This window comes from Mastigocoleus testarum BC008, assembly GCF_001456025.1.
In the GTDB taxonomy this organism is placed as follows: Bacteria; Cyanobacteriota; Cyanobacteriia; order Cyanobacteriales; family Nostocaceae; genus Mastigocoleus; species Mastigocoleus testarum.
The window spans coordinates 115344-173014 of sequence record NZ_LMTZ01000129.1 but is presented as its reverse complement, the minus strand read 5'-3'; the positions used below and the strand labels follow the sequence as shown (position 1 = coordinate 173014).

General features: G+C 37.3%; 44 protein-coding genes, 1 tRNA gene and 1 pseudogene (2 of these 46 cut by a window edge). 23 read left to right on the top strand and 23 right to left on the bottom strand.

The genetic code is table 11. From position 1 onward, the window contains the following. Positions 1-579, top strand: the 3' portion of a protein-coding gene (locus BC008_RS34075; protein ID WP_027844194.1) for a macro domain-containing protein. Its footprint begins 12 nt before the window's first position; 579 of the gene's 591 nt are visible here — the last part of the coding sequence; its start codon lies off the left edge, out of view; it ends in the stop codon at positions 577-579. A 184-nt stretch (positions 580-763) separates the two neighbouring features. Here BC008_RS34075 and BC008_RS34070 read toward each other — a convergent pair whose 3' ends face one another. Then, the gene (locus tag BC008_RS34070; protein ID WP_058184153.1) at positions 764-967 is read right to left on the bottom strand and encodes a hypothetical protein; all 204 of its coding nucleotides are present in this window, start codon (positions 965-967) and stop codon (positions 764-766) included. A 660-nt stretch (positions 968-1627) separates the two neighbouring features. Next, positions 1628-2647, bottom strand: a complete 1020-nt coding sequence (locus BC008_RS34065) for an endonuclease/exonuclease/phosphatase family protein (RefSeq protein WP_027844195.1) — start codon at positions 2645-2647, stop codon at positions 1628-1630. A 277-nt stretch (positions 2648-2924) separates the two neighbouring features. Between BC008_RS34065 and BC008_RS34060 the strand changes: the two genes are divergently transcribed. Further along, complete coding sequence (locus tag BC008_RS34060; protein WP_027844196.1) at positions 2925-3506, top strand: hypothetical protein; 582 nt, start codon at positions 2925-2927, stop codon at positions 3504-3506. 108 nt (positions 3507-3614) lie between these two features. Here BC008_RS34060 and BC008_RS34055 read toward each other — a convergent pair whose 3' ends face one another. The 3 genes from BC008_RS34055 to BC008_RS34045 form a co-directional block, all read right to left on the bottom strand. Then, positions 3615-4244, bottom strand: coding sequence for a MotA/TolQ/ExbB proton channel family protein (locus BC008_RS34055; RefSeq protein WP_407657087.1), 630 nt, complete (start codon positions 4242-4244; stop codon positions 3615-3617). A 120-nt stretch (positions 4245-4364) separates the two neighbouring features. Beyond that, on the bottom strand, positions 4365-5102 hold the full coding sequence (locus tag BC008_RS34050) for an FkbM family methyltransferase (protein WP_027844198.1): 738 nt from the start codon (positions 5100-5102) through the stop codon (positions 4365-4367). Between the two features lie 378 nt (positions 5103-5480). Further along, positions 5481-6563, bottom strand: a complete 1083-nt coding sequence (locus tag BC008_RS34045) for a class I fructose-bisphosphate aldolase (RefSeq protein WP_027844199.1) — start codon at positions 6561-6563, stop codon at positions 5481-5483. A gap of 532 nt (positions 6564-7095) precedes the next feature. Here BC008_RS34045 and BC008_RS34040 point away from each other — a divergent pair. The 6 genes from BC008_RS34040 to BC008_RS34015 all read left to right on the top strand — a co-directional run bounded on the left by BC008_RS34040 (position 7096) and on the right by BC008_RS34015 (position 15644). Next, on the top strand, positions 7096-7551 hold the full coding sequence (locus tag BC008_RS34040) for a VOC family protein (protein ID WP_063800835.1): 456 nt from the start codon (positions 7096-7098) through the stop codon (positions 7549-7551). 230 nt (positions 7552-7781) lie between these two features. Then, the gene (gene ylqF, locus BC008_RS34035; protein ID WP_027844200.1) at positions 7782-8705 is read left to right on the top strand and encodes a ribosome biogenesis GTPase YlqF; all 924 of its coding nucleotides are present in this window, start codon (positions 7782-7784) and stop codon (positions 8703-8705) included. Between the two features lie 693 nt (positions 8706-9398). Continuing rightward, a complete protein-coding gene (kdpA, locus tag BC008_RS34030) occupies positions 9399-11090 on the top strand; it encodes a potassium-transporting ATPase subunit KdpA (RefSeq protein ID WP_027846022.1) in 1692 nt (563 codons plus the stop codon). 375 nt (positions 11091-11465) lie between these two features. After that, complete coding sequence (gene kdpB, locus BC008_RS34025) at positions 11466-13568, top strand: potassium-transporting ATPase subunit KdpB (RefSeq protein WP_027846021.1); 2103 nt, start codon at positions 11466-11468, stop codon at positions 13566-13568. A 202-nt stretch (positions 13569-13770) separates the two neighbouring features. Then, positions 13771-14373, top strand: a complete 603-nt coding sequence (gene kdpC, locus BC008_RS34020) for a K(+)-transporting ATPase subunit C (protein WP_027846020.1) — start codon at positions 13771-13773, stop codon at positions 14371-14373. Between the two features lie 80 nt (positions 14374-14453). Continuing rightward, the gene (locus BC008_RS34015) at positions 14454-15644 is read left to right on the top strand and encodes an anhydro-N-acetylmuramic acid kinase (RefSeq protein WP_027846019.1); all 1191 of its coding nucleotides are present in this window, start codon (positions 14454-14456) and stop codon (positions 15642-15644) included. A gap of 11 nt (positions 15645-15655) precedes the next feature. Here the strand turns inward: BC008_RS34015 and BC008_RS47010 are convergent. After that, positions 15656-16069, bottom strand: a pseudogene (locus BC008_RS47010) (RNA-guided endonuclease InsQ/TnpB family protein); the annotation flags it as partial. A 137-nt stretch (positions 16070-16206) separates the two neighbouring features. Between BC008_RS47010 and BC008_RS34010 the strand changes: the two are divergent. Then, a complete protein-coding gene (locus tag BC008_RS34010) occupies positions 16207-16659 on the top strand; it encodes a hypothetical protein (protein ID WP_058184152.1) in 453 nt (150 codons plus the stop codon). A 106-nt stretch (positions 16660-16765) separates the two neighbouring features. Here BC008_RS34010 and BC008_RS34005 read toward each other — a convergent pair whose 3' ends face one another. Continuing rightward, complete coding sequence (locus tag BC008_RS34005; RefSeq protein ID WP_058184151.1) at positions 16766-17029, bottom strand: hypothetical protein; 264 nt, start codon at positions 17027-17029, stop codon at positions 16766-16768. A gap of 281 nt (positions 17030-17310) precedes the next feature. On the opposite strand from BC008_RS34005, the gene BC008_RS34000 reads away from it, so the two are divergent. Beyond that, positions 17311-18900 carry a serine/threonine-protein kinase gene (locus BC008_RS34000; RefSeq protein ID WP_027844798.1) on the top strand — a complete coding sequence of 530 codons (1590 nt, stop codon included), beginning with the start codon at positions 17311-17313 and terminating at the stop codon, positions 18898-18900. Positions 18901-19819: 919 nt separating this feature from the next. Here BC008_RS34000 and BC008_RS33995 read toward each other — a convergent pair. The 7 genes from BC008_RS33995 to BC008_RS33965 form a co-directional block, all read right to left on the bottom strand. Then, positions 19820-20017: an NblA/ycf18 family protein gene (locus tag BC008_RS33995; RefSeq protein ID WP_027844799.1), complete on the bottom strand. Its 198-nt coding sequence runs from the start codon at positions 20015-20017 to the stop codon at positions 19820-19822. Between the two features lie 1007 nt (positions 20018-21024). Continuing rightward, the gene (locus tag BC008_RS33990; RefSeq protein WP_027844800.1) at positions 21025-21789 is read right to left on the bottom strand and encodes a Stp1/IreP family PP2C-type Ser/Thr phosphatase; all 765 of its coding nucleotides are present in this window, start codon (positions 21787-21789) and stop codon (positions 21025-21027) included. A gap of 20 nt (positions 21790-21809) precedes the next feature. Beyond that, the gene (locus BC008_RS33985; RefSeq protein ID WP_027844801.1) at positions 21810-23495 is read right to left on the bottom strand and encodes an ABC1 kinase family protein; all 1686 of its coding nucleotides are present in this window, start codon (positions 23493-23495) and stop codon (positions 21810-21812) included. A 185-nt stretch (positions 23496-23680) separates the two neighbouring features. After that, the gene (locus BC008_RS33980) at positions 23681-24010 is read right to left on the bottom strand and encodes a DUF6825 family protein (RefSeq protein ID WP_027844802.1); all 330 of its coding nucleotides are present in this window, start codon (positions 24008-24010) and stop codon (positions 23681-23683) included. 615 nt (positions 24011-24625) lie between these two features. Then, positions 24626-25333, bottom strand: a complete 708-nt coding sequence (locus BC008_RS33975; RefSeq protein ID WP_058184150.1) for a hypothetical protein — start codon at positions 25331-25333, stop codon at positions 24626-24628. Positions 25334-25380: 47 nt separating this feature from the next. After that, positions 25381-25878, bottom strand: a complete 498-nt coding sequence (locus tag BC008_RS33970; protein ID WP_058184149.1) for a hypothetical protein — start codon at positions 25876-25878, stop codon at positions 25381-25383. A 35-nt stretch (positions 25879-25913) separates the two neighbouring features. Further along, complete coding sequence (locus BC008_RS33965; protein WP_058184148.1) at positions 25914-27143, bottom strand: hypothetical protein; 1230 nt, start codon at positions 27141-27143, stop codon at positions 25914-25916. A gap of 926 nt (positions 27144-28069) precedes the next feature. Here BC008_RS33965 and BC008_RS33960 point away from each other — a divergent pair. Further along, entirely contained in the window at positions 28070-30619 is a 2550-nt protein-coding gene (locus BC008_RS33960) for a family 16 glycoside hydrolase (protein ID WP_027844803.1), read from the top strand. A 284-nt stretch (positions 30620-30903) separates the two neighbouring features. Here the strand turns inward: BC008_RS33960 and BC008_RS33955 are convergent, their stop codons facing one another. Beyond that, positions 30904-33618, bottom strand: coding sequence for a CBS domain-containing protein (locus tag BC008_RS33955; protein ID WP_027843832.1), 2715 nt, complete (start codon positions 33616-33618; stop codon positions 30904-30906). 341 nt (positions 33619-33959) lie between these two features. On the opposite strand from BC008_RS33955, the gene psbZ reads away from it, so the two are divergent. From psbZ to BC008_RS33940, 3 genes are all read left to right on the top strand, one after another. Then, positions 33960-34148, top strand: a complete 189-nt coding sequence (gene psbZ / locus BC008_RS33950; protein ID WP_027843831.1) for a photosystem II reaction center protein PsbZ — start codon at positions 33960-33962, stop codon at positions 34146-34148. 222 nt (positions 34149-34370) lie between these two features. After that, complete coding sequence (gene ribH, locus BC008_RS33945) at positions 34371-34952, top strand: 6,7-dimethyl-8-ribityllumazine synthase (RefSeq protein WP_027843830.1); 582 nt, start codon at positions 34371-34373, stop codon at positions 34950-34952. 212 nt (positions 34953-35164) lie between these two features. Next, positions 35165-35236, top strand: a tRNA-Gly gene (locus BC008_RS33940). 406 nt (positions 35237-35642) lie between these two features. On the opposite strand, the gene BC008_RS33935 is transcribed toward BC008_RS33940, so the two are convergent. Then, complete coding sequence (locus BC008_RS33935) at positions 35643-38129, bottom strand: ATP-binding protein (protein ID WP_027843829.1); 2487 nt, start codon at positions 38127-38129, stop codon at positions 35643-35645. A gap of 413 nt (positions 38130-38542) precedes the next feature. On the opposite strand from BC008_RS33935, the gene BC008_RS33930 reads away from it, so the two are divergent. Further along, a complete protein-coding gene (locus BC008_RS33930; RefSeq protein ID WP_058184147.1) occupies positions 38543-39853 on the top strand; it encodes a serpin family protein in 1311 nt (436 codons plus the stop codon). Positions 39854-40071: 218 nt separating this feature from the next. On the opposite strand, the gene BC008_RS33925 is transcribed toward BC008_RS33930, so the two are convergent. Further along, positions 40072-41199, bottom strand: a complete 1128-nt coding sequence (locus BC008_RS33925) for an AI-2E family transporter (RefSeq protein WP_027843827.1) — start codon at positions 41197-41199, stop codon at positions 40072-40074. 147 nt (positions 41200-41346) lie between these two features. On the opposite strand from BC008_RS33925, the gene BC008_RS33920 reads away from it, so the two are divergent. Beyond that, the gene (locus BC008_RS33920; RefSeq protein WP_058184146.1) at positions 41347-41745 is read left to right on the top strand and encodes a hypothetical protein; all 399 of its coding nucleotides are present in this window, start codon (positions 41347-41349) and stop codon (positions 41743-41745) included. A gap of 322 nt (positions 41746-42067) precedes the next feature. Continuing rightward, positions 42068-43477 carry an LCP family protein gene (locus tag BC008_RS33915; RefSeq protein WP_027843826.1) on the top strand — a complete coding sequence of 470 codons (1410 nt, stop codon included), beginning with the start codon at positions 42068-42070 and terminating at the stop codon, positions 43475-43477. 381 nt (positions 43478-43858) lie between these two features. On the opposite strand, the gene BC008_RS33905 is transcribed toward BC008_RS33915, so the two are convergent. Next, entirely contained in the window at positions 43859-44746 is an 888-nt protein-coding gene (locus BC008_RS33905) for an alpha/beta fold hydrolase (RefSeq protein ID WP_027843825.1), read from the bottom strand. Between the two features lie 1178 nt (positions 44747-45924). On the opposite strand from BC008_RS33905, the gene BC008_RS33900 reads away from it, so the two are divergent. From BC008_RS33900 to BC008_RS33880, 5 genes are all read left to right on the top strand, one after another. Then, positions 45925-46479, top strand: a complete 555-nt coding sequence (locus tag BC008_RS33900) for a thioredoxin family protein (RefSeq protein ID WP_027843824.1) — start codon at positions 45925-45927, stop codon at positions 46477-46479. A 75-nt stretch (positions 46480-46554) separates the two neighbouring features. Then, complete coding sequence (gene pyrH, locus BC008_RS33895) at positions 46555-47283, top strand: UMP kinase (protein WP_027843823.1); 729 nt, start codon at positions 46555-46557, stop codon at positions 47281-47283. After that, positions 47270-47818: a ribosome recycling factor gene (gene frr / locus BC008_RS33890; protein ID WP_027843822.1), complete on the top strand. Its 549-nt coding sequence runs from the start codon at positions 47270-47272 to the stop codon at positions 47816-47818. The genes pyrH and frr overlap by 14 nt, the downstream gene beginning before the upstream one ends. 609 nt (positions 47819-48427) lie before the next feature. After that, a complete protein-coding gene (locus BC008_RS33885) occupies positions 48428-49546 on the top strand; it encodes a geranylgeranyl reductase family protein (protein WP_027843821.1) in 1119 nt (372 codons plus the stop codon). Positions 49547-49724: 178 nt separating this feature from the next. Further along, positions 49725-51017, top strand: a complete 1293-nt coding sequence (locus BC008_RS33880; protein ID WP_027843820.1) for a bifunctional cobalt-precorrin-7 (C(5))-methyltransferase/cobalt-precorrin-6B (C(15))-methyltransferase — start codon at positions 49725-49727, stop codon at positions 51015-51017. 177 nt (positions 51018-51194) lie between these two features. Here BC008_RS33880 and BC008_RS33875 read toward each other — a convergent pair whose 3' ends face one another. Together BC008_RS33875 and BC008_RS33870 are read right to left on the bottom strand one after the other, a co-directional pair. Further along, on the bottom strand, positions 51195-52076 hold the full coding sequence (locus BC008_RS33875; RefSeq protein WP_027846660.1) for a CPBP family intramembrane glutamic endopeptidase: 882 nt from the start codon (positions 52074-52076) through the stop codon (positions 51195-51197). A 318-nt stretch (positions 52077-52394) separates the two neighbouring features. Continuing rightward, entirely contained in the window at positions 52395-52853 is a 459-nt protein-coding gene (locus BC008_RS33870; protein WP_027846661.1) for an AbrB family transcriptional regulator, read from the bottom strand. 1450 nt (positions 52854-54303) lie between these two features. Here BC008_RS33870 and BC008_RS33865 point away from each other — a divergent pair. After that, on the top strand, positions 54304-55308 hold the full coding sequence (locus BC008_RS33865) for a succinate dehydrogenase/fumarate reductase iron-sulfur subunit (protein ID WP_027846662.1): 1005 nt from the start codon (positions 54304-54306) through the stop codon (positions 55306-55308). Positions 55309-55482: 174 nt separating this feature from the next. Here BC008_RS33865 and BC008_RS33860 read toward each other — a convergent pair whose 3' ends face one another. The 3 genes from BC008_RS33860 to BC008_RS33850 form a co-directional block, all read right to left on the bottom strand. Further along, a complete protein-coding gene (locus BC008_RS33860) occupies positions 55483-56025 on the bottom strand; it encodes a TolB family protein (protein ID WP_036269614.1) in 543 nt (180 codons plus the stop codon). Positions 56026-56397: 372 nt separating this feature from the next. Next, the gene (locus BC008_RS33855; protein ID WP_058184145.1) at positions 56398-56961 is read right to left on the bottom strand and encodes a TolB family protein; all 564 of its coding nucleotides are present in this window, start codon (positions 56959-56961) and stop codon (positions 56398-56400) included. A 67-nt stretch (positions 56962-57028) separates the two neighbouring features. Then, positions 57029-57671, bottom strand: partial view of a Ycf66 family protein gene (locus BC008_RS33850; RefSeq protein ID WP_058184144.1) — the 3' portion only. 317 nt of this gene lie beyond the right edge of the window; 643 of the gene's 960 nt are visible here — the last part of the coding sequence; its start codon lies off the right edge, out of view; its stop codon occupies positions 57029-57031.

Sequence of the window (57671 nt, the reverse complement as noted above, 5' to 3'; positions counted from 1 at the left end):
TTAGTCGCACCTAATGTATTACTAGCAAAAGCCTTTCAAAAACATTTTAATTACTTTGCTGATGTAGAAATCGTTAATAACTACTTTGAGTGGTTACCTATTTTCGATTGTTTGGTTAGTCCTGCTAATTCTTTCGGAATGATGGATGGTGGTATGGATGCAGCCATTACCAAGTTTTTTGGCATTCAGTTGATGGAAAAAGTACAAGAGCGTATTCTTCAAGAATATTTAGGAGAACAACCTGTAGGAACATCAATGATTGTTGAAACAGGTAATCCTAAGCATCCATTTCTTGCACATACACCAACTATGCGAGTCCCCATGTCTATTGTGGGTACAGATATTCCTTATGTGGCGATGTGGAGCATGCTTTTAGCGGTGCGTCGCCATAACCAATATTCTCAACATGAAATCAACACTGTTGCTTGTCCCGGTCTGGGTACAGGAATTGGTAAAGTTCCTTATGAAGAAGCAAGTAGACAAATGTCGCTAGCCTACGATCATTTTCTATATCCACCCAAACATCTCAACTGTTTTGTTGCAGCTTCAAGACAGCTTTTGATTTGGGAAGGAGGTTAATTAACAGTAGTAGTTCACATTCTGAGATGAAGTAGATAAATAAGCAAAATAAAGGCCGATATACTCACATATTCGAACATTACAAAATGTTTAAGTGGTGATGAAAATATCGGCATTTAGTTATAGTCTGTAAATGGACTTGCAGTCTATGTGAGTCGAGAAGCCTGCCTGCTATACTTCTTGATTACAGAGACTGCCAGTTTCTTTTAAGTAAATTCAGAAAAGTTGCATATCCTTCAGAAAAACCTGGTGGGTCATTAAGTGCGTACTCAGGAAATTCCTTAAACGAGCGCCAAGGTTCAGAAGGACTAAGTCGTAAATGTAAAGCTGGCTCGGTGGCTCCAGGGGGTCTCCATGTCATTTGACCGCCATTAGGTATATCAGACATAAATTACACCTCGATATATTTTGTGTCCTATTGTTCCGGATTGTGACAGACTGGTTGAGAAAATTTGTAAGCACTTATACTGATTGACAGATAATGTCAAAGAATGCTCACACTTAGGTGTGTTAACGAATGCATTTAACCAGTTATTTGAATTCGCTAAATCTATTAACACAACTATTTGAACCAGAGTTCACAGATATAGATTAATTAAGGAAACAATATCTTGAGGGATAATTACGTAACAATTGATATTGAATTGATATTAATTTATTATAATTTCCTCATATTATTGAAACAGGTAATTGGTAATTGGTAACTGGTAATTGGTAATTGGTAACTGATAACTGTTAGCGCCTAGCGGTTAGCGGCGAAAGACGCACCTACGGTGTTTGTTGACGCGGCTTAGCCGAACACGTAGTGCGTCCAAACGCGTAAGCGCGCCCTGCGTGACGTTAGTCAGAGGCTTTGCCGACGCCGGATCCGTAAGGTGACGTAGTCATAGGCTCTAGCGTACCGGATCCGTAGGTAGCGCAGCTAGAGGCTCCCTCCGCCGTCGCCGCAGGCTCTAGGTATTGCGTGCGCGACCTAGCATAAAGTATTGCGCATTAACTGTAGCCCGTAAGGGCGTGGCGCAAGCCATAAACTGATCACTGACACCCGTTAACGAAAACGAAACTTCATCATCAAAGGTAAATGGTCGGATGCTTGTTTCGCTTCAGAAATAATTCCCCATTCCACAACCTCTATAGTTTTGGGAGTGTAAAATATATAATCTAATTTGGCTATGGGCTTATCTGAAGGGAAAGTCATTGCTTTTTTATCAGTTAAATTTTCCTGGGGAACTGCTGATTTAAGGTCTGGATTTTTTAGTAGTAAATTAATAGTAGGTTGGGGATTATTACCGTTAATGAGAGTACTGTTAAAATCGCCAATTAGTAATACTGGATATTTATTAACATATTGAGATAATAATTCTTGAATAAATTCAGTTTGTCTCTGACGAGTAGATGTCTCAAAGGCTTCTAAGTGAACGTTCATTAATATCACAGAACGACCTTGAATATTAATTTTGGTAATTTGTGCCAATCTATCAATATAAAAAGCCTTATAAAAAAAAGGTTTATCAGTTACTCTGTCTAAAACAATGCGTTCGTGAGACTCAATTTGATAGCGGCTAAGAATAGCTTGTCCTGATAAAATACGCTTGAAGTGTGCCGAAAATGGAAAATAGGGAAAAGGAACGTAATTTTTATCCCAGTTAATAGCGATTGCACCTTGAGCAAAATTTAAAGCTTCAGCAATTTTATTTGCTTGATTGATGTTAAAGGAACGTTTGGAATCTATATCTATTTCCTGAAAAGCAACTAAGTCTGGCTTCAAAGGTTTTAAAGCTGCAATCACAGTTTTGAGATTATTTTCAAACAGCTCTTTGCTAGTAGTAATTGCTGTATTATTTGTTAATCCCGATAAGTAACCAATATTGTAAGTAACAACTGTAAAAACATTATTATTGTCATTATTATCAATAAAATCTGAGTTTTTATATTTAACAACTTCTGCATATTTTTCTTGAGGATAGCTGCTAGAACTTGCCCAAAAGTAAAATATGACTATGGATCCTAGGATTACTCCGAAGGAAACACCACTAATACCTAGGAGTTTGAATAAAATTCGTTTCATATAACAATCATATGGCGCTATGCGCAAGTCATTATTTATCAATTTCCTAACTTTATTACATAGTGCGATATCTGGGAGATAAAAATTTAGAAGCAAGAGTTTTCAGTAATTCTACGCTCAAATCAAGCTCGAACTATATAGCCGTAAAAATACTTAAGAAAAAACTGCTTTATAAATAACAGATATCAGCAATTTCCGAATTTAGGTTATAGGTGTCATAGGTTATAACTTTCCTAACAGCGTATAAGTAATATCAACAATCTTAAAAGCAAAAACTATGACAAAAAAAACTTTTCTACCATTAATCGCTACAACTTTGATATTTACTGGATTCGCTGGACTGGAAATGCATTTACCACAAGTAGTTTTGTCAAGAACTGCTAGATCAAAATGGCAAGTATTTACCGGTCCAGATGGTACTTTTCAAGTATTAATGCCAGGAAAACCGGAAAAAATGAATCAAACTCAAAAAACCTTCATGGGAGAAATTAATTTACAAATTTTCTTAGCAAAACCACCCAAACAGCAAGTTGCATATGTAGTTGCTTACAACGATTTCCCGCACAACTACGGCAAAATGGCTAACCCCCAAGAATTACTTGATAATGCTCAGCAAATGGCTTTGAAAACGACTCAAAGTAAATTGGTTAGCCAACGTAATATACGCAGTTATAACAATCACCCCGGAAAGGAAATCGAATATATCAATAGTGCGGGAAGAGTTACCAGAAACCGGATGTTTTTTGCCCACGGGCGCTTATACCAAGCAATGGTAATTACAACCAGAAAACAGGAAAAATACCTGAAAAAAAGCATCAGGGGATATTTAAATTCTTTTCAAGTAGTCTTCAAAAAATAGTTTAGAGTCAAAAAAGAGTTTAGAATCAAAAAAGAGTTTAGAAGAATATTTACCTATTTTTCTGTTAATCAACCTTCAAAGAATCACAAAGCAGAAACATAATCTTTATTATCCACCTTCGTAGCGTCGACGATAGAGAAGTTCTAATTGTCCACCATATTCTTGGATCGACGCTATTTGACGTTGGTAAAGACCTCTAAAGGTATTCGCAAATAACAGAGTAAATATTGCTACAAATAAACCAAACGCAGTAGATACTAAGGCTTCACTAATACCACCAGTAACTCCCGAGGTTTTCGTTCCCCCAACATCACCAAGATTGAGCGATGCAAAAGAAGCTATTAATCCTAATACAGTACCTAAAAGACCTAGTAATGGTGCAAGACTAATTATAGTCTCAAAAATATTTTGAAAGCGTTTAAGTAAAGGAATTTCCGCTTGCGCTTCGCTTTCGAGTGCTAAACGAAATTCTTCTGGGTTGGGTTGTTCTAATTCTAAAGCAGCAAGAAAAATTCGGGAAATAGGTAAATCAGTATTTTTTCTGAGTTTATCAATTGCACCTACAACATTATTTTGACGGTAAAGGCTTAAGAATTCTCGTACCACCAGTCTTTGACGCCGATTAATTCTCACCCAAAAACTAATACGTTCAATAATTAGCATCACCGCTAAAATTGAGAATCCCAACAGGGGTATCATCACAACACCACCAGCTGTAAATAGATTTTGAGCAAACAGAGCTTGAATTCCCATTGTGATTTTCTCACACCACTAGATTTGTCAGCTTACCAGTTTTGCAACAAGGAAATAAAAATTTTTAGTATAATTTGCATCATATCTGTAGGCAAGAATTTAGGATTATTTTTGCCATCTGCTTGTCCTGACAAAGGTATAATTTCCCTTACCTTGGGAATAAACCATTGTGTAGCCATTTACCAATAAATTATTTACGGATGACCTGACCCTAGTTTTGTAGCGATTGTCAATTGGATTAAAGCACTCATCAAATTCGACACAAATGATTCGAATGTCGATGCGATCCTCAATGATTGAGTCAATTACTTTATATTCAGCCCCTTCAATATCTAATTTAAGAAGATCTATCTTCTCATGACCATTTTCTTGCATCATCTGACTCAATCTTTTAACCTTTAGCTCAATATAATTATCTGTTTTTTGAAGATTTAAGAGTGAGTGAGAAACATGAGATGGGTTTTTTGGCGCATAAAACTTCAATTTATCCTCTTTTTCCCATAATCCAACTTCAAAAAAATGGTACTGAGAGTTTTTTAGAGTCATATTTTTTACATATTTAATAGCCCTTGGAGTGGGATCAAATGCAAAGACATGACAATTAAATTTATCAATTAGCCCGAGGTCAAATGATATATCTTCGCCACAGCCAACGCAATAACAAATTGACTGCGCATCAAGCAAATTAATTGGAACAACCCACCCTCCATATTCTGTTCCGATGTGTTGTAAATCATTTCTCCTGTGGATTTTTGTAAGTGATGTTCTGTCCCAAGCAGCTAATTGAAATGCACGAGATAGTATCTTTTCTAAGATTTTCCCAGGTATTTGTTGAAGCTTCATTGACTCCCCTGTCGCAATGATATGCTCGAACTCGTAATGAGGTTTCAGCTAAATGATACTATTTAAGGGCGGAAAGTATTAAAAGTTCTCAGGTTACAAAAAATACTTATAAAGGCAACAAGAAAAGGGGAATAAGAAATAGTGAATTCCTATATTTGAGCTTTTGCGTTCAAGAGAAAGTACAACTAAAATTCATCAGACGTAATGTAGAGACGCACTACAGTACGTCTCCAACACTAAATTTAAACCGAATAACGAAGATAATGAAGTTGGAAGATATAGCGTTCACTACAATTGGCTGGGAAAAACATTCTTCAATTCCCAATTCCTAATTCCCTCTTCCCTACTTCTGCAAAACCACATCTGTTGCTATATCTATTAAGCAATTGTTATTTCTGAAGATAAATAGACATCTTGAATTAGATGGAAAAGTTTAACCCCTTCTTCGAAAGGACGTTGGAAAGTTTTACGTCCGGAAATTAATCCAGTCCCACCAGCACGTTTGTTAATGATTGCAGTGCGAACAGCATCTGCAAAATCATTCTTACCAGATGCACCACCAGAACTAATTAAACCCGCACGTCCGCAATAACAATTCAGAACTTGGTAGCGAGTTAAATCAATGGGATGATCTGTTGTTAGTTCTGAGTAAACTTTGTCATGGGTTTTACCATAGCTTTTACCGATCGCTTTCGCTACTGCAGCATAACCATTATTATTTTGAGGTAATTTTTGTTTAATAATATCAGCCTCAATAGTCACGCCCAAATGATTGGCTTGAGAAGTTAAATCCGCAGCAAGATGATAATCTTTGTCTTGCTTGAAAGCATTATTACGTAGATAACACCACAAAATAGTTACCATACCTAATTCGTGAGCGCGTTTAAAAGCTCGGCTAACTTCTTGAATCTGACGGGTAGAGTTTTCTGAGCCAAAATAAATTGTTGCACCTACTGCTGTTGCACCCAAATTCCAAGCCTGTTCCACATCAGCAAACATTATTTGGTCGAATTGGTTAGGAACACTTAGAAGTTCATTGTGGTTGATTTTGACGATGAAAGGGATTTTATGAGCATATTTACGGGAGACAATACCCAATACACCTAACGTGGTTGCAACAGCATTACAGCCCCCTTCAATTGCAAGCTTAATAATATTTTCGGGGTCAAAATAAATTGGGTTAGGAGCAAATGAGGCGCTACCTGAGTGCTCGATACCTTGGTCAACAGGCAAAATAGAGAGATAGCCAGTATTTGCCAAACGGCCAGTAGAATAAAGTTGTTGCAGACCGCGTAAAACCTGTGGATTGCGATCGCTATTTACCCAAATCCGATCCACGAAGTCGGAGCCTGGTAGATGTAGCAGATCTTTAGAAACTTTCGCCTTGTAGGTCAGTAAATCTTTTGCTTCTTTATCTAGTAGCGATTCAAGAGACCCGGGTGAAGGTAAGGTGCTAGTCATAACATTCTCCTCAAAACTTCTGTTTTGTTAGGTTGAACATGCTTAGCCTAACGTATGCATATCCTTTAGTTAGAAGATAACTATTTTTTCTTTATTTAATGGTATAAATGCTTATTTGAGTCTTGGACGACAAATTCAAAATTATTTCTCATAAACTCTATTTGCGCAATCAACGATAAAAGAATGTAACATTGAGAGAAGTTTTTAAATTTATCTTCTTGTTTATAAAAAATAGTTTTGTCATTGATGTTTACAACGGGCTAAGAATACCAGCTTCATGGTTTAAATTCATACCACGATTCAAAAAGTAAAAATAATTTTCACTGATGTTTATTTTATTGAATAAAAAATGAGATAAAAGCTAGATGTATTTTTTCTGTCACCGAAATTTATTTAACAAGATTTATCCCTAGCCTTCACCAAACATGGGTTTGCAATTTAAAAGATTGCGATCAAAGCTTTATCTTAAATTTAAAAACATAACCCAGTAAATAATGAGAGTATAGATTTCTGATTTCTTGACTCCGAACAAATGACTATTCAACTTAACGAGGCACTTGTTACTATAGCCACAATCAAGCTTGAGAGAATTATTGACTTTTACACTCAAATATTGGGACAACAACCAAAAACTTACATCCCTAAAGTCTATGCCAATTTCCAAATTCCTGGTGTAAATTTGGGTATTTTCAGACCAAAAGATATACACCTATCGGAATTTAATAATGGAGCAAAAGGTAAAATAAGTTTATGTTTAGAAGTCGGTGACCTAGAACATGCTATTTCTCGATTTACAGCATTAGGTTATCCCCCACCAGGAGAAATTATTACAGCTTCCCACGGTAGAGAAATTTACGCTTACGACCCTGATGGTAACCGCATCATTTTACATCAATCAATTGAAAATCCCAGTACCGAAAAGGGTTCAATTCCAGCACCAGCCCAAGGTGCAATTCGGCATGGTCACTCTAAAGAATTGGAATCCTGACCGAGAAATTTCAAGATGTACAACTTTGTCTAAGCTTTATAGAGTATAAGCTTTGTTAAAAAATCTGTATGAGTTCAGTGGTTCTTAGATTTATTTGTTAACAGCTTATATTTATCCATTATTAATTCTTTTACATTCTCAGTATCTTGGCAAAATTGCATTTTTCCGAAATTTATTGAATATTTCTCAATCTTCCATTCCCATCAAACATCCCATTAAATACAAGTAAAATGGCTATTACCCAACACTATAAATTAAATTTGATTCAGTGGTATCCCGGACATATTGCGAAAGCAGAAAAAGCACTGAAAGAACAACTAAAACTAGTAGATGTGGTATTGGAAGTTAGAGATGCTCGCATTCCTCTAGCCACACACCACCCAATGGTGAATGACTGGGTCGGTAACAAAACAAAAGTTTTGGTGATGAATCGGGTAGATATGATTTCTCCCGCTGTAAAACAAATTTGGACAGACTGGTTTAAGCAACAGGGAGAAAGAGCACTATTCACCAATGCTCAACAAGGGAAAGGGGTAACAGCAATATCCAAAGCAGCTCAAGCAGCAGGAACTCAAATTAATCAGAAAAGACGTCAACGGGGAATGTTACCACGTCCGGTACGGGCGGTAGTTATTGGTTTTCCTAATGTCGGTAAATCAGCTTTAATTAATCGATTGGTAAAGCGACGAGTTGTGGAAAGTGCAGCCCGTCCTGGAGTTACCAGACAACTTAGGTGGGTACGAATTTCGAAAGAATTAGAATTACTTGATGCTCCTGGGGTAATTCCCATTAAGTTAGAAGACCAAGAAGCAGCACTAAAGTTAGCTATCTGTGATGATATTGGTGAAGCATCCTACGATAACCAGTTAGTAGCAGCAGGATTTATAGATATAGTAAATTACCTCATGGCTACAGTAATAACTGAAACTACGGAGGATGAGATCGTAGCAAATATCTTACCAGCACAACTATTGATGTCTCGTTATGAAATCGATCCAAGTGGTTTTACTGGAGACGAATTTTTGCACGCTTTAGCTAAAAATCGATATCAAGGAGATGCGGAGCGTGCTGCTAGAAAAATTTTAACTGATTTTCGCAGAGGTTCATTGGGTCAAATTCCCTTGGAGTTACCACTGGATTTAGGTTTAAGTTAAACAGATGAATTCCAAACTCCTAATTCAGGATTCCTGGCTTCTGTTAGCAAAGCGGTGCGCTACCGCGCACAATTCTGACTTCTGACTCCTGACTCCTAACTCCTGACTCCTGACTCCTAACTTCTGACTCCTGACTTCTGACTCCTAACTCCTAACTCCTAACTTCTGACTCCTAACTCCTAACTCCTAACTTCTGACTCCTAACTCCTAACTTCTGACTCCTAACTCCTAACTTCTGACTTCTGACTTCTGACTCCTGACTTCTAACTCCTAACTTCTGACTCCTGACTCCTGACTCCTAACTCCTGACTCCTAACTCCTGACTTCAGCCGCAACAGTCCATAATTCTGTCACCACTGTACCCAATCCCTATTCCCCAATCCCCAATTTTGTAAGACAAACATCTTGTGGAACGGGTTTACTGTATATAAAATATCTCTGAGAATAAAAAACTACCCTTCACCAAATAAGATTTGATATAAATTTGGTTGTTCTGGGTTCGAAATCAACGTACATAGGTGATATGCTTCATTACTAAAAATATCATCAATGTTATTTTTAGCGAATGCTTCATAGTACAACACAAACTAAACATATTCTCTTCATCACTTATTGACAAAAAACGTATCAAAATTATCTTATTTTGATGCCTGATTTTTGAGTCAATAAATATCGTATCTGGACTTGGGAATAATGGGACAAGGTTTTTTTCAGATTGGCTTCACGTTATTAATACTGATTATAATTTCTCCAAGATTAGGAAAGTACATAGCTCGCGTATTCCTTGGAGAAAAAACCCTACTTCATAATATTATCAATCCTTTAGAGAAAAAAATAATTTATAAATTAGTTGGTGTAAAAGAAGAAGAAAATATGAAAGGTTTGCAGTATGCAAGGGCAGCAATTATTACTAATTTGCTCATGGGTACTGCAGTTTATTTTCTCATTGCTTATCAAGGCGATCTACCTTTAAACCCCAACCAATTTGGCGCTCCGAATTGGGACTTAACGTTACACACTACTATTTCTTTTCTGACTAACACCGGTCAACAACATTACGCTGGAGAAAAAACCTTAAGCTATTTTAGTCAAATCGCAGGTGTCGGATTTCTCATGTTTACCTCCTGTGCAACGAGCTTAGCAGTGGGGATCGCTTTTATTCGCGGTATAACAGGTAGACCTCTAGGAAACTTTTATGTTGATATTATCCGGGCAATTACGCGTATTTTTTTACCAATATCTATTGTGGGAGCGATCACCTTATTAATTTCAGGAGTACCACAAACTCTTGCAGGTCCGGTCGAAGTTAGAACTTTAGAAGGTATTAGACAATATATTGCCAGAGGTCCCGTAGCATCTTTTGAAATTATTAAAGTTTTGGGAAACAGCGGAGGTGGTTTTTTTGGTGTTAATTCTGCCCACCCCTTTGAAAATCCTAACGGTGGCTCCAACTTAATTGAAATTATTGCCATGCTAGCAATTCCCGCAGCATTAATTCATACATATGGTATATTTAGCAACAACCGCAAACAATCTTGGTTGTTATTTTGGATGGTGCTTGCAATCTTTATCATTTTGGTAGGAATTACAGCAGTAGGAGAATTACGAGGCAATCCAATTATTAATGCACAATTAAGATTAGAACAACCTAATTTGGAAGGTAAAGAACTGAGATTTGGTTGGGCACAAACTGCACTATGGACAGTTACAACTGCTGCGACAATGTCTGGTGCGGTTAATGGAATGCATGATTCTTTAATGCCAATAAGTATTTTTGTTAACCTTTCAAGTATGTTTGTACAAGTTATTTGGGGCAAACAAGGAACTGGAATTGTTTATTTAGTAATTTTTGAAATTTTAACTGTATTTGTAGCAGGATTGTTAGTTGGGAAAAATACCCAATTTTTGGGCAAAGAAATTGGCAGAAAAGAAGTCTTACTTTGTAGCTTAATTCTTCTCATCCATCCCTTCATAATTTTATTACCCACGGCAATTACTTTAGCTTTCCCTCAAACATTATGGGGTGTAGACAATATTACATTTCATAATATATCCCAAGTAATTTATGAATTTACATCAGCTGCTACTAATAATGGTTCAGGTTTAGAAAGTTTACAAGATAATACTCTATGGTGGAATTTAAGTACCGCTGCGAGCATCCTAATTAGTCGTTATGTGCCTACGATCGCGATTCTTTTGCTAGCTGACATTATGCTGCGTAAACCCATAATTCCAGAGAAATCCAATAAATTAAAACTGAATAATTCTGTATTGACAAGCATTAGTATCACATTAATTTTCATTTTAGGATTTTTAAGTTTTTTCCCATTTCTTGCTTTAGGTCCAATTGCAGAAAATTTTAAAATTGCTGCAGGACTAAAATGAATTTATATCTTGATTTGTAATATTAAAGATGTAATTAGTGATTGTGAGTTGTAATTTGTAACTTGCAATGTGTGATTTTGTATTTTTCCGTTTTTGATTTATGACGTCTCTCAATTGTAAGTTTTTGACTTCTAAGTTTTTTTAACTATAAATTTTCGATTTATAAATTTTTGATTTATAAGTTTCTGAACTGTAAGTTTTTGATTTATTACTTTTAAATCGGATTTATAAGTATTAAATTTATATCTATGTCTTGTAATATTCATCAGTAATTTGTTATGAAAATTTGATAAATCACCAACTACCAATTACCAGTTATTCAGTTGATATTTTTGTTACACCAAATCAAAATAAATAGTTAACCACCATCAGATAATGCAATCGGCAAACCCTCCTACACCCAAACGTTCGCGTTCTCGATCCCGCGATCGCCGCACGCGATCACACAGGGAAATAAAAATTAGCAAACTACTGTATCTACGAGCAATCAAATATGCTTTTTTGAAATTTAATCCTCACCATCTGAGTAAAAACCCCATCTTATTTGTAGTTGCCGTTGGAACAATAATTACTGCAATACTCGCAATTAAGCCTAATATATTTGGCGAATTATCCAACGATAACCCCCGTTTATTTAACATTTCCATTGCACTAGCATTATTTTGCATCCTTTGGTTTAGTAATTTTGCAGAAGCATTAGCAGAAAGTAGGGGAAAGGCTTTAGCAAGTATTTTGCGTTCCAGTAAGACAAAAACTACTGCTAAAAAATTATTTCCAGATGGTTCAATTGTTGAAGTCGATTCTGAAGAACTGCAACGGGGCGATACAATTTATGCGATCGCAGGAGATATTATTCCTGCAGATGGAGAAGTGACAATGGGTGTCGCTAGTGTTGATGAATCCATCGTCACAGGAGAATCTGCACCAGTTCTCAAAGAATCCGGATCTGATGTCGGAAGCTCTGTTACTGGTGGTACGCGGGTTATTTCCGACGAACTGATCGTAAGAGTAACTGCACCTCCCGGTCGTGGTTTTATTGATCGGATTATTGCTAACGTCGAAGGTAAAAAACGCAAAAAAGCAGTTAATGAAATTACAATAACTTTATTACTGGTATTTTTAAGCTTATTGTTTACTCTGGTAGTCATCACCCTAACCACAATTGCTTACTACCTGCAAAACCCCATTGATACCCCAGTATTTATTGCTTTATTAATTGCATTAATTCCCACAACTATCGCTGGACTAATCAGCACTATTGGGATTTCTGGGATGGATAAAGCCGCACGACTTAACGTAATTGCAACTTCTGGAAGAATTATCGAGGCTTGCTCGGATATCGATGTCTTGGTACTTGATAAGACAGGGACAATTACTCTGGGTAATCGCCTCGCTGAATCTTTTATCCCAGTTAATAATCACTCCTTAGAAGAATTAGCCCATATTTCTTTAGCAGCAAGCATTTTCGATGATACTCCTGAAGGTAAATCTATCGTCCGATTAGCAGAAAGATTAGGTGCAAGGGTAGATTTTGAGCGTGGAGCAGCTCAAGCCATACCATTTTCTCCAATTACTCGGATGAGCGGTACCAACCTTCCTAGCGGTCGTCAACTGCGTAAAGGAGCGGTCTCAGCAATCGAAGAATTTGTTTCTAATGAAGGTGGACAAGTAACTCCGGATGTAGGTACAGCCTTTGAGCATGTAGCAAAGCAAGGAGGTACACCTCTAGCAGTTGCAGTAGATGAAGAAATCTTCGGTGTAATTTATTTACGAGATATCATCAAACCCGGAATTCGCGATCGCTTCGCTCGACTGCGCAAAATGGGCGTGCGTACCCTAATGCTTACAGGTGATAACAATATTACCGCTGCAGTAATTGCAAGGGAAGCAGGAATAGAAAACTGCATTGCTGATGCAACTCCAGAAGTTAAAAACACAGTTATTCGTCTCGAACAAGCAGAGGGTAACCGGGTAGCAATGACTGGGAATGGAGCAAATGATGCTTCAGCGCTAGCGCAAGCAAACATAGGTATTGCAATGAATACGGGGACTCAAGCTGCAAGAGAAGCAGCAAGTATCGTAGATTTAGATTCCGATCCCACCAAATTAATAGATATTATTCAAATTAGTCAGCAATTGATAATGACCCGTGGGGCAATAACTATCTTTACAATTGCCAATAAAATTGCCGAATACTTTGCTATTATCCCTTTATTAATTCCTAATGCTAAATTAGAAAGCCTTAATATACTCGGCTTAAGTAACCTGAGAGCGGCAATACTTTCAATTTTAATTTATAAAGCTTTAATTATTCCAATTTTAATTCCTTTTGGATTAATAGGTGTTAGAACGACAAATTTATCACCGAATAAGATGGTACAGCGCAATATTTTAGTTTATGGAATTAGTGGAATAGTCATACCATTGATTCTGATAAAAATAATTGATATGGGAATAACTTCAGCAGGGTTACTTTGAATATTGAATCTTTAAACTAAATACTTAACAAATAAATGCTAAAAATTTTTTTTAATAATTAAGTAGTAATAACTGAACTACCAATCTCCAATCCCCAATCTCCAATCCCCAATCTCCAATTCCCAGTCACCAGAGGCTCCGCCGACGCCGTAGGCTCTATGCCGCTTGCGGCGGCGGCACGCAGTGCAATCCCCAATCCCCAATCCCCATGCTCAAAGATATCTTTAAAGCAATTCGTGTCACCATATTTCTCTGGTTACTTACAGCATTTATCTATCCTTTATTCATACTTGTGGTAGGTCAAGTCTTCTTCCCAGAACAGGCAAATGGTAACATCAAACAAAATATTCACGAGAAAAATTATGGTTCAACTTTAATCGGACAAAAATTTGTTTCAGAAAAATATTTTCAGGGAAGACCAAGTGCAGTCCGCTACAGTATCGGTAGAAGAGGTAGACCAACAGGAGTGTCCGGAGCCAGTAACTTAGCTCCCAGCGATCCAAGTTTACAGCAACGAGTACTAGAAGAAGCCGAATTACTCAGAGAAGAAAATATTCCACCCCTCGCGGAATTAATATACACTTCCGGTTCTGGTTTAGACCCTCACATTTCCGTAGAAGCTGCAGAAGCACAAATAGATCGAGTTGCATCTGCAAGGAATTTACAAGAACAGGAAAAACGCGAAATAGAGAGGTCCATTAAGGAATATACAGATGGAAGATTTTTGGGTATTTTTGGTGAGCCAGGGGTAAATATTCTCCAGCTAAATTATGAATTGGATCTAAAAGATATAAATCGTAATTAGAAATAACTGCAAATTATTTTGAAATGCCAAATCATTCTAAAATATTGTCCTAAAATTATTTATCTCAAATTTTAATCTTTATGACTCGTGTAGTTGGTTTGATAAGCGGTACGTCAGTAGATGGTATTGACGCTGTTCTAGTAGATATTCATGGTCAAGATTTAGAAATCAAAATTGATTTAGTCGCAGGAGCCACATACCCTTACCCAAAAAAACTTAGAGAACGTATTTTAGAAGTTTGTGTTGGTGCTAGCATTTCCATGGCAGAATTAGCAGAATTAGATGATGCGATCGCATGTGCTTTTGCTGAAGCTGCGAATAGAATTCAAGTTGGTCATGAAAAAGCGACTTTAATAGGTTCCCACGGTCAAACTATCTATCATCAACCACCCGAAAGAATAGAACAGGAAAAAATTAGTTCTAAATCTCCCATAGGTTACAGCTTGCAAATAGGTCGTGGTGCTGTAATTGCTAATTTAACTAACACCAAAACTATCAGTAACTTTCGAGTCGCCGATATAGCCGTCGGTGGTCATGGTGCACCCCTAGTTCCCCGTGTAGATCTAGCTTTGTTCGGCGATCCCCAAATTAGTAGTTGTATTCAAAATATTGGCGGTATTGCTAACCTTGCTTATATTCCTGCATTTCAAGGCAATTATTTGGATAAAGTTTGTGGTTGGGATACGGGACCAGGTAATAGTCTTTTAGATTTCGCAGTAGAGCATTTAACAAATGGGGCTAAAACTTACGATGAAAATGGTGCGTGGGGAGCAAGTGGAACTCCCTGTCAAACTTTAGTTGAAAAATGGTTACAACATGAATATTTTCATTTAGCGCCACCTAAGTCTACTGGAAAAGAATTATTTGGTAGAGATTATCTGCAACACTGTTTGCAAGATGCTTCCGAGTACCAACTTAGTCCGGCAGATATTTTAGCAACTTTAACAGAATTTACGGCAGTTTCTATAGTTCATAACTATCGTAATTTTCTACCACAAATGCCCCAAAGAGTACTTTTATGTGGTGGTGGTAGTCGGAATCTTTACTTAAAGCAACGTTTACAGGAATTACTAGCACCAATACCCGTTCTTACCACAGACGAGGTTGGGGTTAGTGCTGACTTTAAAGAAGCGATCGCATTTGCAGTATTAGCTTATTGGCGAGAGTCAGGTGCTCCTGGTAACCTACCTTCTGCTACAGGTGCAAGCCACGAAGTTCTGCTCGGTGAAATCCATCAACCACGTATTCAAGAATTAGCTACTAGTGCGTGAACTACCCCGACCTACTTTGTTGATCCGCGTAGCACCACCGTAGGTGAGGTCGGGGCTTCCAGATTCTCTGAGGAATGCCGCAACTTAGACGGACGCCCAAGCTTTGGTCTTACTTCCTCTCCACTGGCGGCTTCTTCCTCCCCCGTCCCGGAGGAGGACAGCATTCTGATACCTTCCGATCTAATATTCTTGGCTGCATTACCATCTCTATCATGATGAGTACCACAACTAGGACAAATCCAAGTCCTTACATCAAGTGGTAACTCTTTGATTTGATAATGACAATTAGAACAGGTTTTAGAACTAGGGAACCATCGGTTTATCTCCAACAAAACTTTCCCTTCTTTTTCACATTTGTAATCAAGAAAGTTTACGAAAGTTCCCCACCCTGTATCAGATATTGCTTTTGCTAGTTTGTGGTTACGTGCCCTTGACGTTTAGGAATATGGATTAAATAAAGTCCAAAAATAGAGTGCTGTTAGCGCCCAGCGTGAGCGTACCGGATCCGTTTTAAGATTTTGGGAATAATAGCAGAATCTAGGTGCATTGAGGATTATCAAGGGTGGATCATAGTTTTTTACTACAGCCAGGACGCTGGAAAATTCAAGGAAGTTGGTTGGAACGTAACGAAATGCCAATTTCTGTAAAGGGTATGACCCTAGTTGCTTGGAATCGAGACAACTGGTTCACCATGGCGACTAAATTAGTATTTCCAGGTAGCGATCGCGCCGAAATTGCTATGCAATACAAAGGACGAATGGACGATGGCGAACGTCAATATAGTTTTTTACTACACCATAATTTATTAGGACAAATAGAAGGTGAAGGCTGGATCGGCTTGAGTAGCATCGTTCAAAGATACTGGGTATTGGGAGATAAACAACGTCGTAGTGGATTTGAAACTCTACACCGTCTGGATAATGCTAGTTATTCCCTTACCAGTGGTATTATGTCTGGTCATTTTTTAAGCAGTACCATGGAAGCAAGCTTAGAAAACCTCACTGCTTTAAGTTGAGGAATGATTCATAGCAATTGGGGTAGGAAGCGCTTAACTAAATGAACTTGAGAAGTCGTAAGAAATAAGTTTCTCTCACTTCAAAATCTATACAAAGCATCAATTGTCAATTATTCTGACTTCTGACTTCTGACTTCTGACTCCTGACTTCTGACTCCTGACTTCTGACTTCTGACTTCTGACTCCTGACTTCTGACTTCTGACTTCTGACTTCTGACTTCTGACTCCTGACTTCTGACTCCTGACTTCTGACTCCTGACTTCTGACTCCTGACTTCTGACTCCTGACTCCTGACTTCTGACTTCTGACTTCTGACTTCTGACCTCTGACTCCTGACTCCTGACCCCTGACCCCTTACCTCTACAAACATTTTTATATTTTTTCTACTTCCCAAGTTAATCAAATATCTTCAAAATGGGAAAAATAAATATACACATGATTTTAAGATATTTGGAAAGTTATAAATAAAACTCGAGTACTTGTCACGTTTATCGAAAAATTTCCCGAGAAATAAGTTAACTAACTATCCTTAGTCAAAATCTAGAAACCTGTCTTTGAGATGGGTTTGAATGTCATATTTTTTTGGGTCATATTTTTGTGGGTCATATTTTTTTAGGTCATATTTTTTAAAAAATTGGAGTCGAATTTTCTATGTCAGACCCCAACATTGGTCGCTTACTTGCTAAACGTTACCAAATTCAAAAGTTAATCGGTACCGGAGCAATGGGTCGAGTTTATCGGGCTAAGGATATGTTATTGGGAGGCGTACCGGTTGCTGTCAAATTCTTAGCACTTTCAATGCAGAACCAACAAATGCGCATGAAAGAACGCTTTGAGCGCGAAGCTAAAACTTGTGCATTACTGGGACAAAGAAGTATCCATGTTGTCAGGGTGATGGACTACGGGGTGGATGAGAATGATGTTCCATTTTATGTGATGGAGTATCTCAAGGGTAAAAGCCTCAGCCAAGTTATTCGCAACGAAACCCTCAGTTTAAAAAGATTTTTGAATATAGCGCATCAAATCTGTTTGGGTTTGGGATCTGCCCATGATGGTATCACCATTGATGATGTAGTCTGCCCAATTATTCACCGCGACATTAAGCCTAGTAATATTTTTATTCTTCAAGATCCGAGTTTTGGAGAATTAGTCAAAATACTAGATTTTGGAATTGCCAAGTTACTTCAATCCAACACCGAAAATACAAACTATTATTTGGGAACTTTAGCTTATTCTTCACCAGAACAAATGGAGGGAAAAGAACTAGATAACCGTTCTGATATTTATAGTTTGGGGGTGATGATGTTTGAAATGCTCACCGGTAGAACGCCAATTCAAACAAAAACTCATTCTTTTGGAGCATGGTATAAAGCTCATCGCGAACAGAAACCACATTCCTTTACAGAAATCAACTCTACAATCCCATTACCTTCATCATTAGAAACCTTAATAATGGATTGTTTAGGTAAATCTCCATGCGATCGCCCCCAAAATATTACTGAAATTATTGAAACCTTAGGAAAACTGGAAACATTAGAAAAAACCAATCATTCCTTACAAAACTTTGCTTCAGAACAAAAATTTCTTCCAGAGGATGATACACCAGAAAAAACAACCTTAAAGGCAGAACTCACACAACCAACTCATTCAACAGATTCAGATATTCCTCCATCCGTAACTAAAGATGAAATTGCTCGTAGCTGTTTTTGGCCTACAAATAAACCTATTGCTAATATTGTTTTTCCCCAAGCAATTAGAGTAAGTAGCAAACTATTACCTGCGCTGTGGGCAATGTTACCTATCTTAGAAATTCGCAAATTTTTCGTTTGTAGTCGCTACAATCAGTTTATCTTCATAACCGAACCTCATCCGATGCTGCTATGGATTTCTGCCATTTATAACCAAAAGCACGGTGCTAAATGGTTAAATTGCTATCTCGACCTTAAAACTAAATTTGGTCGAGAAACTACTCGTCTTTTGGGGGAGAATGGTTACTATCAAATACTATTGTTTGCTAAAGAAGCTCCTCAACCCGCACATCTTATCCTTAATTCGAGTATTGCTTCGGCTCAAACTCTTCGGTTACAAGAATGGGTAAAGCTCAGTTACTCTCTATCTTCAAAAGGAAATCCACAACTGAGCAAAAGATTACTGCACAATGAATATGAAAAAATGAAACCTCAAATCCTGGAAAAACTGACACGAAGCGATATAAAGTCAGGCTTAGATATACACAGATGAAATAAGCAAAGAAAAGAAAGTTATATAGGGATTAGGTATTTTTGTCCAAAAAATTGATTAACGTGCAAAAGACATTAAGTATTGTAAAAAAATATATTTTCTGCCCCCATATCGGGATATAAATTATCAAGGATAACAAAAATAAAGTAACACAGTAAAAATAAATTTCACCACAAGTAGCTACAACACTAAACTTAAATCTTAGTGGAGTAAGTAGAGGGTTCTTAAGTAATCCTTGTAGAGTTCTATTTTGGACTTCTGCTAAATCTTCCGTTTAGAAAACGGGAGTATGCTTAATCCTGACTGTAAAGTAAAATGAAATAATTTTACGGTTAATATTTACTGTAGAGCTTGTTTTGACTATAAAATTTAATTGAGTAATTTTCTGAGTATACTCGCAATACTAAAGCTATTTGATTTTGAGAAACTTAGCGATAAACCTAGTATTCAAGTAAGGAAAAGTCATAATTGGCAATTTACTCTTAATTCTGGGCTTTTAATTTTTTATTGTATAAATAAATAATTGCCAGTAATTAGTCAATATACTTGTTATCTGTACATTCAGTTAAACTTTATTTTGACCGTTATAACTGTTGGGGATTCACAAACATTTCAAAATTTATAGTTGTTTGAAGTCAAAGCAGCTTGAAGTCAAAACAGTTTTTATTCACAACGATTAGAATTCACAGAAGTTTAAGCTAACAAAAGTTAAGATTAGAAAACTTTATCAGTTTAAAAGTCAAATTGGTTTAACAGTTACAACGGTTCGATAGCGATCGCAATTTGTCAAATTAACGAACTTAAAATTGGTATATGGTAGTCAATGCTTAAAGTTGACGCCCCGACAACCCCAGCTCCTTTCCCTAGCCAGAACAGAGCAAGAGAGGGAGGTCGTCCACTCTGTCAAACAAGTGGAACTTTACATCCAAGAAGAATTAGAATCTAAACCCCATTGGTGCTTAATTAATTCTTTATAAGTAGCCTCCCGTACGACCATTTGTTCGTAAAGTTTGACTAAGAAGTCTTTCGCTTGTTCGTGACTCATGTGTTCTACTTGAGTCGCAAAAGAGTGTATATTGAATTGCTGTTCTAAGGTTAATTCATTTGGTTGGTTCATTGTAAATTTCTCCATCAATTAGTTAAAGTTAATTGGCAGCGATTCACCTCAAACTTTAAGTCGGTAAACAGAAATAGTCTTTTGTCTTACAGTGTTTTCTTACATTGTACTTGGGTCTTGTTAACAAAGATAACAAATGTTTGACAGGATAACCGTACTTAAGTAAGGGGGAATACTAGTAAGCATTAACCGAAATCTAAGGCTTACTAAATACTTTATTCAAGTTCACCAAGATAGTTTTCGTTCAAAGTGAATAATTCTTAGTGAAACGGGTAGAACTTATTCGACCTTTGGAGATAAAAATTTCTAACTAAAGGTGAAAAATTACGACTTTTACTTCTTTAGTTATAGTTTTCATTTTCCAAAGTAATTTACAACCCAAGCTTAATTCTGAGAAAACCTCTAATTCATTAGTCAGTCGTGAATTATATGCTTCATAGTTTATAAGCTGCAAGATTAAAAACAACAAAATTGAGAAAAATAACCTCTGTACTAACCTACAGAGGTTTAATGTATATGTATCAAGTTGTAAATGATAAAAATGCTCAGGGCGAACAAAATGCTAAGTATATCTACTACAAAAGAAATAAAAAAAACACAATAGGCTTGCAAACAAGACGATATACATGTCCACAAAGTCTTAGCAATAATTAGTTTTATCTACAATAAACACGGAAAAACCTTTAAAACAGGAATTTAGATAAATTTTTTATATCGGGGTATGTAAATAAGTATTAAATATTATTTGCGTTAATTAATTTTTAATTTCTAATACTTTTTAGCAGATAAAAGGCACTATATTCACTTTACTAATTTTGATAAAGCAATATTTTCCCCATATTACTTAGGGTGTTAAGGATATTTCAGAACCTTGACTTCTATAAAGCCTGACAGCGCAGCAAAAGGCGTCAGGCTGCTTGATGTACAACGCCTCTTAGAGCGCGATATTTTTATGCTCGTTCAGTTTTAGCGGCTCATAACTCCTTAACTTACAACATACATCAATATCAATGTGATTCGATTGTTTGGGCTTGAACAACTGATTTATCTTCTAAGGAAACAAGAATTACAGTAATGTTGTCGTGACCACCTTGATCTTTTGCCGCTTGAATTAAATTCACTGCAGCCTTATCGAGTGTAGGAGTTTCCGTCAGGAAACTAGCAATTTTTTCATCCATCAGTTCCTCTGTTAAACCATCGCTACATAAAAGCAAGCGATCGCCAGATTGCACTTCTAGTGGTTTGACATCAAATTCCTGAAGATCTTCACGTCCCAGACATTGGGATAAAACATGACGGAACGGATGCATCCGGGCTTCGTCGGGGGTAATATCACCAAATTGAATTGCTCGCGCAACCCAGGTATGATCTTGGGTCATCTGTTCCAAAATCTGCTCTCGGAAGCGATAAAGTCGAGAATCACCAACATGAGCGCGCCAAGGAGTCTCACCATTACGGAAAGTGACAACCACAATAGTAGTTCCCATATCAGCCCGTTCTGGATTTTTCTCCTGATCTTGTAGAATTGCTTGATTTGCTTTTCCTAAAGCTTCTTCCAATAAATATTGAGAAGATTTTTCCGAATCCCAATTAGCAAGGAGAAAAGATTTGATTTCTTCAGCTGCGATCCGACTGGCTTCTTCTCCACCAGCATGACCACCCATACCATCAGCAACGATAAAAAATCGTCCCTTTGGGTCTATATAGTAAAAATCCTGGTTATTAGAACGAATAAGTCCCGGGTCGCTAGCACCGGTAAAGCTAAGTTTCATAAATTTTTAACAAACGAAAATTAATACATACGGTCGTAACGATCGAGTCGCAGAAGTAATCGAATTAGCAGCCATGATACTGCGGTTGCAACTAATCCAGCAAGTAGAGCTAACCATATGTAATCTTTAACTAATAAAATTGAAGCAGATAGAGTAAAACCACTGATTATTACAGCATAGGTCATACCCAATTGGATACTAGTTTGACGTCGTAACAAACGCTCAGTTTCGATAGAACGGACACGAACCCGGACATCTCCACGCTCCAATCGGTCTAAAGTATCCTCAAGTTGGCGGGGTAAACCCAGTGCGGTAGAACTAACTTGTGCTGCTTGGCGACCGATCTCGTCTAATAAAGTATTCGTCTGAGAACCATTCATATTTGTCATAAGCTGCATTGCATAAGGTTTGGCAACTTCCATGAAACTAAATTCAGGATCGAGCCCTTTACCAACTCCTTCCAGGGTTGAGAAAGCTCGCATCACAAAAGTGAAAGTAGCAGGAAATCTAAAAGGTTGACCGTAAGCGATCTCATACAGGTCGTCACTGATAGCGGTTACCGATTGATTTTCAAACGGCTTATCCATAAAGTGATCAAGCATGTACTGAATGGAACGTCTGATTGGTCCCATATCTTCTGCAGGAGCAAGAGCACCCAAATCAATTAAAGATTTGACAACCCGATCGCCATCTTTAGAAGCTACTCCAAACAAAGTCTCCATCAGACCTTCGCGAATGTTGGATTTAATCCGCCCCATCATACCGAAGTCGTAGAATATTAACGCACCATTGGGGCTAACGGCAATATTCCCTGGGTGTGGATCTGCATGGAAGAACCCATTATTGAGCAACTGATGCAAATAAGCTTGTGCTCCCTGACGAGCGAGAATCTTTCTATCTAAGCCAGCAGCTTCCAAAGCTTCATACTGACTAATTTTAATTCCCGGTAAATATTCAAGAGTTAGTACCCGTGGCGAAGCATAGCGCCAATAAACGCGAGGTACTTTAACCCATTCATAAGTACGAAAGTTTCTGCGGAAGGTATCAGCATTACGTCCTTCGCTCAAGTAATCTATTTCTTCCCAGAGAATGCGACAACATTCTTCATAAATACCGATCCAATCTCGTCCGCGCCCCCATTTAGGATGACTTTGAAAATATCGAGCAATACCTTTAAGAATTTGTAAGTCAATTTCAAATAACTTTTTGAGTCCAGGACGCTGTACTTTAACTACTACAGACTCTCCCGAGTGTAGTGTCGCTTTGTGAACCTGTCCTAAGCTCGCAGCAGCAAGAGGTATGGGCTCAAAACTTTCAAACAGTTGGGGAATTTTTTTACCTAATTCTTGCTGGATTATTTTTTCTACCTGCTCGTAAGCAAAGGCTGGTACCTTATCCTGTAGCTTGGACAATTCTTCCACATATTCGCTTGGGAAAATATCAGCACGCGTCGAAAATAACTGGCCAATTTTAATAAAAGTTGGTCCCAGATCCAACAGAGTATTACGAATCCAAATTGCTTGCGCCTTGCGTCTTGCTGCTTTTTTGACTTCGGTGGGTCCTCCAGAATAACTCCACGATCTGTTGTACAGCCACAACCTGAACATCAAAGTCAAGACAAATGACCAAATATCCAAATACCGTCGTCTACTGGAGTAGTTTTCCCTATTCCAACGATATGCCTTACCCGTATAACTTTTATCCATTTGTTTTACGTACCGTTGGTTGCTCACCGATTCACCCGCAACAAAAAACACATTGATTTCCAACTTGTTAAATGGAATTAATGAGCAAAAATCTCTTATTTCCGCTATTTTGTCTTCAGTTATTACCTAGGGACAAAAATATTTTATTTTTATTCTTTTTTTATTTAGTAATTTTGCTACTAGCTTTAGACAGAATTACTACGATATCTTTGAATTTCTGTGCGCAACAGGGCAATTTCTGCTCGTAATTCATCAATTACAGCTTGCAAATCATCTGGTTCAGAACTTGAAGTTTGTCCCATACCTGTTGCTGCTTCACCAGTACCAGCAGCTTCTGCAGCACGATTTGCCTTTTCCATCACTTCTTCTGTAAAGGCGCGCAAATGCTCTTTGGCTTCAGCTTCAAATTTACCTAGTTCGCTTAAAGTATCAGTGAAAGTATTTTCCATCCGTTCGGTCAATACCTCGGCGACAGCTCTACCAACGAAGAAAGCTTCTACAAGGGGGTTAGTCATAAATTTTTGTTACGTTCGTCTGCAAAAAATTATAACTCGCTATCACACTTCGATGCTTCTATTTCATTACTGTTATTTTTGAGAAAATGTTTTTCCTGGTCAAGTAAGGTTTATCGTACGCCAAGACAAGGAATTCAAATTTATCGATCCCATCCCAAAAAATTAAAAAAAAATTAAGAAATATAGAGTTTTATTAGGAAACAGAAGAATCAGGATCGGGGATTAAAAGGTTTTTTTAGAAATATTCGAAATGGATTTTTTTCAAATTATCAAATCTCAATGGAAATAAATAGCGCCCTATTAGTCTGAATAATGGGCGAATTAGATATTTTTTAATATCTTTATTTTCTGCTCTGACAATTGTAAGATTACTCTCAGTTTAAAATATATAGTCTGAGATGGAGTAATACTTAATTTAATAGCTACAGTTTAGCAGAATAAAATTTAGAGAGAATAAGTTTCAAGAGAACAAGTTTCAAGAGAATAAGTTTCGAAACAATAGAATGAAAAACAAAAACAAAATAGCAAAGTTTTATATTTTCAAATGTCAAAGACACTAATTAAATTAACTAAGTACTATCAAGCTTACAAATGCATAAATGCATAAATGCTAATTTAGCATCCACACTTTTCATGACCGCCAATCCGAATAATAAAATCATCAAAATCAGTATCTTGTTGGTCGCTTCTCACTAATGCAGAACCTGTATCATCCCAACGTATTAAACTACCACCATTTGCCAAGGCAAAAATATCACCGTCAAATTTTACTTGTCGCTTGCCATTGCTATTGTTAGCATCTGTAGAATACAAAGTACCTACAACTCTTCCTTGGTATTCAGACCTGAGATAAAAACTGTATCTTTTACCAGCTTCAAATTTAAATTCTGCAGTATCTTTTTGTACTGTATTTCCTGGAGTACCCAAAAAATCATTAGGGTTTTCTGTTTTAAAGTCAGAAGGAGAATTAACGTCTTGTGGATTATCAGAGGGTTTAGCCTCGATGATTAGATCGGTTTCTTCTCCAGTCTCTTCATTTCTAACGCCAAAAGTAGATTTATAAGCGCCATAAGATCGAACAAACCCAAACTCTACAACAGTGTCAACTGCAAACATTACCCCATCATTACCAAACAGTTCTTTAGCAATTTCTTGGCTTTGACTTGGGGTTGGAGTTTCAACTTGGTTTGGTCTTGGAACTTCTAATGGATTTGGAACTTGAGCCTGTACCGGTGATGCTGACAAAGCACTCAAAATAGCTGCGACCAGGATTCCGAACGAAATATGTATATCAGTGCGATTTATTTTAGATATTAGGCGCATAACAACTCCCCACTACACTAAATATTTTTGGTTAACGAAGTAAAAATCTACCAGAGACGATTGTTAACTCTAGATCTTGTTCCTTCTATATCCTGATTTACCCGTTCTAAAAAAGCTCTGGAGTTTTCCAGCAAGGTATTGAGTTCATTTAACTCTGAAGAATCTGGGCTAACAGGTATTTCTGCAGTAGCAGAACAAGAGCGACTAGATGCATTTTCATTGCTTGGAGCAGGACCAAGTGCAAAGCGACGTAAATTACATCTTGGGGGAGTTGAAGGATCGTTACTGAAGCGCCGACGATTATTAAAGCGTTGACGTTGAATATTGCGATTATTTCTTGTGCTGTTAATAAATCTTCGTATATCGTTTACAGATTGTGGACTTATAAAGGAACTAGTACCTGTATTAGCCGTTTGAGGTATTGGAGATTGACTTACATTACCCCCACTATCTTCAGATGCACTAGTAGGTTTGGGATTTGCAACTAACCCATTAAACGCTAATAATGCGCCAAAAATAACGCCAGTTAATCTGTTTATAAACATGAATGTCTCTACCTTTGGAGTTCTGCAATTTCGATCTAAAATTTAAATCCAAAGCCAGCACTTAAAATAAATCTGGCGTCGCGATCAGAACCTGTAATATCGCGTATTGCAGGAGTAATAACGAAAGGAAAATGTTTAAAGGGTGCGATAGAAGCGCCTACTCCCAAGTCTCGACCAGTCCACTCAGTAATCAGGCTAGCTTGAGGATGTACCCGGACTGCGACATTACCAAAAACATTGAAATTATCCTCGTCGTTATCTAATGCTTCCTCTGTTCGGAATTCTCCATTACCGATACCAGCAGTTACAGCAATACGACTGAAAGGTTTATTGATATCATCCCTTATCCGGAATATTTTGGTCGCTACACCATAGAGAGAATGTTCAAAATCATTATCGTCACCAATATTTAAAAAGCCATTCATCCCAACTGCAGCAGCCCAACCTCCCTTAAATTGGCGATGTACCTTAACATTAAAGCCACCAGTACCAAAGTCTCTATTAGTACCGAAACTTGCAAGGGTGTATGAAAGTACAACACCTACTGACTTTCTAGAGTTACCAAAGCCTGCACCAAAACCAATAGCTGCATCATTTTTGTTTCCAAGGCGGGTTCTATCTTGATAACTTGCAGCTACAAAACCTGTATTATTATCGCTACCATACCCTACAGGAACATAAATACTTAGACTAGGAGAAGAATAGTACGATCTAATTTTGACTTTTTCTAGATCGCGTAATTGTCTTTCTATATTTTCAATCTCTTCTAAGGATTCTTCAACAGAGTTATCTGGATCTATATTGGGGTCTGCGACGTTTTGAGCTAAAGTTGTGCTGTTTTGCCGATTTGAAGTTGGTTCTGATCCAGTTTGAGTCTGATTATTTATATCAATAGAAAATACTGGATTTAACTCTACTGATTTTGCAGCTTCTTTCTCTAACTGAGAATTGGCTACAGTGATTGTCGATATAGTTTTTTGGGGAATGTTTATAGTCCTTAAAATTATTTCTGACTGTTGTTTTTTAGACCTATTTGAGATTTTAGCTAGAGCACTGCGAATTTTTCGTATTTTTTGGTTTTCTTGTTGTTCTGTCTCAGTTTTGGGTAGCGCTATTTCTGTTTGCACCGTAGAGTCATCTTGCCGAATTTCATTTGACTCTTTACTGCTTTCGGAAGCAACTGCGGATGTGAATGAGACAGAGGTGACTAACGAAAATGATATTACTAGGGCTTGCGCGAACATCCCTAGAGCCAAACGATTCATAGATTTTGGATTTTGAATTGGAGGTAAGAAGTTGTATTTGAATACATTAATGAATAATATTTAGTATGTTGTGCGGGAAAGGCACAGTATACAATAGTACATATTTAAAATACAAATACTTGAATTAAAAATTACAAGAATATCTACAACATAGTTTATGTAAAATTACATTCGAGGTTGTGTCTGAGTATACTGAGTCACTTTACCTAAGTCAAATATTAAAGTATCGCCATACAATAATTGTGAGAGCAAAGTGCGTATCTTATTGTTTTTAACTTTAGAAATCAAGTTGCATAGGGAATCTAAGCCTAATTTTTTAAACTTTGTCGATTTTCAGCAAAACAGTAAAACAAGAATAGACTTATAATTCTAAGAAATTATTTTCTCTCGACTAAAAGTTGTTTCCTCATCTAGTCATAAAGATTTATTCAAAGTTTATTTTGATACTCATAAAAAATATTGTGAATTATAAATTAAATACTATATACCAATAAACTGCTAGTGCAATTACGTATTTTGCAATGTTGAACTCAATATTTTTGATTTGAATTTCTGCATTAATAAAATTTTTCTAACGCTGAGAAACAAAAATTTTGGAAAGTGAAACTGTATAAGTTGATTTCGCTCGCATCAATAAAAATATATAGCTTGATGCTCTACGGGCAGAGCTTGGTCTACCTTGCGAACAAAAAAGTTAGCAGAAGACAGACATAACGTAATTATTGTCGGAAATGTGAGCGTACGCACTCCATAATTCTTGCGATGGAAACATTGCTTGTGCTGAACTTATGTTTTGTGAATAGGGCAATGGTAATTCTTCATTCACACAATAATTTATCAATGCATAAGTCTTAATCAATTAAACGTAATAAGAATTTGTGCTTCGACTTGATTACGATAACAAGTTTAATATGTGAGGTATTGCAATGGTTTTGAACCGATTACAGGATTCCGGGGAACCAATTCAGACAGTTCCTGACGTTCAAAGAACAACGTTTTCTTTAGATGGTGTATCGCGTTTTGTTTGCAATACTTGGGAAGAGATTCTTGGGGCTCAAGGAGGCGGACAATTTGATGCAATTGTTATTGGCTCGGGGATGTATGGAGCCTACACAGCAGCAAAGCTATTTGAATTTGGCAGGCGGATGGATCAACAAAATCAAGCTCCTCGAGTTTTGGTTTTGGAGTCAGGTCCTTTTTTAATTACCGAGCACGTACAAAACTTAACTCGTATTGGTAATATTGGCTCTTTAGTCTTAGAAAACTTAGTTGAACCAGGACAAACTAACGAAAACACTTTTGTACAACATCATCGCTGTATTGGTGGAAAGTCTTTATTTTGGGGAGGCTGGTCTCCGCGCCTCGTAGAAGAAGATTTAGACAAAGTCGATACAGATGGGGATTTGCTTTGGCCTGATGATGTCAAAGAATATCTGTTTCAAAATAATCAACAGGATGGATATGAATATATTGAACGCGAAATAGGTGCTTACCCAGTTCAAGATTTTATTCGGGGTCCTTTATATGAAAATTTAAAAACTAAGAGTGAAGAAGTTGTCAGTGACAACAAAGTTAATTCTCTCAAAGCTGTATTAGCACCACCCATTGCAGTTCAAGGAGAGACTCCAGGATCTGGGTTATTCAGTCTTGATAAATTTAGCAGCCTTCCTTTACTATTGGACTCGATCCGTGAAGATGCTGAAATTAGTGGTGGAAGTGATGCACAGCGCAAGTTGTTCTTGGTTCCCTATGCAGAAGTTTTAAAACTGGAAACTGTTAATGGGCGCGTAACTCAAGTTGTAGTGGCATTAATCGATCCGGCTAACCCCCAGGATAAGAGTAAAGCTCGCGTAGTACGTTTGGATCTCAAACCAAGCGCAATGGTAGTCATTGCAGGAAACACCATTAATTCCACCAGGTTAGCTTTAAATTCTTTCCCTCGCCCACAGCAATTAGCTCCAACAGGAGAATTAATGGGGCGCAATTTAATGTTTCACGTCCGCGATAATTTTACTTGGCGCATCAGACGGGATGCTCTTAATCTCCCCCAACCAGATCCTACCGTCATCAAAACGGCAGCCCTTCATATTACTGGTTCCACACAGACAAACCAAGGCGTGGGACAATTTCACTTTCAATTTTACGCTGCTCCTAATATGGATGTTCCTGTCTTTCCCGGTGCCAGTAAAGATCCAGAAAGATTTCTTTACCAAATGGTGCCGAACATCGAAGATGTGGAATCAATTCGGGAAGCACAGCGAGGAATTGGTAACGACCGCATTGTAGTCAGAATTCGTACCGTGGGCGAAACCTTTGGCGATCGCACCAGTCCCGTTGGTAGTAATCCCAATGTCAGTTGGATAGGTGTCAATCCCTTTGGAGGAACAGGGGACGATGTATACGGTACAGAACAACTTCGAGTTCCCAAAGCCTATGTAAATTTAGTAGAAAATAGTGACGATGTAGCCGTTCGTAATAACCAATCTCAAGCAGCGTTTGCTTTTATTGAAGCTTTAACAAATCAGCCCTCAGGAAGTGCGGGGATTCAAGATCCAAACGCACCCATTGAATACTGTGGAGGAGGTGCAGACGGTATTGGTACCACTTATCATGAGTCAGGTACTTTGTGGATAGGTACAGATTATACCAAGTCTGTTACGGATGCCAATGGTCGTTTTCACCACGTGAGCAACTGTTATTGCGTGGATCAGTCAATTTTCCCCACCGTAGGTTCAGCCAATCCAGTTCCAACTGGCATAGCCCTATCCCGCAAAATTGCCGGTTCAATTATCGAACGTTATCAGTCTGTTGATTTTGTTGGAGATGAACCAGGATTTCAAACCTTGTATAGTGGAAACTTCCTTAATGACGGCTGGAAAATTACAAGTTTGGGAAGTCAAAACTTCTTTGATGTTTCCAATCAACCTTATCCCGTACTTGGTGCAGGACTTGGTAATAATAATGTTTCCTTGGGTGTAGTCTGGTTTACACGCCAAAAGTTTCAGGATTTTATCCTCAAGTTAGATTGGCGGGCTTTCGATATAGAAGCTAATTCGGGAATTTTCTTACGGATGCCAGATCCGGAGACATTAAATGCTAATGATTTTTATGATTCCAGCATTGAAGTTCAAATTGACGAACAGGGATACGACTTTACCAACGACATCTACGGAAGTCCCCTGCACAAGACAGGATCTGTCTACGAAATTTTCCCCGCTCAGCGTTGGGCTGCAAAAGTTTTTCAATCTCGTAATTCAGGAAAAACAAACTGTTGGAATAGTTATGAAATTAGAGTTCAAGGTAATGAAATCGAGGTCAAATTAAACGATCTATTAGTTAGTTCCGGAACTTTTGCCGAACTTCTAGGTTTTGACGCTCCCAGCGACGGTAATAAAAAGCGTTCCGAAGGTTACATTGGGTTGCAATGTCATACTGAGGTTGTGCAATTCCGTAATATTCGGATTCGGGAATTGTAATCCGGGTTCAACTTGATGTGAGTAATTGGTAATTGGTAATTGGTAATTGGTAATTGGTAATTGGTAATTGGTAATTGGTAATTGGTATACGCTCCCGTTTCTTCGGGACTAATGGTAATTACATTATTAATTTTTTATCGCTGCTGTGTGCTGTTGCGCCCTACTTACGCTAACATTACTTGTTACTTATTACTCATTACTTATTACTCATTACTCATTACTTATTACTCATTACTTATTACTTATTACTCATTACTTATTACTCATTACTTATTACTCATTACTCATAAAGGATAACTTTTAGTTAAAAACTCTTTTGCCTCAATCTTATTGGTAATTTCTCCATCCAAAGTAGCAGACAACAAATCATCTAAAATCTGCTTATATTTTGGTCCTGGTTTGTAACCGAATTTTTTCAAATCGTTCCCATTAAAAATTGGTTGAACATTTGCTAAAACAGTCGCATAATGCCAAATTTGCTGTCTAATTTTACGCGGACTGCGTAGAGCAATTAAAATCAGCATAGGTAAATCGTAATGCCTTAATAGCTTAACAATTTGGCTGGAGCGATCGCACTCTGGTAAAGACTCCAAGACTATTTCTTGGGTTGAAGCTAAATTTTGCAAACGTCTAATACTTTCATCTTGTAACTGAAGATTTTTAGCCACTAAGTAACGATATTCTGGTTTGAGAAAAGCAATTATTGCTTCTATGCGCATTTGCCAATGAACAAACCTTTGCTGCTCGGGGTCAAAGCGTTGCAAACAACGTTCCATTAACCGCAACTGGCGCAAAAGTTCGTCGTCTAACTTCAGTGTAGGATGGATACACTGTAATGCTCCCAAGTCCCCTAATAACTGTAAAGCAACTTTCCAGTAAGAAGCTTGGAGGATATGTTTTAATTCTGCTTTTAAACGAGTTTGTAGAGCTGGTGCTTTATGATTTTCCTTCGTTGTGCGATCGTAAACACCGCTTTCGATCGCATAACGGATATATTCTTCAGTTTGGCACTCAATTGTAAAACCGAGACGAACAGCGAAGCGAACAGCGCGATAAATACGAGTCGGATCTTCAATAAAGCTATTAACGTGTAAAACCCGAATTTGCTTGGCGTGTAAATCTAATAAACCACCAAAGAAATCCATCAATTTCCCTGGGCGAGGTGGTGTAAGTCGCAACGCCAGAGCATTGATCGTGAAATCCCGTCGATATAAATCTTGCCGAATAGAACTAGCTTCTACTTCTGGATTTGCTGCAGGATAAGGGTAAAATTCTGTTCTTGCAGTTGCGATATCTACCCACATAGAACCCAATACTGGATCTTTGCGCCAGAGCAAAGCAGCAGTTTGAAAAGAACCATGAACTTCCAAACGGGTATTAGGATAAATTTCTTGAAGTGCTTTTGCTAGTTCTACCCCAGCACCAACATCAGCAGCACTGTGAAAACCATCCACTACCATGTCAATATCTTGAATTAGCAAAGGTTCATTGGGATTTGCTAACAACAGATCGCGTACTGCTCCCCCAACCAAGTAAAGATGCCATCCCCGTTGCTTTGCTTGCAATGATGCTTTGGTGAGAAATTCCCACAGGGGAGGTGCAAGGCGAGAACGTAGTTCTCCTAAAGTCGGTAAATTAACTCGATCTTCTACGAGTCCGCTATCTCCTTCTCCGTTTCTTCCTTCTGAAGCTTCTCTTTCCTGATGTAATTCCCGCAAAACATCCGTACGAGTGACAATACCAACTAGGCGTTCGTTTTCCAATACCGGTAAGCGCCCAATATCGTAAGTTACCATCAAGGACTCAATTTGTGGCAGCGTAGTATCTGGCGTAATAGTCTTAAGATTTTTTGTCATGTAGCCCTTAACGGGTGCATGGGGGAAACGGTGATGCAGGGCAATATCTAGATCGCGTCGAGAAATAATTCCCACCAAATGTTTTTTCCCGTCAACTACTGATAAACCCGAATGTCCGTAACGCAATAAAGTGCGATGAGCTTCCTCAATAGTAGTTTGTGGGAGAATCGTGCGTACCGGTGAAGACATTAAATCCCTAGCAGTTGGGGGATGGGGAATAATCGCCCTTAACTCTTCCAAAACTTCATTTAGTATTGTTTTAGCATCTGCATTCCGCAAGCTTAATGAAGCAGCTTGAGCGTGACCTCCTCCACCTAATCCCTTGAAAATATCATTGAGGTTACTATTCTTAATTCGCGATCGCCCAATGATGCTCAAACGGTTATTACCATCTTGCTTTATATTATTTACCAGAATTAAAGCATCAATTTCTGTCAATTCCAATAACTCTGATGCCAAAGTAGACAATCCCGGTACAAAATTATCAGTATTCAAAGTTACCCAAGCAATTTTATACCCTCGAATTTCTTGAGTTTGCAAATTATCCAATGCAAGGGTTAACAGTTGTTGTAATTCTGTAGACAAGCCAGGTTCTGCATACTCAGCAACAATAGACAAACTTGCACCTTGCTCCATCAGCCAAGCTAAAGCCAAAGCATCCCGCGATGTCGCCAAGTCGTAAGTTAGTGAACCAGTATCAGCGTGAATACCCAAAGCCATCACCGTTGCTTCTGAAGGCGTCAGGGAAATTTGCTGCTGCTGTAATTGTTCAACAATCAACGTTGTTACCGCACCCACCCGTGAAATATAAGATTTGGTCGCAGGAAGATCTAACTTTTGCTCTAAGTGATGGTCGTAAACAATTACTTCTTTAATATTGGGTAAATCAAACCACTCTGCAACCTTTCCTAAGCGATCGCGTTGTTGAGTATCCACCACAGCCAGAGTACGTATATCATGGGGATTTACCGAACGTCTTTCAATTAGGGGATATTCATCGCGATGCAAAGCCAAAAATTCCCGCACACCTGGATGACTACCTCCAGGTAACACTATCTTGCTACCAGGTAATAAAAGTCTGAGCCCGACTGCTGCTCCCAAAGCATCAAAATCGGCTGTTGTATGACAGAGAATTAAATCCATAACGGGCAATGAACCTCTATTCTGATTAGAGTAGCGCGATCGTAGAACATTTCCCAATCCCCATATGCCTAACGCCACGCTAACGCTAACGCCGTTAGGCGCGGGCTCACCCCAATCCCTAATCCCCAATCCCTAATCCCCATATGCCGCTTGCGGCGGCACGCAGTGCTATCCCCAATCCCTAATCCCCATATGCCGCTTGCGGCGGGCACGCAGTGCTATCCCCAATCCCCAACCTTGAAAAAGCCCACTGGGAGTGCGAGAATCAATAAATAGGTATCATTTGTGCTGCACGATATTTTATCTTTGATAATAAACAAGCATTTTTGGGAAAAGGGAAAATGACTATCCTGTTTCAAATTTCTTTATTAGCTTTAGTAGCTCTCTCATTCGTGATGGTAATTGGGGTTCCTGTTGCTTATGCAACTCCTCAAAATTGGGTTGAATCAAAAAAATTACTCTGGATTGGTTCTGGAGTTTGGGTTCTTTTAGTAGCGTTAGTTGGAATATTAAACTTTTTCGTAATTTAGGCGACTGCTTCTAATTCAAATATACAAATAGCATGGGAATAGAGGGACTGAGAAACCCAAGACAAAATAAATCTTGAGTTAATGAAATGGGGTCCAACTGAGAAAGATCCTAATTCACTGTTTCTTAATTTTTATTTTTTCTTGTTTTCCAATCTCTGTTCCCATCGTTTTCGAGAAACACATGTATATTTGCAAGAAGTATAGTGAATTAATTAACGCACAATGGCAGTTTTTGAGGGAACTTTTACTCAAGCAGAACCATTGCATTTTGCAGTGGTAATTGGTCGCTTCAATGACCTGGTGACCAACAAACTGCTAGCAGGATGTCAAGATTGCTTGAAACGTCATGGTATTGACGTAAACCCCAACGGCTCTCAAGTAGATTATGTTTGGGTTCCAGGTAGTTTTGAAGTCCCACTAGTTGCTCGACAATTAGCAACCTCAGGTCGTTACGACGCAGTTATTTGTTTGGGAGCAGTAATCCGCGGACAAACTCCCCATTTTGATTACGTATCTTCAGAAGTGGCAAAAGGTATTGCAGCAGCAGCGTTTCAAACGGGAGTTCCGGTCATTTTCGGTGTTTTAACCGCCGATACCATGCAACAAGCTTTGGAACGTGCTGGAATTAAGAGCAACCACGGCTGGGATTATGCAATGAACGCTTTGGAAATGGGTAGCTTAATGCGACAGTTGCGTTCTTCTGGAACTCAAGCATATCCTAGCAGTACTCAATCTTTAGCGCCTTCTCTTAGCAATACTGCTGCATTAGGGGAGTTTTCCACAGATACTCCACCCAAGGGCTAAGCTGGCAACTAGATATTTTCTATCTAGTTTATCCATAACAGGAGGCAGGAGAATAACTTAATGGGGATTTACAAGGTAAATATGGGAGTTTGAACTTCTAAGTCCTGACTCCTGACTCCTATACTCCTAACTCCTGACCTCCTAAAATAATATTCTCAATCAACGCTTGACAAATTAAATTGACTTTGCAATAATTATCAAAGGTTGATTATGCGGGTATAGCTCAGTGGTAGAGCGTCACCTTGCCAAGGTGAATGTCGCGCGTTCGAATCGCGTTACCCGCTCTGAATTTCAGTTTAATAAACTTGTATACAAAAGTAAACTTAACTGATTGTGGTAAGTATTACGTAATTAGTTTGTTATAAGAGATAGACGGATCCATTTTTAACTAGTTCATGTATTTTTAATTATTTTGAAAGTAAATGCATTAGATCGATTTTTAGAATGGAAAGGTGAGTTTTGCGATCACATAAGGCAACCCGAAATTCTCAATCCAATCTTTTTCCTCTAATAGAAGTAGAAAAATAATATTGGAACTATAAGAGCTCATAAAATTAATTTACGGCCAATGTAAATTAAAAGTTGACACGATTTAACTTCATGAAAATAATCACAAAAGTGATTTAGAAAAAACTTGAAATCCTTGATGTTACAAGTGCACATTTAATTTAATTCACATGTTTACGTAATTTAGGAAAATAATTGAATTAAAGCTTGTGTTTCTTGTAGCTCCACGAGCATTCCTAACTTGTCAAACGCTCTGACTGCCTGTTTTGCCCAATCGCAGGCGACTTTTAAATTACCTCGTTTTTGCTCTAGGTTTGCTAGAGAGCGTTTTGTATATGCTTGAGTACATTCATCTTGATTGTTCTTAGCGACTTGCAAAGCTTCTGTCAAAAGCAACTGTGCTTTATGTAAGTCGCCTTCTTGAATAGCAATATCTGCTAAAAAATCTTTGGCAAGACAAATTGCTCTTTGCCAGCCAATAGTTTGGGCTTTATCCACAATTTGTTGAAATAACTCCTGACTAAGTTTGTAATTACCTGTTTTATAGTAAATTTCGCCTTTATAGTAGGAAATATTTATCGATAATCGAACTGCAATAGATGATGGAACTTCCTCACTATCCAGTAAACTTTCAGCACGTTCGAGCCATTGTTCTGCTTTTTGTAATTGCTTTTGCTGAATATGCCATACAGCAATATGATTCGCTAAATTGACTTGCCAATCAACTGTTTGATATTGGCGCAATCCCCAAGCTTGGGTGAACAATTTATTTGCCGCAGCGAGGCATGAAGGTTGTGCCATTAAAGTCAACTTCCATCCCCGTTCGGCTATCACTTCAATAAAAGTTGCTGAATCTTCAAACTTTTGGGCGTTAATAGTGAGCCACTCCAACCATCCTAAAGCTGCATCCCAATACTTGAGTCGATTACGACGACGATATCCTTGCGAGTAAGTGTAACATTTTACGTTACGCCACATTTCGCAGACATCATCATAACGTTCTTTCTTAATACACCATTGAATTACTTCGGTGATGTTATCCCATTCAGCAGCTAAATCTTGATAATTTTGCCACTCACGCCAATCTTTACCACCATGTTTGTGAGTAAAGTCCAAATACCAATTAACCCAACGATTGCGAACCAAAGCTGCTAGTTGGGGATTTGTTGCCATTTTCGAGAGTACATATTCACGGGTCAACGGCTGGATAACATATCTCCCTTGTTGATGAATAATCAAAGATAATTGTTGTAAGCGGGCTAAATCGTTTGCTGCAATATGTTCGTTTATAGCAGCCACAACACATACTGCTTGTTTAGTTGGAGGTTTAACAAATACTGCCAACGCCATTAACAGTTGATAGGCTGTTTGTCCTTCAATATGCTGCATTGAACCCTCAAAGTAAAAGCGGCAATAATCTCCCCGATAGCTTCTTAACTGGGAAGTAATTGATTGAATACTATAACCCGCACAGAGCAGACGAATGGCGTAATTAATCGCAGCAGGTATACCACTAGTAATTTTATAAATTTCTAAAGACTTATCTAAACCTAAGGTAACACCGTTTTGATTAGCTTGTTCTTGAATCAATATTAAAGTCTCAGTTTGAGTCAAACCTGTTAGATGGACTGCTGTGAAAGGTGTTTTTTCTCGACTTATGAGTGCGATTTTAACTGTGGATGGCAATTCATAAAGAAAACTGAGAATTTTTTGCTGTTCTTCTAGATTCTCAAAGTTATCAATGATTAGTAAAGTCCGTTTGTTACTTAAATGCTTCCATATTTGTTGATAATTTTCTTCAAAGTTGTCAGTAAATATCCCTTCACAGCCAACAATACGAGCAATTGTTTTTAAGATATCAGCAAAGTTTTTTTCTCCACGCCAACGGGGCACAATTCCACATTCTGTAAAATACTGAGTTTTTCCACTGGTAAAGATAATCGCTTCAAAATCAGGCAAACTTTCTCCAGGATCTTGCCAAACTAGATTTTTTTGTGAGACTTGCAAAATTTTTGAACCTTGCAAAAAACGATATACTACATCCAAAATTAAGGCTGTTTTTCCAATCCCACCTAGTCCTTCAATTGAAATACGAGCATTGGGATTTTTCCACGAAAGTAAATCCAGAAGTTTGTTTAATTCCCATTCCCGTCCAACTAATTCTGCACGGTCGCGATTAGGCAAATTATGTTTTAGTTTGAACTGTGACTGTTCGGACTGAGTTTTAGTTCTATGTATAATTAAATCAGGCTGTGAATCTAACAGAAATTTTTGTTCCCTTGTAGTTTCTCTATCATCACGAACTTCTTCTGTATTGAGCCAACCATCTTCACCGGCTAGCCCTTTCATTTTTAGTTCTTTTTGTTCTTGTTGATAGATTCGCTGCTGAATAACAGCTTTAACATTAGCTTTAGTAACTTTTTCTGATAAAACTTGAGATAAAAGTTGCCAAAGTTTTGGCCCAATGTCATTTTTCAAATATTCAAGGGTATAATTATTTTCCGCCGCAATTTGTGAATATTTTTTTCCCTGCCAAGTCCCAAAAAGTACTAATATCTCAATATTTGATAAATGTTTACCAGTTTTAGAAACGACTAGTTCGTCTACTAGACCTAAAACTTGTTTAAAAGTAATATCGTTCGAGAAAAAATCATTTTTTTTATTACTCATTCACCCTATAATTTTGGTATTTTACGACAACAATAATTTCCATCATATTTGATGCAAAAAGTATTTTATTTTTTTAAGGCACTCGGAATTCTAATTAATTTCCTTTCAAGAGTATAGCTACTTTAAAAATTAGGAAAATAAGATAGTATAACTACTAATTTTACTACTGAAATCAATTTATAACTAATATTAAATAACTTGATCGTTGTCAAAATTCTATATTAGACAACACTTGTTTTATTCTGAATAATTATTTGTGACAATCTCATATACATTTATTTATTGTTTTTCATAATTTGACAATATATTATATGTTGTTGCCAAAACTGTAACCGCTAACTTGCCAAGTCGTGGAAAATGTCATAGTCGAAATCAGGATTGTGACGATAATAGTGGTGATATTGGACAAGTTAATGAATAGTTCTCGCACAAATTTTCTTCAAAGGCGTTACGGCGTGAGTCTTGGTAGACGTTACGTACTAGCAGCAACTAGCGTTGTTTTAATGAGTGTACTAGGTTACTCGCAGATAAATGGTAGCACGAGTGCTGTTGCTGAATCTCCTTTGCCTAATACAGAAGCTCCACCTTTAACCCCAATGACAAAGCCAGAACAAAAAATTGTTGCAGCTAACACCAAGTTTGGCTTTAAATTATTTGCAGAAATTCTTAAAGAACAAAAGGAAGAAAATATTTTTATTTCTCCTTCCAGCATCGCTATGGTTTTAGCAATGACCTACAACGGTGCTAGTGGTTCGACCCAAAAAGTAATGGCTCACGCCTTAGAGCTAAAGGGTCTAAACCTACAACAGATTAATAATGGCTATGCGGAATTGAAAAAATTATTGGTCAATCCAGACGAGAAGGTAAAGCTCGATATTGCTAATTCTCTCTGGTTAAATCAAGGTTTTAAACTTAGCCCCGAGTTTCTTCAAAGAAATCAGAATTTTTATCAAGCTGAAATTACCAATCTAAATTTTAAAGATCCCAACTCAGTAAAAACAGTAAATAGATGGGTAAAAGAAAATACCCAAGGTAAAATAGATAAAATTCTTGAAAGAATAAACAACGATGATGTATTATTCCTTATCAATGCTATTTATTTTAAAGGTAGCTGGAATAAAGAATTTGATCGCACAAAAACCCAAGAATTACCTTTTACATTGGCATCAGGTAAACAAAAACTACACCCCATGATGTCACAAAGCGATGAATACAAATACTACGAAACTGAAAAATTTCAATCTGTAAGTTTACCCTACGGTGAAGACGAACGAATCAGCTTTTATGTATTTTTACCCAAGGAAAATTCTAGTTTGCAAGAATTTTATCAAAGTTTAAACGCTTCGAATTGGGGTAAATGGATGACCCAGTTTAAGAAACGGCAAGGTTCAATTCGTCTACCACGTTTTAAGACAGAGTACGATATTACTCTCAACAAAACATTAAGTGCTTTGGGAATGAGGGAAGCTTTTACAGAGAAAGCAAATTTTTCTGAGATGGGAAATAATCTTGCCATTTCTGAAGTGAAGCATAAAACTTTTGTAGAAGTAAATGAAGAAGGTACAGAAGCTGCAGCTACTACTTCTGTTGGAGTCGTACCACTTTCTGCTCCTATTGAAAAACCATTTCAAATGATTGTTAGTCGCCCCTTCTTTTATGCAATTCGGGATAACAAAACAGGAAGCTTATTATTCGTGGGTTCAATAGTCGAACCTAATGTCTAAATAAATATTGAAAGTAAAAATTGCTATTATCTCCTAATGATAGTTAATTTCAAACTTTGAGTTGTGCCTGAACTGTTTTTGTTAATTTTAGTAAGTAAGGCTGAACAGACACATACACCTGTGAGAACTGTTCTGTGTAAATGTCAATAGTCAATAAAATTTTGCTTCGAAATAGTGCTTCTTTTAGGTAACATAAACGATTGATATCAGGGCTGCGACTATCTTAATGGTACTGATACTTGATTTGGTTGTTCCTCTACAATCTCATCAGCTGAGTCAACGTTATCAGTAGGCATTGGGCGTAAAAAAGTTAAGATAGACTTGATTACCACAGCGATTGGAACAGCCACAACAACACCCAAAAGCCCAGCAATTCTAGCTCCACACAAAACTGAAATTACTACCCAAACTGGATTTAACCCTGTAAAACTACCTAATATCCGGGGTCCAATTAAGTTTTCCAGAATTTGCTGAATAATAACTGCTGCGAGTAAAACCCTCATTCCCATCCAAAAGTCCTGTAACGTGACAAGGGAAGTTGTCACAGCAATACCTACAGTACCTCCAAAGGGAACCAGCGCCATCAAGCCAATTGTTAAACCAAATAATAAACCGAATGGTACTTTCAACCATAAAAAAGTAGATATTAGTGCCGATGCCATACAAACCGATAGTATCAGTTGAGTAATAAAGAAATTTTGAAAACTCAAGCGGATAGTTTCGGAAAAATGCTCGCGAAATTTGGTAGGTAACCAATATATTAAACTAGACCAAAGCTCACCTCCATGTTGTAAAAGATAAAAAGTTAAGACCATTGTCAAAACAAAATCTAGCAGACTTGTGACCGTAATCACTGCCAAGTTCAAAACTTGTCCGGCGATCGCCTGCAGTTCTCCTTTGACACGATCATTAATTTGTACTACTAAAGCATCTAAATTTAGAGGTAATCCTAAAGTATCTGCTTTTTCATTTAGCATCATTAATTGCGAACGCCCAGAATCTATCAAATCTGGTAAGCGAGCAACAAGTTGCTGTGCTTGGGTTAAAGCCAAGGGGAAAAGGGTCACGCCTAATGCTAATAAAATTGATAAGGCAATCAAAAATACTAAGATTGCTACCGGTTCTCGCCTAACACCTTGACGTTCCAACCAGCTAACGGGATAGTTAAGCAGAAACGCTAAAACTGATGCTCCGACTAAAATAACAATTAAGGAATGAAAATAGTTGAAAATAGCTAAAAGTGCCCAGCCATTAAGTACTAATAGTGGCGTTAATAAAGTAGCTGCGGCTATTCGTACTATCGGCGTAAGTGTCTGCCACCATTGGAGGAGCTTACCTGTCTGCATCTGCTGATTGCGGGATACAACGAAATAAATTTCTTTTCTACAATTTCTTTTTTACAACTCTTTTTTACAAGTGAAGAACGTCAGCTAAATTTTTCATTACTCATTTTAGATTAATAATTCCCCTAATTTATAATTACATACTTAGAAATGAACCATACAGAAAGCGCAAACAGAACTTATAACACCAACGATACATCATATCCTTCCCAATATTTACTTTTATATTTAATTCCCGTCATAGGTTTTTTCCCATCTTTATGGACTCTTTATCGCAGACAAGGTAGTAGGGAAAAGCTTAGTATCAGTCGACTATCAGTTACTTTAGCCCTTATATGGGTTGTAGGGTATATTTTCCTAGCAAGTGGAACTGCATCCTTCAACTCAAACTTATTTGCAGTACGCTTGCTTATCCTCAATAGCTTTTTTACTTCTAGTTATTTTTTGGTTAGTATTTGGTTAATGCTCCGAATATCTAAAAACAAATATAAAGGTTTGCCAGGATTTAGCCAGCTTGCCGATCAAATATTAGGTAAGTATTTGTCCTAACCTTCACTTAAGGTCTTAACATTTAAAATTTATTATAGGTGTTTGATTATAGTCATTGATTCAAATACTGACTTAAGTGCAATGAAAGTGATAGTACAAGAGTGTAAATTTAGTCAAATGTGAGTAAGAATTGTCATACTTTAATAAAACATCACAACGTCTCCGGATTCATAGAAAAAATAAGAGAAATACTGCTATAAGTGTTTTGATTGACACGGAAGTGGGAAATTTCCCACTGATAATTAGTAGTTAGTTATTATGGGTTAATTCATTAAATTGGTTTCTAATTTGACCATATCTATCAGTAAGTGTGAGGAAATAAGTGACTATTCACAAAAGCTCAGCGCAGGATAAGCATTCGGCTAGCACTTCCAAAACGGGTACAAGAAATACCCAAAAAGCAAAATCAGGACGTTGGTTGTGGTTTTGGGTAGGAATGAGTGGAGTTGCCATGGTGTCAGCCACTGCAGGGGCACTGCTCGCTGTTTCATTGACAAGCACACCCCTCATGCAAGCCAATCTCAGTCCGGATGAAGCTGCGGTATTTGAAAGTGATCGGATTGCCGGTGGTGGGCTGCGTTTTTCAGAATTAACTCGCCCTGTCAACATTTTGGTCATGGGGATGAGTGTATTACCACCAGATAGCCGTCAAGTCTCTGTTGACACCAAAGAACTAGGATACTTGCCTCAGGTTAATGCATTTGATGGTCTTGCTGATGTAATGCTGCTAATCAGATTCGAGCCACAGCAGAAAAAAATTGTCATGCTTTCCATTCCCAGGGATACTCGCGCTACAGTCGAAGGGTATGGCAAAAGAAAAATTAACTCTGCAAACCTCGTCGGCGGTCCAGCATTAACAGCAACCACAGTAAGTAATCTTTTAGACAACGTAGCAATTGACCGTTATATCCGAATTAATGTTTTGGGTGTTGGTAAATTAATTGACGCTCTAGGGGGTGTAACAGTTTACGTTCCTAAAGATATGAAATATCAAGATGATTCTCAACATCTTTACATCAATTTGAAAAAAGGGGAACAACATCTTGACGGCGACAAAGCACTCCAACTACTACGTTTTCGTCATGATAATAAGGGAGATATTGGTCGCATTCAACGCCAACAAATGGTGATGCGAGCATTGATAGATCAATCTCTTAATCCCGCTACTTTAGCAAGATTACCTCATATCCTTAATGTTGTTCAGTCCCATTTGGACACCAATTTAACTCTGGAAGAACTATTAGCACTTGCTAGTTTTGGCGTCCGAACCAATCGCTCTAATATGGAAATGTTGATGCTACCTGGTCGTTTTAGCCAAAAAAGTGAATTTAATGCTAGTTATTGGATACCAAACAAAGATCGTATTTCTAATCTAATGGTGCGTAATTTTGGGTTGGAATCAGATGCTCCGTTACAGGTAAGGGATCCATCTTCTTTAAGAATAGCGATTCAAGATAGTACTGATAGCAGTCGTGCTGAACTTCGACCTTTAATTCGAGGTTTACAAAAGGCAGGTTATAACAATATTCATATATCTAGCCCATGGAGTATTCCTTTACAAGAAACTCATATTGTTGCCCAAAAAGGTGACGGAGACAGCGCTGAGTTAATTCGAAACACTTTAGGCTTTGGAGAGGTAAGGGTTGAAAGTACTGGTACCCTAAGTTCCGATATTAGTATCCAGTTGGGTCAAGATTGGTTAAAAAATAAAGATTTATTGGATGAAAAGTAATGCTAAAGCAACAATCATTAATTATTTCTTGTTTTGGCGACCTATTTATTATTGTGTAGCCAAAAAAAATGGACTACACGTATTATCTGGGGTAGATGCCGCATATACAAATAATAGTTTGCGAACCAAAAAAAATCAGAAATATTTTGCTGTCCTGCTGTTTTATTTAGACAAGATATAAATTAGTCAACGAAAAATTAAAACTATTTATCAAATCAATTAAAACTTTCAAATGATTTCATTTATCAAAATTTAAATTTAAATCACAATTAAATTCAGTTTAAATTTAAAATTTAATCTAAAATCAAATAGAAAATCTAAAATTAAATTCACAATTAAATTCAACATGGGAGATTGTCGCAATTTACCGTGTATTTTCAGTTATGCGATCCAATCTTGTAAAATCGGATTCACTAACGAAGGAGCTTCATCTTGAGGACAATGTCCTACACCTTCCAAAGGAATAAATTTTTTGACTTGTGGATAATTAGCTAATTCCCTTCCTAAATCTATTGGTTCCCAAGGGTCGTCAGTTCCCCATAAAATAATTACAGGACTCGAAAGTTTTGGTAAAAGGTCTTCTGCTAGAGGTCCACTTGAGTATGCGGTAAACGCAAGGAAAACATCTGCTGCTCCCGGATCGCTAGCAGGTTCCATAATAATGTCAATTAATTCTTCCGTAACCGCATTATCATCAACATAAGCTTGTTGAAGAACTTTCTTCACTGTTCTACGTTTAGCTATTTGATTAAAAAAGAATTTACCAACTGTTCGAAAAGTCAAAATTTTCTGTAATATCGGAGTTCCCAAACGACGACTCAATGGTAAGTTTTCTCGTTTTCGCTCGTGAAGTAATCGTAAGGAGCAATTAAGTAGAGCAACTCCTAACGATATATCAGGCTTGATCGCAGCAGCTTGCATAATCGCAATACAGCCAATAGAATTCCCCACGAGATAGGCTGCTTCACCGACTACTTGCTGGCAAAAATCTTTGATCTGCTGACCCCAAGTATCAAAGGTATAGTTAATTTCCGTAGCTGGGGACGGTTTAGCCGAACCACCAAAACCGATTAAATCTAAAGCGTAAACACGGCATTTTTGTGCTAGTACGGGAATATTTTTTCGCCAGTGACCCCAAGATGCGCCAAAGCCATGTACTAACACAACGGCTGGTCCTGATTCTCCCTGCTGTTGATAACATATGGGGAAACCCTGCCAAATCCAGGTTTTTACAGGATTTAATCCCAACTCAGAAGCAAAAGTGGTCATTGATTTAAATTCAGTGGTAATCCGAAAGCTCAATATTAATTTTATGTTTATCTGTATCAGGTTTGGCTTTGAATTTACTCAAATTGCTTTCTATGGTGAGGAAATATTTATTTATATTCCGGTAGAAGTTTACCTAATTGAGCTAGAGGGGAAGTGAGGGGAGTGAGGGGAGAGTGGGGAGTATGGGAGTGTTGAAAGAAAAAAGATTTTGTTGGTTATTCATTGTCTTATTAGGAAAGAGTAATTCTAGATTTTAGATTGTGAGCCTTAAATCTTGAATTTTTAGATCTTGAACTTTGTTAGTACATAGATTTTGGCTTTTACACATAACACAACAAAAAATTGACACAAGTATTTATTCACTTAAATATAAAGAAAATAACATTTTTTATACACAAAAATACTAAGTATTAATACTTAAGTAAATAAATATTTTTTAAGTACGGGTTATACATGACGATCGCAGGCTAATTCCATGAAGAGAGATAGATAGTATGAATCTTTTTATTTATATTTAAATCAGAATATTTTTTGGAATACAATATATTCTAATTTTATTTTTTTGTATTTTATAATTTAGTTTATCTTTGAACAATGATTAAAATAAGAGTTCCAATAGTTTTCATGGTAATTTAGCATTTTTTCTTAAATACAATATTTATTCCCAAACAAAATATAAGTACTTTTGTATAGTAAAAGTCATTTTTCCTATCAAACTAGATAATATTATTTTGCCATTAGCATCTTGAATAATCTTCAAAATGTTAGCTTCTAATATTTTCATACATATTTATTATAAATACTACAAGATAAATAAGAATAATTAAATAATCAATATTAAACCTAAGTAAAAATAGATTATTTATGTTAAAAATTTACTAAATTATATGATACCTAAATAAAAATATTATTTATAAAAATAAAAAAATAAATAAACAACATCTAACTTTTTTCTTACAAGTTTCCCATAGTCGCAAACTATTGTGAACTAACATCAATGGATACCCTTCGATAGGACATTCAGTAGTTTTACAATTTACGGCTATTTAATTGAAACATAAAATTGAGAGATATCAGAGATTAACTTGGGTGTAACCTGAAATCTAATAAGGAAAGCCTAAATTAAAAAATATTATAAAAAATATTGATTTATTCCTAGTTCCTTCAAATCAGGGAAGATGACTAAATTAGAAAAAATGAACACTCCCGTTGGCAACTACGCACCAGATTTTGAACTCCCAGGTATTGATGAGCGAGTACATCACCTCCATCGTTACTTAAATCAATTCCAGGTGATTTGTGTCATCTCAATGTGTAATCAATGTCCTTATGTAAATCTATATTTAGAAAAACTGAAAAATATTCAAGCAGAATTTTCACAAAGAGGTTTTACTTCTATTGGAATGAATGGTGCTGATGCTCAAAATGAGCCCCAAGAAAGTTTTGAAAATATGAAAGCTTTTGCCCAAGAGCATAAATTGAATTTTCCTTATCTATGGGATTCAACACAAGATGTAACGCGCAGCTTTGGGGCAACTAAAACACCAATGGCATTCCTAATTGATAGAGATGGTGTAGTACGCTATAAGGGACAAATTGATAGTCACCCCCAAAATCAGACAGTTGCACATGTGAATTATCTCAAAGAGGCAATTATATCCTTGTTAAACAACAAAGTAATAATTACTACAGAGACAGAACCTTTCGGTACTCCTTTAGTATGGCGTAACTAGAGACATATATTCACCATGCTGCTATCTTAAATTGGAGGTCATTGCAACAATATTTTTTAGATCAAGCGTAACTTCATGGGAACACATTACCGACGGGTTTTACTGAAGCTGAGCGGTGAAGCCTTAATGGGAAATATGGGCTATGGAATAGATCCAGAAATCGTAAAGCGAATAGGCTCAGAAGTAGCAGAAGTGGTAGCCACTGGTGTTCAAATGGCTATTGTTGTGGGAGGTGGGAATATATTTCGTGGTGTCAAGGCCGCAGCAGGGGGTATGGACAGAGCAACTGCTGACTACATCGGGATGATTGCTACAGTAATGAATTCCCTGACACTACAAGATTCACTCGAACGAATCGGACTACAAACACGAGTCCAAACTGCGATCGCAATGCAGGAAGTCGCCGAGCCTTATATTCGTCGTCGAGCCATCCGTCATCTGGAAAAAGGACGGGTGGTTATTTTTGGTGCTGGTTCTGGGAACCCCTTCTTTACCACCGATACAACAGCAGCCTTAAGGGCAGCAGAAATCGATGCTGAGGTAATATTTAAAGCGACTAAAGTTGATGGGGTATATGATGCTGACCCCCACATATACCCTGAAGCAAAACGTTATCAGTCTCTTAACTATGGACATGTTTTAACTAATGATTTGCGAGTAATGGATAGTACCGCGATAGCCTTATGTAAGGAAAATAATATCCCGATTCTCATATTTGATATTTCGGTAAAGGGTAACATCTACCGAGCAGTCATGGGAGAATCGATTGGCACGCTTGTGGGAGGTTCTTGTGAAGTTAGCTGAAGCTGAGAGTACAATGCAAAAAAGTGTTGATGCGACTCAACGCGCATTTAACACTATTCGCACTGGTCGTGCCAATGCCAGCTTGTTAGATAAGGTGATGGTGGAATACTACGGTACCCCCACTTCTCTAAAATCCTTGGCAAATATTAGTACGCCTGATGCAACAACAATTTTAATTCAACCCTACGATCCTGGTAGTTTGAGCTTAATTGAAAGATCGATCTCCATGTCAGATGTGGGTTTGACACCGAATAACGATGGTTCTACCATCCGGCTGAATATACCCCCTTTGACGAGCGATCGTCGTAAAGAGTTGGTCAAAATAGCTGCCAAATACGCTGAAGAGGGACGTGTCGCTGTTCGGAATATCCGCCGTGATGCCCTTGACACTATTCGTAAGGATGAGAAAAATAGCGAACTCTCTGAAGATGAATCAAGGGATTTGCAAGACAAAGTACAAAAGTTGACAAATAAATATACCGCTAAAATCGATCAATTATTAGCGGACAAAGAAAAAGATATTACAACGGTATAAGTTGTCTGAAGGTAAAAGGTTTATAGGGATACGATCGCTTATCTCTACCTTTTACTTTTCTTTACTATGTCCAATATTGTCGTAGCTAAATATTATTGTCCCTGCCTATGGATGATTTCAGTAAGGCTGAAAATGATAGGGTTATTTCTAATATTATTGATATTTTTATTAAAATTTTATAAAATTCACATTTTACTTGGCAAAAAATTTGTAATCATTTTTAATATTTGCTTGTAACTTAAGTAGAGACAAAACTAAGTAAAGATAAAAGCATAATTCAAATACTATTTAAGATTTAGATAAATAATTAGCTCAAGGTCGATTAAGTCTAAGTTCAATTAAATCAAGGTCAATTAAATCAAGGTCAATTAACTCGAGGTCAAATAAAAAAACTAATCTGAGTAGCACGCGAAAAACATACTGAAATTTTCTGATTGCCAGGAATAAAGGTTAAGTCAAATTAAATACAATACTTTCTACTTTGTAAATCTAGTTTGTTTCAGCAATAAATTTCGGTGCCATTGCTTAAAGTTTCTCTCGAAGTGACCACACTTACATTCAAAATAAACACCGATAAGTAAATTAGTTCAGGAGCTAAGAATTAGTAGTATGTACGACTGTATTATTGTCGGAGCTGGACCTGCTGGTGGAAGTGCTGCATATCATCTTGCCAAACGCGGACGCTCAGTGCTGGTTTTAGAAAAAGAATCTTTACCTAGATATAAGCCCTGTGGTGGTGGCGTTTCACCTGCAATTGCGAAGTGGTTTGATTTTGACTTTAGCCCAGCAATTTCAGTAAAAGCAGATACCTTACGTTGTACGTGGAAAATGGAAGATCCAGTTGAGTCTAAGCTGGAAATTTCTGAGCCAGTCTGGATGGTACGACGAGATGTATTTGACAACTTTTTAATTGAGCAAGCGAAAAAACAAGGAGCCGAGCTTAAAGATAATACTGAAGTAAAAGGAATAGAGTTCAAGGGCGATCATTGGGAAGTAGACACCGGACATGGTCCTTTGAGTGCTCATTACTTAATTGCAGCAGATGGTGCAAAAGGTTCCATGGCGAAGTGGCTTGGTTTTAAAGAACGCAAACGACGCTTGGCTGCGGCTTTAGAAGCGGAAGTAAGTGCTGATATCAAAGATTCTTCTACGCTCCATTTTGAGTTTGGTTTAGTGAAAAATGGCTATATTTGGAATTTTCCTAAAGCAGATGGTTACTCTATTGGGGTAGGAACTTTCATTGGTGGTGGAAAACAAGATTTTAAGAAGATATTGGACCAATATGCTTCATCTTTTAATGTAGATGTTAAAAGTGCGAAGCAGTACGGTCACCCACTGTGTGTGTGGGATGGGAACCAAAAGCTACATACTCAAAATGCTATTTTGGCAGGAGAAGCAGCTTGTGTTGTCGATCCGTTTACTGCTGAGGGTATTCGTCCTTCGATTTTTAGTGGGATGAAAGCTGCAGAAGCTATTGACAAAGCCGTGGGTGGTGAAGCTGATGCTTTAGAAAAATACTCCCAAATCATTAATGATGAATGGGGTTCTGAAATGTCCTGGGCGAAGAAATTAGCCGGTGCATTTTATCGCTTTCCTGGAATTGGTTATAAAGTCGGAGTTAAGCGTCCTTCTGGCGCTCAAATCATGGGTAAAATTCTCTGTGGAGAATTACGATATGGTGAAGTTTCCGGTCGTGCTTTAAGGCGTTTAGTACCTTTTGGTGGATAATTAGAAGCTTGTTTGCACGCAGTTTTAAGCTGAGATTTGTGAATCTAAGTTTATATTCACATGAGATTCCGAAAGCGTGTAGATTTAGTGTGTGTTATGACGTTACGGGCTCAGGCTAATGTCCGTAACGTATCATTCTCCATATTGATCGTAATTTAAGATCCATAACTCCTGACTAATGACAAAAATACATGTAGTAGGTGTTGGTTTAGATGGTTCAGTCGGAGTTAGTGAAAAAGTTAGACAACTGATTAAACAAGCAAAATTACTTGTGGGTAGTTCCCGTCATCTGGACTATTTTTCTCAAAGTCAAACTGATATTCCAACTGAGCGACTACTACTAGGAGATTTAAGTCAAACTATTACAAAAATTAGACAGCACCTAAAGCAGGGTACAAATCCAATTGTAATTTTAGTATCCGGCGATCCTTTATTTTTTGGTTTGGGAAGACTACTTTTAGCAGAACTTCCCCCGGAAGAATTAACTTTTCATCCTCATTTAAGCTCAATTCAGTTAGCATTTAATCGCCTCAAAATTCCTTGGCAAGATGCGAAAATTGTTAGCATTCACGGTCGTTCTGTTGATGAATTGATTTCTGTATTACAGCAAGGTGTAGAAAAAATTGCTGTTTTGACAGATGCAACTAATAATCCTCGTGCGATCGCAAGTTTACTCGAATCTTTAAGTTTACCCAGCCAATATAAAATTTGGGTTTGCGAAAATCTTGGTGGCGATCGCGAACGCATTTTAGAAATCCCAAATTCCCAGAAGTTAGATTTGAGATTTCTGCAGGAAGAGAAATTTTCGCTGCTTAATGTTGTGGTATTACTGCGTCACAATAAGAACAAAGAATTAAATTTAAATAATTTGCCCAAATTAGGAATACCAGATGATTGCTTTGCATGTTTTAGCGATCGCCCTGGTTTGATTACAAAGCGAGAAGTGAGGGTTTTAATTTTAGGAGAACTTGCATTACATCCAAGACAAGTTGTCTGGGATATTGGTGCAGGTACAGGTTCTGTGTCCATTGAAGTTGCTCGTCTGTTTCCAAGTTCCCAGGTTTATGCAATCGAAAAAACTGCTGCTGGTATTAGCTTAATTCACAAAAATTGCGATCGCTTCCAAGTTGAGAATATTACTGCGGTTGCCGGTAAAGCACCAAATATTTTGTTAGACTTACCCAAATGTGATCGAGTTTTTGTCGGTGGTAGTGGGGGTAGTTTAGGTGAAATTCTTAACGTCTGCGCTCAAAATTTAAATCCTGATGGTGTAGTAGTTTTAGCTTTAGCAACTTTGGAGCATCTCAACACCGCTTTGTCTTGGTTTAAATCTCATAATTGGGAGTTCAAGTTGTTACAGGTTCAGTTATCACGCTCCGTACCTGTAAGAGAATTGACTCGCTTTGCACCACTAAACCCCGTGACAATTGTAACTGCAAAGTTTCCGAAGATTCTCACTACAGAACATTGAGAAATTCATTAAATAAGCTTATTTGTAAATATCCTCTTATACTTAGTCTGGGTTAATTACCCCTTTTAGAATGAGAGAGGGAAGTATGGGAGGTGTGGGAAGTTTGGGGGAAATCCCAAAAAATATAAAGCAGTTTTAAAAATCAGATTTGGTATTAGAGAAAAATTAATCTTGGTATTAAAAAAAATTAAATAAATACAAAATTCCTCCACTTAGCAGCAAGCAAGCAATACCCGTTGCACCTGCCAAAGGTTTATTATATTTACCCGTCACATACTCAGAAACATTACCCGTATAATCAATCACTCCTAATGTGTCTATGGTTGCTATCATCCATACCCACCCTGAGTGGAGACCCCAAGCCAGTCCTAAATTTCCACCATCCACAAATCTAGCCAGTACCAATATCATTCCCATTATCCATAGACCGGGTAGTTGCGGTAGTGTTTCTTCTCGTTCCCAAACTAAATGAAGAAGGGCAAAAATTAAACTAGATACTGTCACAGCGACCCATAGTCGATAATCAATTTGTAATTCTGTGAGTAAAAAACCTCGAAACACTAATTCTTCCACACCACCGATAAATAAAGCTACTAGCAAAATTGATAGTAGTGTGATGAGTAGTTGTTGAATTTTTAATTGTCGAATTTTTGAATAATTTAAAGCGCACCAACACCATGATAATTGGCAAGCAAACATTATCAATATACCTACAACTCCTAAAACAAAACCTAGCCCTAAATAAATAAAAGTAGAAAATTTATTTAACAAACCATAATCAGATATAGATGTATTAGTAAAACTGCTAATCAAGCACACAATACAAGGGGCTAAAAGGTAAAGAGGAATTAATAAAGGTAATTTTTGTTCTGGTTTTAGGGGTTGATTTGGTCGCCAATTTATTGCAATTGCTGATAATAACCCAATTGGTAACCAACTAATTATCCAAACAGCAAAAAAAGCCATCACCACAACTAGTACTGGCACATGTTCAATGAGTAGTACTAATTTATTGGCAGACAGCTCTAGTTTTGATAGAAATTCCGGAAGAAAAAACACAGTAAGTATCTTGCAAACAAATAAATCTAGCAAGGTAAAAGATTTACTTTTCAGAACGATAGATCAATTTTGACTTACAGTAATTTTATTATTGTTATTACTGAAACAACTATTGACTATTGTCTAATTTTCAATATCTTCTAAATAAAGTTCCCATACTATTACTTTGTTAGGCAAGATATCTCATTGATTTTTTTATAGGAACAATAAAATATTTTCAATCATCAATTTCTATCTGTAAGGGGAAAGTTCTATATTATCCATGCATAATTTAGATTTTACTTATCCCCTAACCAGAGAAAAAGTTAATTTTATTTATTATTCCTCCTCTTCTTCCTCTTCTTCTTCTTCGTATTCTTCATCTTCTTCATCTATTTCAGCATCTTCATCAAGCTGGGTTTCTTTTTTATCACTATCTATTTGAATTAAGTGAATATGCTTGTATCCTAACTTGATTTCAAATTCATCTCCGGGTTGTAATCCCATTGCTTTGGTATATGTTGCACCAATAACAATTTGACCATTTTGATGAACACTAACTCTATAAGTTGGTTCTCGACCACGACCATCTTTCGGCGATTCAGGACTTAGAGGAATTCCTCTCGCCGATAATAATGCGTCATAAAAATCAGTGAGATTTACACGGACCTGGTTACTTTTAGTAACAGTGTAATAACCACACTGCTTTGCTCTTTCTCGGCGTGGTAAATTAGAAAGTTCTTTGACCTTAGCTAGCAGTGCTTTTCCTGTTAATGGTGCGGTTGCAGTTTCACTCATTACGATGAAAATATCCTTACTCTCTCCAAACTGATAAGTGATGTCATTACGTGTCGGAATTTTCGACTTTAAGACATCTGCTTCATAGCTACTATTTCTCAACTGGACAAGGGATTAAATCCTGCTTGACCAAAATTTTATAACCATTCTCATGACTGTATATACCAAAATTTAATTATTGGCTTCTACAGACATTAATTTTGGTAATTTTACGGTAATTTCAAGCAATACGATCTTTAGAAAAGAAGTGATTTCTTTTCTGGCACAAATCAAGTTGTATAACTTGAAGCCCCTTTCCAAATTGTGTCAGCTCTATTTAAATAAGCCTTTACCTGAAGTAATTCCAGGTATCTCAGATATAATGTTTGTCCCTATAAATTATGAGTTGTAGGGCTGACCTACTCTAACTCCTTACCTTAAAACACCGTGGAATTTTCCTCGGCTTTTGAGGACACACATTATTTTTATTTTGCTAGTCGAGATGAGATTTTTTACATCTCTATTTACAAAGAAACAATAGGGTTGTATTTACTCTAATACAGCGTTTTATGCTGATGACTGTTTCTTCTCAATTTTATTTTTAATACTAGCATGAACTAATAATAGCAAAAATATTGTTTAATTTTTAATTAAAGTGAGGAATGTACTTCAATTTAATTTTCTGGATTTAGCATGATTATTACCAAAGGGGTTTTAAAAAAATTAATCTGATGAAAGAGGCTAAATCTTCACAGATTGAGTAACATTCTAGAATCAAACTTGATAATTGTAGAGATTTAAAAAGCTATAAGACTATTACACCGCTTTATTGCTATCTTAAGATATTCATTCGTGCTACTTTAACAATTCTATATAAACTTCTTGTATTGCTTTAAAATACTTGAGATATTTCCAGGTATTGGATGAATGGTATTGACATCAACATAAAGTTAATAGAGAATTGAGGATTTAATGAAGCAGATATTCTAATTAGGTAAAGATTTAGGGATAAATGTAAGCAAATTGAGATGAATGACAAAAATCAAGATTCCTTGTTTTACTCAACTTTTCCTGGGTCTGTTTAAAAAAACTAAATATAAATTTGCTAAATTATCTTGTTTTACTGAAGCGCTACACTTCAGCCTAAAAAGCTGAGAAAAATTAAGTATTTAAAAAATTGGATAATAATTTATCTCAAGGATAAATTCCGTACCTCTTTTATTGGGGAGTATATTATGTGTAGAGGTTGACATAATTTTGTCAAATAAGGCAAGTGCAAAATCTACAATTAGAATTTTTATGGCTATACCTAAACGATCATCAATGATTCTTTAATTATCTATCTATTAAATTTATTCCCTTATTCTTGAGAATAAACTGGATTATGCTTCCTTTTTTGGCAGCAACTAGCTTGCTTAAAAGGAATTATTTTCTGGGTATGTGTGAATATTCAAAAATAATGGTTCGTAAAATGTTAGTTATTTTTAAGATAATTCGGCAACAACAAAATTCTAGTCCAGTAGTGCAAAATTACCGTTTAGAAGCGGAACCAGGTAATACCATTTTAGATTGTCTCAATCGGATTAAATGGGAACAAGATGGAACTTTAGCATTTCGGAAAAATTGTCGCAATACTATTTGTGGTAGTTGTGCAATGCGGATTAATGGGCGTTCAACTCTAGCCTGTAAGCAAAACTTGAGAGATGAAATTGCTGTGTTTAAAAGGGAAAATTCCGCTTCTGATAAAGCTGATACAATTCCTGAAATAACTGTTGCACCTTTGGGGAATCTTCCTGTCATCAAAGACCTAATAGTTGACATGAATAATTTTTGGGATAACTTAGACAAAGTTAATCCTTATGTAAGTACTGCAGCCCGAAAAGTACCACAAAGAGAATTTTTACAAACACCTCAAGAGCGGTCGCAACTAGATAATACTGGTAACTGTATTATGTGCGGTGCTTGTTATTCAGAATGCAATGCAGTGGAAGTCAACCCCAGTTTTGTTGGTCCTCATGCTCTTGCAAAAGCTCAGCGCATGATTGCAGACTCCCGGGATGCTGATACTGAAAGTCGTTTAGATAAGTATAATGAATCTACTGCTGGGGTATGGGGTTGTACTCGTTGCTATTATTGCAACAGTGTATGTCCAATGGATGTTGCGCCATTAGATCGAATTAGCGAGATCAAACAAGAAATTCTCAAGCGTAAGTCAGCTAGCGACAGTCGTTCTATTCGCCACCGTAAGGTTTTGGTAGATTTAGTTAAAGCAGGTGGTTGGATTGATGAAAGACAATTTGGTCTGCAAGTTGTGGGGAATTATTTAAAAGACCTCAAAGGTTTACTTGGTATTGCACCTCTGGGTTTGCGAATGATTTCTCGTGGTAAATTTCCATTATCTTTTGAGCCTTCTGAAGGTACTCAGGAGGTACGTTCTCTGATTGAAGCGGTACAAAATTCAGAAAGTAAAAATTAGTTTTTGGTAATGGGTAATGGGTAATTGGTAATTGGTAATTGGTAATTGGTAATTTCTTGTAGCTAAAGTCCCACAGAATAATACCTATAGTTGTGCCATCTGCAGATCCGGTATGCTTGCACTAAACCCAGAGCAAATCCCCAATACCCTAATACCCAATACCCAATCTCCTTTTTACGGGATATTTAATCGGTTACCAAAACGACGATCGTAGACTACGATATCCCATTGCCCATTTATACTGCTCTCGAAAGCAATGATGTTACCATCTCCACTAATTGTAGGGTTGCGGATTTCTGCTTGTACTTCCGCTGCTAAATTGCGTGTTTGGTTGGTTTCGCGATCGTACAAAAAAACAGCCGAACGCCCATTTCTAGAAGCTGCAAACACGATATAACGACCATCACTAGAAACAGATGGGTCAGAAGCGATCGCATCAAAGGAATTTAAGCCAGGTAATTCGACTAAGTTGCGACCTAATGTATCGAACATATAAATATCTTGGCTACCCCGGCGATCGCTACTAAAAACAATATATCTCCCAGAAATTTGTGGGTTTAATTCTGAGGCTGTACTGTTGAGAGAACGACCTCCCGGATCGAATGAGTAATTTAATAGTCTGGGATAACCAAAACCAAAACAACCACTCAATAAACTGGAAGTAATTAATGTAGGAATAAGAATTTTAATATTCTGAACATTAAATGTTCTAAGCATTAGATTATTTGAACATTACAAATTGGATATAAGAAAAAGTATTGAAGATATATCCTGCTCACTTATCCTAAACCAAAAGAGTTTGGGTATTAATTTTGTTCGTTATTCATTACTGTGCGCTGTGTACACTTACGTGTCCCGCTCGACCGCGCCGCGAGCGGCGAATGCTAACGCTCTCCGCAATACCTAGAGCTTTTATGGCGGGCAATCCGTTCGGAACGTAGCGCAATGATAAGTAACATTACTCATTACTGTGCGCAATACCTACGGTACGCTTACGCTAGCTACGCGCCCCGCTTGCGCTAACATTACTCATTACTTATTACTCATTACTTATTACTTATTACTTATTACTTATTACTTATTACTCATTTATTCAGTAGGTGCAGTTGCAGGGGTACCATCAGGAATATCTAATTCTATATTTGGTCCCCTGTCTAACACTTCAATATCCCACTGACCACGACTAGAAGTTTCAAAAGCAACATAGCGTCCATCAGGACTAATACTAGGGTTTCTTACCCAACCAGGATAAAAAGAAGTCAAAATTTGTGATTGTTTTGTCGCACGATCATAAAGTGATACGACAGGTCTACCCCGGTCTGCTGTCATGTAAACAATATAACGCGCACTATAACTCAAACTGGGAGCTTCAACTATTATTCGCGCTCGATTTAAATTTGGCGTACGAACAAACTGCTGCTGTTGAATGTCAAACAGCAGCAGTTGATGATTACCATTACGATTAGAAATAAATCCCAAAAAACGACCGTTACCGCTCACAGTAGGTTGCTCTTCGGTATAACGACTGTTGAGGGAAGAAGATCCAATAGGAAGATCTGTATAACTACAAGCACTTAATACAACTACTAAACTGCAACTAAGGCTCCAATTACTTAATCTTTGGAGCCAAATCCTGGATATTACTTTACTCACACTGACTTTTCTTTGTTGCTTCTGTTCATTGCTTCTATATGATGCAACTTCACTTGTAATTACTTATTTAAATATCATCGAAGTTAATAGGACGATCCGATTCTGAGTCCGGGCGATCAATGGGTTTGAAATCTACATAAGGGGTAGAAATCGCTTCATCATCTCCTGGAGTTGGTCGGGAATCTTGGGAATTTGTATTACTTGTTGGTCTTCTCCTCTTTCTTCTTCTAGGAGTTACTTCTTCTGAGGAAAACTCCGAACGAGGTGCTTCATCTTTGATTTTACGTTTTGGCGGTCTAGCTTCCCTGGGGGAACTATCCTTATCCCAGTCATCATCAAATCGTTCTACTTGTTTAGGTTTTTCCCAATCATCTTCTTGATACCTTGAAGTAGGTCGACTATCGTATCCTCCAGAATTTCGACGACGGGATCTGTCATCTCGCCCTTCTCGCGTACTTCTACTACTACGACGTGATGGACGACGAGGAGGAGCTTCATCATCATAGTAATCGGGACGAGTTAGACGACTATCCCTGGTTCCAGGTATACGACCGCGTACTGGGCGTTCATCATCATAGTCATCTTCATAATATGGTAGTGGTTCCAACTCGGCTTCCACTCGCGCAGCTCTAGATCTCCTTGGACTACTGGGTTCGTATTGATAGCGATTGCTTATTTCTCGCTCATCATCAACAATTGGGGTGTTACGC

What these genes read in the sequence shown, in the direction of transcription:
- BC008_RS33980 (WP_027844802.1), bottom strand. Translation starts at nt 24,010, where the DNA reads ATGACTAACCCCCTTGTAGAAGCTTTCTTCGTTGGTAGAGCTGTCGCC.
- ribH (WP_027843830.1), top strand. Translation starts at nt 34,371, where the DNA reads ATGGCAGTTTTTGAGGGAACTTTTACTCAAGCAGAACCATTGCATTTT.
- BC008_RS34005 (WP_058184151.1), bottom strand. Translation starts at nt 17,029, where the DNA reads ATGTTTGTAGAGGTAAGGGGTCAGGGGTCAGGAGTCAGGAGTCAGAGG.
- BC008_RS33970 (WP_058184149.1), bottom strand. Translation starts at nt 25,878, where the DNA reads ATGTTTATAAACAGATTAACTGGCGTTATTTTTGGCGCATTATTAGCG.
- BC008_RS33905 (WP_027843825.1), bottom strand. Translation starts at nt 44,746, where the DNA reads ATGACCACTTTTGCTTCTGAGTTGGGATTAAATCCTGTAAAAACCTGG.
- BC008_RS33995 (WP_027844799.1), bottom strand. Translation starts at nt 20,017, where the DNA reads ATGAACCAACCAAATGAATTAACCTTAGAACAGCAATTCAATATACAC.
- BC008_RS34040 (WP_063800835.1), top strand. Translation starts at nt 7,096, where the DNA reads ATGACTATTCAACTTAACGAGGCACTTGTTACTATAGCCACAATCAAG.
- BC008_RS34050 (WP_027844198.1), bottom strand. Translation starts at nt 5,102, where the DNA reads ATGAAGCTTCAACAAATACCTGGGAAAATCTTAGAAAAGATACTATCT.
- BC008_RS33960 (WP_027844803.1), top strand. Translation starts at nt 28,070, where the DNA reads ATGGTTTTGAACCGATTACAGGATTCCGGGGAACCAATTCAGACAGTT.
- psbZ (WP_027843831.1), top strand. Translation starts at nt 33,960, where the DNA reads ATGACTATCCTGTTTCAAATTTCTTTATTAGCTTTAGTAGCTCTCTCA.
- BC008_RS33935 (WP_027843829.1), bottom strand. Translation starts at nt 38,129, where the DNA reads ATGAGTAATAAAAAAAATGATTTTTTCTCGAACGATATTACTTTTAAA.
- BC008_RS34045 (WP_027844199.1), bottom strand. Translation starts at nt 6,563, where the DNA reads ATGACTAGCACCTTACCTTCACCCGGGTCTCTTGAATCGCTACTAGAT.
- BC008_RS33900 (WP_027843824.1), top strand. Translation starts at nt 45,925, where the DNA reads ATGACTAAATTAGAAAAAATGAACACTCCCGTTGGCAACTACGCACCA.
- BC008_RS33930 (WP_058184147.1), top strand. Translation starts at nt 38,543, where the DNA reads ATGAATAGTTCTCGCACAAATTTTCTTCAAAGGCGTTACGGCGTGAGT.
- BC008_RS33985 (WP_027844801.1), bottom strand. Translation starts at nt 23,495, where the DNA reads ATGGATAAAAGTTATACGGGTAAGGCATATCGTTGGAATAGGGAAAAC.
- BC008_RS34060 (WP_027844196.1), top strand. Translation starts at nt 2,925, where the DNA reads ATGACAAAAAAAACTTTTCTACCATTAATCGCTACAACTTTGATATTT.
- ylqF (WP_027844200.1), top strand. Translation starts at nt 7,782, where the DNA reads ATGGCTATTACCCAACACTATAAATTAAATTTGATTCAGTGGTATCCC.
- BC008_RS33860 (WP_036269614.1), bottom strand. Translation starts at nt 56,025, where the DNA reads ATGCTTAGAACATTTAATGTTCAGAATATTAAAATTCTTATTCCTACA.
- BC008_RS33990 (WP_027844800.1), bottom strand. Translation starts at nt 21,789, where the DNA reads ATGAAACTTAGCTTTACCGGTGCTAGCGACCCGGGACTTATTCGTTCT.
- BC008_RS34015 (WP_027846019.1), top strand. Translation starts at nt 14,454, where the DNA reads ATGACTCGTGTAGTTGGTTTGATAAGCGGTACGTCAGTAGATGGTATT.
- pyrH (WP_027843823.1), top strand. Translation starts at nt 46,555, where the DNA reads ATGGGAACACATTACCGACGGGTTTTACTGAAGCTGAGCGGTGAAGCC.
- BC008_RS33885 (WP_027843821.1), top strand. Translation starts at nt 48,428, where the DNA reads ATGTACGACTGTATTATTGTCGGAGCTGGACCTGCTGGTGGAAGTGCT.
- BC008_RS34070 (WP_058184153.1), bottom strand. Translation starts at nt 967, where the DNA reads ATGTCTGATATACCTAATGGCGGTCAAATGACATGGAGACCCCCTGGA.
- BC008_RS33880 (WP_027843820.1), top strand. Translation starts at nt 49,725, where the DNA reads ATGACAAAAATACATGTAGTAGGTGTTGGTTTAGATGGTTCAGTCGGA.
- kdpB (WP_027846021.1), top strand. Translation starts at nt 11,466, where the DNA reads ATGCAATCGGCAAACCCTCCTACACCCAAACGTTCGCGTTCTCGATCC.
- BC008_RS33955 (WP_027843832.1), bottom strand. Translation starts at nt 33,618, where the DNA reads ATGGATTTAATTCTCTGTCATACAACAGCCGATTTTGATGCTTTGGGA.
- kdpA (WP_027846022.1), top strand. Translation starts at nt 9,399, where the DNA reads ATGGGACAAGGTTTTTTTCAGATTGGCTTCACGTTATTAATACTGATT.
- BC008_RS33925 (WP_027843827.1), bottom strand. Translation starts at nt 41,199, where the DNA reads ATGCAGACAGGTAAGCTCCTCCAATGGTGGCAGACACTTACGCCGATA.
- BC008_RS33920 (WP_058184146.1), top strand. Translation starts at nt 41,347, where the DNA reads ATGAACCATACAGAAAGCGCAAACAGAACTTATAACACCAACGATACA.
- BC008_RS34000 (WP_027844798.1), top strand. Translation starts at nt 17,311, where the DNA reads ATGTCAGACCCCAACATTGGTCGCTTACTTGCTAAACGTTACCAAATT.
- BC008_RS33865 (WP_027846662.1), top strand. Translation starts at nt 54,304, where the DNA reads ATGTTAGTTATTTTTAAGATAATTCGGCAACAACAAAATTCTAGTCCA.
- BC008_RS33975 (WP_058184150.1), bottom strand. Translation starts at nt 25,333, where the DNA reads ATGCGCCTAATATCTAAAATAAATCGCACTGATATACATATTTCGTTC.
- BC008_RS33870 (WP_027846661.1), bottom strand. Translation starts at nt 52,853, where the DNA reads ATGAGTGAAACTGCAACCGCACCATTAACAGGAAAAGCACTGCTAGCT.
- BC008_RS33965 (WP_058184148.1), bottom strand. Translation starts at nt 27,143, where the DNA reads ATGAATCGTTTGGCTCTAGGGATGTTCGCGCAAGCCCTAGTAATATCA.
- BC008_RS34065 (WP_027844195.1), bottom strand. Translation starts at nt 2,647, where the DNA reads ATGAAACGAATTTTATTCAAACTCCTAGGTATTAGTGGTGTTTCCTTC.